Genomic DNA, 57,366 nt, shown 5'->3' with positions numbered 1-57,366 from the left:
CTGGATGATCTGGCTGCTGTTCTGGGCGGAACAGTATCCTGCTCCAGAGCAGTTGTTGATGCAGGCTGGAAGCCGAAGGAACTGCAGGTTGGCCAGACTGGTAAGACTGTCCGTCCGCATGTTTACTTCGCAATCGGTATTTCCGGTGCGATCCAGCATGTTGCCGGCATGGAAGAGTCCGATATCATCATTGCCATCAACAAGGATGAGAATGCACCGATCTTCGATGTCGCCGACTATGGTATCGTTGGTGATCTGAACAAGGTAGTGCCGCTGCTGACAGAAAAGCTGAAGGCTGCCATTGCCAAGGCGAACCAGAACTGATTGATTCAAAAATATATCCGGTCTTTCATGGCATACATGAAGGATCGGATTTTTTTGCGCATAGATTATGAAAGAAACGTCACATATTCATTTCCAGATGTTCAGAAAATCTTCATAATTCCTTAAAGTTTACTTCGCGTACCTCCGGTATTCTCAGAATGTGAACAGGAGAAACCGTATGAAACAACTGATATCACTGCTATGCTGCGCAGGCGGGGCAGCAGCACTTTTTACCGGTTTTGACATGAAGAAAGAAGAACTTTTACAGGATGCTGCAGATGTCTATGAGAAGGTATCAGGAAGCGGCGTGATTCTGGAAGGCGTGGATGCGGTAAACCAGTATCCAGATTATCCGGATGGCTGTGAAGCGGTATCCCTGTATATGTTAATGCAGTACTATGACAGTTCCATCACGATGGAAGATGTCATTGATGCACTGCCCATTGCAGATAATCCCTATCAATCCAGACAAGGCTTTGTTGGTTATGATCCGGAAGAATATTATATCGGCAATCCTGCAATTGCCTGCTGGGGCAGCTATAACGGTCCGATTGCCGAGGCTGCCAATACTTTGCTGGATGGCGGCTTTACCGCAGAAACAGGTGCTTCTCTCAGCGAGATCAGGGCAATCCTGGACAGTGGCAATCCGGTAGAGGCATGGCGCTATCTGGATGATGATGCCACCTTTACGGAATATACAGAATGGACAGATCTTGAAACTGGAAAAACAGTGAAATATCCCCTGGAAATGCATGCTGTGGTCATCTACGGCTATGATTCCACGGGATTCTGGATTGCGGATCCAAATGGCGGTACAACGTATCATATGACCTATTCCGATTTTGAACCGCTGTTCGAAGGACTTGGATCAAGGATCGTTTACCGCATGGCATAAGAAAAAACAGATTGCAGACAGTGTATTGCACACACTGTTTACAGTCTGTTTTGCGTTTAATCTCAATAGTTGGAATCTTCAGGTTCTTCTTCGTAAACCTGTGCTTTTTCCTCACCGGTCAATACACGCAGGGCACCCTGAGCAAGTGCGATCATCTCACGCTCACCAGGAATGACAGCCACCGGTGCGATCCAGCCGACATAAGACTTGATGGCATCCGTGATATCCTTGCCATAGGCAATGCCGCCAGTCAGAATGATGACATCCACATCACCCTTGAGGACTGCTGCGAGAGCTGCAATATCCTTGGAATGCTGGTAAACGAAGGCTTCCTTGATCAGAGCAGCTTTCTTGTCACCCTTTTCAATCATCTTATTGACTTCACGCATATCTGCCGTGCCAAGGTAAGCAACCATGCCGGCATCACCAACTGCGTGGCGCATCATGGCATCTTCCGTCGGATACTTGCCAGAGTAGCACAGATGAATCAGATCACCGACCGGAACACCGCCGCTTCTTGTCGGCGCGAAGGCACCGTCGCCATCCAGGCCATTGTACATATCAATGATCTTGCCTTTGCGCAGCACAGCTGTTGTGCAGCCGCCGCCCATGTGTGCAACCACAGCATTGATCTCATTGAACTTCTTGCCGATGGACTTTGCATATTCTCTGGTGACAGCACGGATGTTCAGTGCATGAATCTTGGACCGTCTGGTGATATCCGGCATACCGGAAATGCGGGCAACATCCTGCATTTCATCAACAGCGGTAGGATCAACCGTGTAAGCCGGAATGCCCAGCGGATCAGCAATCTTCTTGGCCAGCAGGGCACCGAGGTTTGCGGCATGGTCACCATGCAGGGCAATGGTCAGATCATGCACGATGGCATCATTGACGGTGAAAGTGCCGGCTGGGATCGGATGCAGATAACCGCCTCTGCCAACACAGGCATCCAGCTGATGAATGTCATAGTTCTGTTCCTTCAGATAATTCATGATGACCTGATAGCGGAAATCCAGCTGATCGATGGTTTTCTTGAACTTTTCGATTTCAGATACCGGGTGGTCAAGGCCGACTTCCATGACTTTCTCTTCATCTGCGAAGATCGCAATCTTGGTGGAAGTGGAGCCAGGATTGATTACAAGAATGTTATATGCCATATGTTATCCGTTTACCTTTCTCATATGTTCTGCCAGCAGGGCGGCCAGGGCAATGGAATATACCTTGGTTTCCTTGGAATCGGAACGTGATGTCAGAATGACCGGGGCAGCTGTGCCAACCAGCACATTGCCGTTCTTGAGACCTGGCACCATGTGTACCATGGTCTTGTATACGAGGTTGCCGGCATGAATATCCGGGAACAGCAGAATGTCTGCCTTGCCGGCAGCCGGACGATCTTCAGCACCCTTTTCCTTGGCAGCAGCAGGATACAGGGCAATATCCAGACTCAGCGGTCCATCCACGACACAGCCCTTGATCTCGCCGGCTTCATTGGCCTTACGCAGCTCATCCGCATCTACCGTGCACGGCATCTTCGGGTTGACAACCTCAACCGCAGCCAGCGGAGCAACTTTCGGATTCTCTACGCCGCATGCATTGGCAACGTCGACATCATATTCAATGATGTGCTTCTTGTCTTCCAGTGTCGGATACGGAATGAAGGCAACATCGGACAAAAACAGCAGACGGTCGATGCCTGGTACTTCAAAGACACAGACATGGGAGAGAGGCTTGCCTGTACGCAGACCGACTTCCTTGTTTAATACAGACTTCAGGAAATTCTTTGTCGGAAGAATTCCTTTCATATACATATCTGCCTTGCCATCATGGACAAGCTGCACTGCTGTTAACGGTGCCTTGTCACTATCCGGTTCATTAATAATGGTGAACTGGCTGCAGTCCATCTTGATTTCATTGGCAATTTCACGGATCTTTGCCTCATCGCCGACGAGAACGGCATCGATGATGCCAAGGTCATGAGCCTCCTTGACAGCCTCGAGAACCGCCGTGTCCTGTGCACAGGCAACACTCAGTGTCTTGCGGCCGCAGGAAGAAAGCTTTGATAACAGCTCCTGAAAGTTTTTCGCCATAATCTTGTGTAACAGCCTCCTTGTTTACTTTTACAGCATGTGTATGTTAACATATTCACATGATAGATTCAAGGCAGGAAAGCCCTTACACAGAACGCATTGATGATCTTTTCCATATGATGATCCATATTCAAGAGGGGACCTGCCTTTTAAGGGGGCATTTTGATGAAAGCAGTCTATTCTGGCACATTTGATCCGATCACAAATGGCCATATGGATATTATCGAGCGGGCAAGCCGCATGTTTGATGAAGTGACGGTTCTGATCATGCGCAACGTAAACAAGAAGTGCCTGTTTACCGAGACAGAGCGCCGTGATCTGATCGTCAGAAGCCTTCAGACACTGCCGCAGGTGCACAATGTTTCGGTGGTGATTGGTGAGGGCTTAACAGTCGATATGGCCAGACAGCTGGGGGCAGTGGCAATCGTCAGAGGCATCCGGGCAGTTTCAGACTATGAGTATGAGCTGAAACAGGCAACAGCCAACATGATGCTCAATCCTGATATTGAGACGATGTTAATGATTGCAAGGCCGCAGTATTCGTTCCTGTCTTCCTCGGTTGTAAAGGAGATTGCACTCAATGGCGGTACGATCACCGGCATGGTGCCGCAGGAAATTGAGAAAGAAGTCATGCAGGCACTGCAGGAACAGATGAAACAAAATCAGAAATAAATGAAAAAGATTTAACAATTTGCAGAAAACAAGAAAATTTTATTGACATTCATTTTCATCAGGCGTAAAACAGAGACACAAGCGATGAAGGGGAGAAGTAAGCAGAAGGCGGATCCAAGTGAGTCGAAGAACAGTGAAAACTTCGATATTGCGCATTGCTGAAAGAACACCCCTGAGCCTCGGACCGAAATGTGAAAAGTAGGCTTCGACGGGAGCAGACCGTTATCTGATTGACCCCTGATGATTGTCAGGAGACTAAGCGATTGATCGAGTGATCAATAATTCTGGGTGGCACCGCGGAGTACAGTCCTTCGTCCCAAACATGGGATGAGGACTGTTTTTTCACGGGAGGATACAAATCATGTGTGGATTGCTTGTAACAACAGATCCTGCCACCAGCAGGGAAGCTTTTGAAAAAGGGTTAAGAAGACTGCAGGACCGCGGGCCTGATGACAGCCGCATTGTAACAACAGATCATGGTATGCTTGGCTTTGACCGCCTGGCAATCATGGGTCTGACTCCGGCAGGCATGCAGCCATTTAAACTGGGTGATGATCTGGTCGTATGCAATGGTGAAATTTACGGCTTCCGTCCGATCAAAGAAACACTTTCTGATAAATATACATTCAAGTCCGGCTCAGACTGTGAGATTATTCTGCCGCTGTACAAAGAGATGGGAACAGCTATGTTCTCACTGCTGGATGCGGAGTATGCCATGGTAATCTATTCCGCAAAAGATGGCTGGATCGCATCCCGTGATCCGATCGGCATCCGTCCTTTGTTCTATGGCTATACCGAAAACGGAAAGATCTGCTTTGGCTCCACGGCCGCATCCTTACAGCCAATTGCCCAGCGCATCATGCCATTCCCGCCGGGCACTTTCTATAAGGATGGCAAGTTCACGCCATATACCGAAATCTGGCAGCCGATGCATGTTGGCAAAGAATCTCTGGAAGAAGTATGCGGCACCATTCATGATCTGCTGATTGATGGCGTATTAAAGCGGATGGATGCGGATGCCGAGGCAGGCTACCTGCTTTCCGGCGGTCTGGATTCCTCCCTTGTCTGTGCGATTGCCCAGCGCCATTCTGACAAGCCGATCCGCACGTTCTCCATCGGCATGGATACTGATGCCATCGACTGCCGCTATGCCCGTGAAGTGGCTGACTTCATCGGCAGTGAGCACACTGAGTTCCGCATGACAAAGAGTGACATTCTGGAAGCACTGCCGGAGGTGATCCGGATCCTTGGCACCTGGGATATCACGACTATCCGTGCTTCACTTGGCATGTATCTGCTGTGCAAGAAGATCCATGAGACAACCAACATCAAAGTACTGTTTACCGGCGAAATTTCCGACGAACTGTTTGGCTACAAATACACCGACTTTGCGCCGGATGCGGACAGCTTTGAAAAGGAAGCTGAGAAGCGTATCAGGGAGCTGTATATGTACGATGTGCTGCGCGCTGACCGCTGTATCTCTTCCAACTCCTTGGAAGGCAGAGTGCCGTTTGGCGATCTTGCCTTTGTCCGCTATGTCATGGGCATTGATCCGGCTATGAAGATGAACACGTACCACATGGGCAAGTATCTGCTGCGCCATGCCTTTGAAAGGGACAACTGCCTGCCCCATAACATTCTGTTCCGTGACAAGGCAGCCTTCTCAGATGCTGTCGGCCATTCCCTGGCAGATGATCTGAAGGCATATGCAGCTGAATGCTATACAGATGAAGAATATGAACAGAAGCGCAGACAGTATGCCTACTGCACACCGTTTACAAAAGAATCACTGCTGTACCGTGAAATCTTTGAAAAGTTCTATCCTGGTGAAGCAGATATGATTAAGGATTTCTGGATGCCGAACCGCAGCTGGAAGGGATGCGACGTGAATGATCCTAGTGCACGCTACCTGTCCAACTATGGAGCCAGCGCATATTAAGCAAAGAAAGGGCAGAAGGGGAAATGCTGAAGATCAAGATTACACAGACCAAGTCATTTAAACCAAAGCCGAAGGATGAAACCCAGCTTGGCTTTGGCAAATACTTTACGGATCATATGTTCCTGATGGACTGGGATGCCAAAAGAGGCTGGCATGATGCCCGCATTGAGCCATATCACAGCTTTCAGCTGGATCCGTGTGCCGGTGTATTCCATTATGGTCAGGAAGTGTTTGAAGGCATCAAAGCATATCGGACCAAGGATGACAGGATTCTTCTTTTCAGACCGTGGGATAACGCTGAACGCTTTCAGAAGAGTGCCGAAAGAATGTGCATTCCGCCTGTGCTGCAGTCTGACTTCATTGATGGCATCAAGGCACTGATTCAGATTGACCGTGACTGGATTCCCCATCGGTTTGGTACATCACTGTATCTGAGACCATTTATTATTGCGACCGGTACCGGCTTTGGCGCTAAGGCAAGTTCCGCATACCGCTTTGTCATCATTGCCAGTCCCAGCGGCTGCTACTATGAAAACGGACTGGAACCAATCAAGGTCTATGTCGAGGATAAATACATCCGCACTGCCCCGGGACTGGCAGGCTATGCCAAGTGCGGCGGCAACTACGCTGCCAGCATGAAGTCGATGGCCAAGGCCAACCAGCTGGGCTATGACCAGGTGCTCTGGCTGGATGGCATTCATCACCGCTATGTCGAAGAAGCAGGCTCCATGAATGTGTTCTTTCTGAAGGACAATGTCCTGTATACTGCACCATGCGAAGGTACGATCCTGGATGGTGTTGTCCGCCGCAGTGTGATCACTCTTGCCAAAGAACAGGGCATAGAGACAAAGGAAATGCATATAGACATCGATGATGTCATGAAAGATGGAAAGGATGGCAGTCTGCAGGAGTGCTTTGGCACAAGCACTGCCGCATTGATTGCACCGATTGGCGAACTCCGCTATCATGATGAATCTGTCGTCATTTCCCAGGGACGCATCGGCCCCGTTTCTCAGATGCTGTATGGCCGCCTCAGCGGGATTCAGTGGGGACGGGAAGAAGATCCCTATCACTGGACAGTGGAAGCTGTAAAGAAATGAATTGTACAAAATGATGGCAGCACTTCGCCAGTCTCTTTGTCTATTACTGGCTTGTATGTGTTGCCGCGATACAATGCAGGCATCCGATGACTGCAGGAATCCAGCTTTGGCATTTTTCCTTTGCGACCGTTTTCCATCAAGTTCTTCAGCGCTGACTGATAAGCAGAAACGACGCCAAGTGCCTGTGTAATAGCGGCTCTGCGATAATAGGATGGAAATTTTGGGAACCTCTGATCGAAGGAGTCAGATGAAGAAACCCCATCAGAAGAATGAATCATGCATTCAAGCATTCTCTGACGCCTTTGCAAGGTATTTGCTTCACAAGGGCGGACAAGATAGGAAACGGCATTCGAAAAGAGATCTGCTGTTCTTTTCAGTGCATCATAGTCATCCCGAATACGCACACCATAGCTGCCAGCAACCTGCATGGTTTATTTCCTCCTGTGTACAGCACAACATATTTAGTGGTAATATATACAGAAGGAGACATGGATATGGACTATTACACTGAATATCATAAGAACAGACATGCAATCTACAAACTTCAGTACCATTTGGTTGTCGTTACAAAATACAGGCATTCAGTGCTTACAGGAGAACTCTCGGATCGGCTGATTCAGATCAGCCACAAAGTTGTAGAAGACGATTGGAAATGCCGGATCCTGGAAATTAATACGGACAAGGATCATGTTCATATTCTTTTTGAAGCCTCTCCGCAGACGCAGCTCTCTAAACTGGTGAACAATTATAAAACCGTCACCTCCCGCCTGCTAAGGAAAGAGTTTTCATCCGCATTAGAAAAATATGATTGTAGGGATCGATTCTGGTCTGACACCTACTTCCTGAGTACCGTATCCGAGACTACAGAAGAAGCAGTAAGAATTTATATTCAGGAACAGGAGAAGCGTGATAATGAAGGATATCGCCGTCATGCAGGAAGAAGAAAGGCGGCTAACCCCGCCTAAACGTCTTTTACCGCTATAGACGGGGTATGCGCCGCAACTAAATCAAAAGCGTGGATGACCTGATGCGGCGGATCACGAATGCAAAACGGCTCGCAAAGGCAGTGAAGGGCAGCAGCTTTGTGTAAATGAAAAAAGGATATGATGTGCCGCAGCAGATCATATCCGGAAATGAATGACTGTGATCAGGCAAGATGCGCTTTCTGCAGTGCCTTGACAAGGAAAGGAATGACAATCAGGTCAATGACAATTGCCGGTGCTGTAGAGACAAAGTATGCTGTGATCCAGACATTGAAGGAATAGCTGGAAACAAGCAGTGCGGTAATCAGTCCGCCGGCAATGCGGCCCAGAATCATTGCTGGAACAAGTGCCAGATAGATGGAAGATATTTTCCGTTTATCTGCCTTTTTCATGATCAGGCCTGTTACCAGGCCATAAACACCAAGCTCTGCCATCATGGCAAGCGGCCCGATCTGGGGCAGTCCGTTGATCAGATAAGAAAGAGCAGGTGTGACAATACCGCAGATCAGTCCTTCCCATGGCCCAAGGACAAGGCCGGCAATCAGCACCGGAAAGTGCATTGGCGAAAACAGAATCATGAACGAAACACCAAGCAGTGTCCGGCATATGGTGACAATAACCAGGCCGATGGCAATCATCAGGCCGGTCAGTACAATACTTCTTGTTTTATGCATAGAAAATCCCCTTTTTCACTATTATACAAAACAAGTAAAGACTTTGAATTATGCCAGTTGAAATCTCCGGCAGACCCTGCTATATTTCAAATAGTTAGATATGACTAACCGAGGAGAAAGCCATGTATACACAATTTACTCTGGCAGCACTGCTGGTAGCTGGATTTGTTACCCTGCGGCGTACCATCAGACAGAAGGCCGGTTTACAGTAAAAACCGGCTTTGCTTTGTGCATGGACATGCCGTACCATATGCCATGGAGCAATGTATATGGAATGGCTGAAAGAACGTTTCCTATCAAATATGAACAGACATCCGGATATCAGCTGGGATCAGGTGGAGTCTTTGCTGGAAAAAGATTCTGATGCCAGGAAAAGCCTGGAGTGGATGGAAGAAACCGGCGGAATGCCGGATGTGCTGCAAAGAGATGATTACCAGATTGTCTTTGTGGACTTTTCCAATGAGGAACCAGCTGGCAGAAGAAGTGTCTGCTATGACGAACAGGCAAGACTGGCAAGAAAGAAGAATGCGCCTGGTGACAGTGCCATGGCGTTGGCTGCACGACATGGACTTACACTGCTGGATGAAGAAGATTACCGTGCCCTGCAGGAATCTGGCGATTTTGATCTTAAGACAAGCTGCTGGCTGTTAACACCAGACGATATCCGTAACAGGGGTGGCGCTTTATTTGGCGAGAAGCGCTATGGCCATATTTTCATCTATCATAATGGGGCCGACTCCTACTATCAGGTACGCGGCTTCCGATGTAAACTGATTCTGCCCTTATCTGAAAAGGGCAATGCATAAGGAGCGCTTATTCCATGAGTATGATGAAAGGTGAAAGTGTACTGCACTTCAGCTTGCTGGATGGCCTGTTCTGGGCATTCTTTGCCTGCTTCGGCGGTCTGGTCAGTGCCTATTTCCTTGCCTGCGGCATGGCAAATACCACATTGAGCATCACCCTTGCCGGCTACATGCTGGCAAGCTTTGTGGGAAGCTTTGTCCTTGGCCAGCTGTGTGACCGTCTCACCAGCAACCGCAAGGTCTTCCTGCCCGTATTTGCATTGTCTGTATTAGCAGCCTTTCTTGCTTTTTTCATGGCGAAAACAAACCTGACTATCGCTGCCATCCTTTTCATCCTGTTTGGCTTTCTGTGCCTGCCGCTGGGATCCAGCCTGGATGCCTGGATGCTGAGAAGCTTCCACAACGATGGCGCCAAATACGGCCGGGCCCGTTCATCCGGATCTGCCGGCTATGCCTTTGCCATGTTAATCATGGGCATCTGGATCCAGAAACAGGGTTATGATGTCATGCCCATTGCGATGACTGTTCTTGGCATTCTTGTGTTTGTCTTTGCATTTGCTGCAAAAGAAGAGCCCTATCCCAAGAAACAGGCACAGCAGAAAAAAACCGGCATGAAAGACCTGTTTCAGATCCATCCATATATGTTTTTGCTGGTGATCATTCTGCTCTGCGGTCTGTCTGTTTCACCCATCAATAATCTTAAGATTGTCATTCTGAAAAGTGTCGGCGGTGATGTCGGCATCATGGGTCTGGATTCCTTCCTGGGCGTGATGATCCAGGCACTTTGCATCATGATGGCCGGACCTATGCAGAAGATCAACAGCCACCTGCGCCTGTTCCTGATGAGCGCATCACTGCTTGTGACGATGTTGCTGATTGTATTTGCCGTCAATCCTGCCATGGTCATTCTTAGCACCTGTTTTGTCAACCTCAGCTACGGTCTCATGCTGGTAACCCAGAGACAGATCACCGAAGAAACCGTCATGAGTGACCTGCGCACAACGGCACATGCACTGTGCGATACGATGTATTCCGGTGTCTCCGGTACCATTGCCCTGATGTATTCCGGTGCCATGATGGACCACATGGGTGCCAAGAGTCCGGCTGTATTAGGCCTTGTTCTGACAATCATTGCATCATTGCTGAGCATTGTACCAATGCTGAAAAAGAGGAAACAATAGACAATTGATACTTAGTTTTTGACTATTTATTCGCGATATCGTGTATACGTTGAAGCTTAGAAATACAGAGCCAATTCATTTCAGTGATGAAAATTGTATCTATCAGTTACGAAATGCTCAATGTAATAACTGCTGGGGGTAGATAACGATGCCACATTTGCCCGCCTCTTCGGTTTGCGGAAAAAGATAAAAGTGTTCTTGATAAGAACAAATGTGCTGATAGATTAAGAGGGTATGATTTTATAATAGAAACAGCAGTCTTTGGAGAAAATGATGAAGTGGATTCTGTATAACCTGAAAAAACTGCGTATCTATTTGAGCTTAGCAATTCTTCTGAGTATTGGTTCAACTTTTCTGCTGATCGAATCCTCAGATGCTCTAGGAGACTTTACAGCAGCTGCTGGAAGTGTATCGGATCTGCATGTGCTGGGCAGGATCTTTCTTTCCGCTCTTCTTGTGTATTCCATTTATATTTGCTTTGATCGGTTTGTGTATCATCCATTGCTGACACGGATTCAGACTTATACCTATTCTGTGCTTGAAAAGAAAGTTTATGAGAAGATTCTGAGCCTCCCTTTGATGCATGAGAAAATGCAGAAATCGGCGGATATCTATACGCTCATTCAGTCCGATATCCCGCAGACTGTGGAATACATCTCGTCCACGCTGACTTCCATTCTCTATCAAGGTATTCTGATCATTTTTACTGTCATTCATATCTGTCTTGTTTCACCGGTTATTGCGCTGGTGTATATCGGTGTCATGATTTTATCTATCCTCTTTGAACGTGCTGTCAGCAGGTCTATTGAAAAAGCAGCTGGCGTTTCCAAGCAGGCAGAGACAGAAATGAACCTGGCACTGGATGATGTGCTGAACAACAGATCAATCCTTCGCACATATCAAAAGGAAGATTTTGCGAATGCCTGTTGGCTGCCTGCTGAGAAGCTATATACGCGGCAGACATTGCGCATTGATAAGATTGCCATGCCAGTGCAGGTGATTGGAAACATCTGCGGGATGCTGCCAATCTTTGCCATCTTCCTGGCAGGTTTCTATATGATCCCTAGTGAAATCATTTCCCTGAGCAGCTTTCTTTCTGTGTATTACATCTGTCAGACGCTTGTGATCAGCCAGATGCACTATATCGATCTAATCGCCGCCAGCAGGCAGAACAGTGTTTCTGTGAAGCGGATTGCGGATTTCTGTAGTACAAAGGTTCCAAAGAAACAGACAGTATACAACGCAGATGAGATTGTTCTGGAGAATGTTTCCTATCATTATGACAAAGAGAATACAAATGCATTAAGTGATATCAGCCTGCGGATTCTAAAAGGTGAAAAGACGGCGCTGGTGGGAAAAAGCGGATGCGGGAAATCCACTTTGCTGATTCTGATGGGGAACATGGATAGACCTTCAGATGGAAAGATACAGTTAATGCATGCTGCGCTGGTGCAGCAGTTTCCTTTTTTCTTTCATGACACGATCCGTAACAATCTGACTCTTGGTGAAAGCATTTCCGATCAGAAAATCAAAGAGGCTCTTGCTTTGACCTGCATGCAGGATTTTGATAATCATCTGGATGAAGTGCTGTCAGGCAATGCGGGGAATCTATCTGGCGGGCAGAAGCAGAGGCTTGCTATCTCCCGCGCTTTTTTGCATGAACAGGACGTGCTTCTGTTTGATGAATCACTTTCTGCTTCCGATAACCTTACAGCTGACAAAGTGATGCAGAATATTCTGGCTGAAGGAAAGAATAAGACCATGGTGTTTGTGCTGCATCAGAAACAGTTGCTGAAATACATGGACCGTGTCATTTACATGGACAAGGGAAGAATTGTCTTTGACGGTACCTATGGTGAATATGAGAAGTGGGCGAAGGAAAACGAGTCATCCATATGAAAGAGCGTAAATTGATGAAACGGACGCTTCATTATCTGAAGCCATATCTTTTCTTGTTAATACTGCTAAGTCTTCTGATGGCAGCAGGGTATCTGATCATCTTCTCCTCCATTGGTGTTCTCTTACGGCAGACCATGCGGCTGATTCAGAATGATTCCTTTGATTCTCATCAGATGAGAAAGATTCTGCTGTATTTGCTTGCCGTGGCATGTGTATCCCCGCTTACCGGATTCACCAGATATGGCACCAAATGCATCGAACGAAAAGTTGGTGATGCGATGCGGGCAGATATGCTCCATGCCTATCTGAACGGGGAAGAAACCGCTGTTGAGAAATACAAGGTGCAGGATGTTCATAACCGCATGCGTACTGACGCAGATACAGCTGCCTCCTGGTGCTGCGGATATAACATGAGCGGCTGGGTACTGGAACCGATCTTCTCGGGTATTCTTAGTACAATCTATCTTTGTTTCATTGACTGGCGGATTGCTGTGCTGTGCCTGTTGTGTGCTTTAGCCAATCTCTTTATTGTTCAGTTGTTCTCCAAAGAGAAAAAAGAGATGGAGAGAAAAATTACGGAAGAACAGAGTGATCTGACCGTCTTTATGAAGGAAGGCGTTGACGGGGCTGAAGAGGTCCGTACCTTTTCCATTCAGCAGCTGCTGGAAGGAAAACTGAGCAGTAAAATACAGCAGATCGTTTTCCATCAGAGGAAGAGAGACATGTATACGTATGTACGCGGAGCTGCCATTGGCTTATTTGGTGACTGCGTACTGATCGGAATGATTCTGATGCTTGGTGCATATCTTGCCAGTAAAAATATCATTAGTTTTCCGAATGTTATGATGGCCGTTCCGCTTTCCGATCAGATGTGTCAGATGATGGTATCCCTCGGACTTTACTTTGTGATTGAGAAGCAGCAGGCTGTTCATGAAGAAAGAATCTTTGAAATCGTGGATCTGCCACAGATAAAGAAGACAGAGACGACAGAAAAGGACGCTGCTGTCTTTGAACATGTCAGATACTCTTATGGCCAGAAGGAAGTACTGCATGATGTCTCCTTCCGAATTCGACGTGGGGAGAAGGCGGCCATTGTTGGTGAAACAGGCAGTGGAAAGTCTACCGTAATGAAGTTGCTGCTCGGCGTGCTGTCACCGGACACTGGCAAAGTTGAGACACCTGTTCCACAAGAAATTTCTTATATCTCACAAGAATCTTCTCTGTTTCATCAAAGTATTGCAGTAAACATTGCCGTGGATCAACATCCTGACATGGACAAAGTAAAGAAAGCTGCAGAGGAAGCAGACTGTGATTTCATTCTGCAGAAAGAGAAGGGATTTGAGGATATTCCCTCAGGGGAAAAGAGTGATTTATCCGGTGGTCAGATTCAGCGGATTGCTCTGGCAAGAGCTTTCTACAGTAACCGTAAGGTGATCTTCATGGATGAGCCGACTTCCGCACTGGACCAGGCCAGCTCAGAAATCATTACAAATGTACTTAACAATCTGAAAAAAGATAAGACATTGTTTGTCATTACGCATCGTCTTGATTTGATTCGCCACTTCGACCATATCCTTGTGATGCAGAATGGGAAAATCATGGAAGAAGGAAACCATGATACATTAATGGAGAAGAATGGTGTCTATGCGTCTCTCTGGAAGAAGGAAGCAGAAAGAAAGTGAATCTCCCCGCCTAAGAGCTGACGCACTATAGACGTGCCTTCCAAGGGCTTGTGTGCCCTCAGACTTCCGTCTGCACAAACGATACAGTAACAGCACACGAGCCGAGGCTTATATGCCCATTTGTACTAACGTTTCGCAGACTTATGTCGGGATCGTCAGACTGTTGCAGGAACCAGAGAGACTTTTGTCATAAGATTGGGTGATTCCATATAAACAGCCCGCGGATAAAATAACGGGCGCCGATGTTGTAGTTGGCGGTAAGGTCGCAATTGTAGATCTTTCCGCTTTTGAATACACAGACGTCATATGGCGTATCTTCTGATACTTCTCTTTCCCGTCTGACACGTCCGCTTCCGTCATACGCAAGGTAGCTTGTTCCCCATGCATTGACACGGAAAATACGAAGTCCATAATGAAAAAATCATTATTTGCTATTCTACTCAGTATTTGTCTTATATCCTGTGGAACTGGTTCGGGAAAGGTGGGCCAGGACAGTGGTACATCGTATGATAATCTTCCTGCATATACGGGTACGTTTAAAGGATATGTATTTCTGGAAGAATATCAGAACAAGCAGTACTTGATCAGAGATCTGTATTACAGTGATCTGCAGCCGTATGTTGTCAATGAATCTGATTTTTATGATCAGACCAGGGGGTATCTGGATGATGACAATGAGAATTCAGAGATTCCTGATTTAGATCTGAAGGAGTATGTTTCTGATGATCTGCAGTGTCTGAACCGATGCCGGGTGTCAACACCAATCAAGGCAGAAACAGAGGAGCAGAAGAATACGTTGAAAGATATTCTTACTGATTTTAAATTTGAAATTGCCTTTGCCAAAAGCTCTGGTGCACCAGGACAGCTGCAGTATGTACAGAAGCTGTCTGAACCTGTTTCATTTACGCTGCTGAATGATGGAGCTGAGATTGCAGTAGAATAAGGTTTTGCTCTGCGGCAATACGAAATCCTGATTTTGTATGCTTGATTATGAACACATTAGATGAAATCGTTCTGGAAATGATTCATAATGCAGGTAGAGAAAGAGTTTTCTTTCCAACAGTATTGTTCAAACGATATGGAATGTATCAGAAAGGAGCGTCAGAGGACGTATGAATGAAGAACAGCTGAAACGTATGGAATCAGGAAAGGGGTTTATTGCTGCACTGGATCAGAGCGGCGGCAGTACACCGAAGGCATTGAAGACGTATGGTATCGATTCTTCTGCTTGGCATAATGATGAAGAAATGTTTGATATCGTGCATCAGATGAGAACGAGAATCATTACATCACCATCATTTACAAGTGAGCATATTCTGGCCGCAATTTTGTTTGAAAACACCATGAACCGTACCATTGATGGCATGCCGACGGCAGATTATCTGTGGCAGCGCAAGGGTATAGTGCCGATTCTCAAGGTTGACAAGGGCCTTGCCGAAGAGAAAGACGGCGTACAGCTGATGAAACCGATGCCGCAGCTGGAAGAGCTGCTTGACTCTGCTGTCAAACATCACATCTTTGGTACAAAGATGCGTTCTGTGATCCACGAAGCTAATTCCAAGGGAATCAAGGATATCATTGACCAGCAGTTTGAAGTCGGCATGAAGATCGGCCACCATGGCCTTGTACCGATTCTTGAACCGGAAGTCGATATCCACTGCCCGGAAAAGGAAAAGGCAGAAGAGCTGATGAAGGCAGAGATTATGAAACATCTCAAGGATCTGCCGAAAGAATGCAAACTGATGTTCAAGGTGACCATTCCGAGTGTTGATAATTTCTACAGTGATCTGATGCAGGATCCGCGTGTTGTCAGAGTGGTGGCACTGTCCGGCGGTTATTCGCAGGCAGAAGCCAATGAGAAGCTGGCCCGCAACCATGGCCTGATTGCGTCCTTCTCACGTGCTCTTGCACAGGATCTGCGTGTGAATCAGACCGATGCAGAATTCAATGCAACCCTGAAGGACGCCATCGATAAGATCTATGCCGCATCCATTGCCTGAAGACAACGCAATAGCAGCGCATCTATAACAGAGGATTCTGGCTGCTGCCAGCCTCTGTTTTATTATGCTTTCATCTGTCTTTGGGAAACGATGGCAAAGGATTATAATAAGGGCAGCACCCGGAAGAATGGTGCCTGTGAAATAAGAGAATAAAGATGGAAAAGCACAGCATTCTGGTGCTTTTTGCATCTTTGGGAGAATGTGAATATGAAGAATCAGCAATTGAAGAAGAAAGGTGTGCATGTAGGCAGGAATGAGTCTGCCTATGAGGCACTGAAGAAGAGTGTGCCGCATTGGATCCATCATACCGTGGAGGATCCCAGCTATGTCGGCGGCATCAAGTATCTGCCTGAGTGTGACTGCTCGGAGTGCGGCTATACCAGCAGCACGGAACACGATGTATGCCCGCACTGCGGAGCAAAGATGCACCAGCTTTCATGAGTGAACGTGTTTACATTGCCATTGATCTGAAATCGTTCTATGCCTCAGTCGAATGCCGCAAGCGTGGACTGGATCCTCTGCGCACCAATCTGGTGGTGGCAGATGTTTCCCGCACCGATAAGACAATCTGTCTGGCTGTGTCACCGGCTTTGAAAAGCTTTGGCATCCCGGGCAGACCGCGCCTGTATGAAGTCAAACAGGATGTCGCTGCGATCAACCGGAAACGCCGTATGGCGATTCATGGTGCACCGTTCCATGGTGTCTCAACCGACATGATTGAACTGCAGAAAGATCCTTACCTCAAGCTTGGCTTTATTGCCGCAAAGCCGCATATGGCCCATTACATCGAGATAAGCACAAAGATCTATGATATCTATCTGAAATACATATCCATGGATGATATCCATGTGTATTCCATTGATGAAGTGTTCATGGATGCAACGGACTATCTGGAAGCTATGCATCTGAGTGCAAGACAGCTTGCCGTAAAGATGATTCATGATGTACTGAATGAGACCGGTATTACGGCAACAGCCGGCATCGGCACAAATCTTTTCCTGTGTAAATGCGCCATGGATATTGTGGCCAAGCATATTCCGGCGGACAAAGATGGTGTGCGCATTGCCTGCCTGGATGAAATGAGTTTTCGAAGAACTCTGTGGACCCATAAGCCGCTGACCGATTTCTGGCGGGTCGGCCATGGCATTGCCAGACGGCTGGAAGCCAATGGCATGTATACCATGGGTGATGTGGCCAGATGTTCGCTTGGGAAAAAAGGTGAATTCTTCAACGAAGATCTTTTGTATTCCATGTTTGGCATCAATGCCGAACTGCTGATTGATCATGCCTGGGGCTATGAACCATGTACGATGGCAGATATCAAGGGCTATGCGCCTTCGGCCAATTCCTTAGGGGCAGGACAGGTATTGATGGAGCCGTACAGCTATGAAAAAGCAGGATTGATCGTCAAGGAGATGAGTGATTCCCTGGCCTTGGATCTGACAGAAAAACATCTGGTGACATATGAATTGTTTCTTAGCATCGGCTATGATGCGTCTTCTGTGCATGATGATGATTTTGACGGAGCTGTATCAACAGACTGGTATGGGCGCAAAGTGCCGTCTTCTGCCCATGGCAGTGTGCGTCTTGATTATCGTACCAACAGTGCTGCCATGCTGCGGAAAGCTTTTTTCAGCCTGTATGAGAAGATCACCAATCCTTCCCTGAAAGTCAGAAGAGTGAATCTGACGGCTTTGAATATTGTGGATGAAAGCAAAGCTGGCAAGGTTGTCAAAAACGAACAGACCAGCCTGTTTGACAGTGCCCGTGAAGAACATGATGATGCTGCCTGGAAACGGGCAATGGAAAAAGAACGTAAAGCGCAGGAAGCGATTCTGAAGGTACGGCAGAAGTATGGCAAGAATGCTGTAGTCAAAGGCATGGATCTTGAGGAAGGGGCTACGGGCAGACAGCGCAATGCACAGATTGGAGGACATAAAGCATGACACCGATTTCTTTGAATCAGAATGATCCTCACCGCTATGATGACATCCTTGATCTGCCGCATCATGTGTCAAAGAAACATCCGCAGATGGCCCGGGATTCACGGGCTGCCCAGTTTGCACCGTTTTCAGCACTGACAGGTTATGGGGAAGCAATCAATGAAGCTGGAAGACAGGTAGATGCCAGGCATCTGCCGGGGGCTGATGAGCAGGATGAGATCAATGCCGTACTGCAGGAAATACTGCAGCTGGACCACCCGGCTGTTGATGTCTGTTACTTTGTGAAAGATGAAAAGAAAGATGGCGGCCATTATCAGGAAAAGGAAGGCAGTGTACGCCGGATTAACAGCGGCATGATGGAGTTTGATGACCGCAGTAAGATTGCGATTGGCGATATCTGGAATATCCGTATTCTGAAGCGTTAAAAAAACCTTAAGATTACTGAATTCTTATGACACTGTGCTTTGACAGGGATATACTAGCTGTCGTTGCATGTGAGGTGTCCATGTCTTATAACGTTAACGTTTACTTTATATATTTCCTGCCGGCACTGATGCTGGCCTACCAACTGACCCCGAAGAAGTTCCGCTGGTTTACGCTGCTTGGCGGCAGTGCCGTCTTTTTCTGGCTTATCAGTCATGAGCTGATTGTATGGTGCATCGCTGCCGCACTGATCTGCTGGGCAGCAGGTCTTTGGATGGAACATTTTCAAAAGAAGGCAGTTGATCGGGAAAGCCGGAAAAAGATGAAGAAAGCTTCCGGCAGAGTCTGCTTTGCGGCGGGATTTCTGATCGTTGCAGCACTTGCTTATCTGAAATACACACCTTTTGTCCTGAGTAATTATGCGGCAATTACCCATCATGAGATCACCATTCCCAAACTGATTGCACCGATTGGTATTTCCTTCTATTCCCTGCAGGCCATCAGTTATCTGCTGGATGTCCACTGGGGTAGAATCAAGGCAGAACACAACCCAGCGAAGGTCATGCTGTACCTGATGTTTTTTGCCACAGTCATGGAAGGCCCGATGGGCAGATGGGAAGATGAAGCCGATACCTTGTTTGCCGGCAATCCGATCACCGGTCTGAGCATCACAACCGGCGGCGTACGAATTCTATGGGGCCTGTTCAAGCGCATGGTCATCTCTGACCGCATGAACACCCTGGTCAATGAACTGTTCTCTGTCCATGCCGAATACACCGGCATGATGGTCATCTTTTCAGCGGTTGTCGTGACTGTCCAGCTGTATCTGGAATTCTCCGGCACGATCGATATTGTCATCGGCAGTGCCCAGTTGTTTGGAGTCAAACTGCCTGAGAATTTCCGGCAGCCATTCCTGGCCCGCAATGCGGCGGAATTCTGGCGCAGATGGCATATCTCTCTTGGCACCTGGTTCAAGAACTACATCTTCTTCCCGGTATCTACCTCGAAACTGATGAAGAAATGGGGCAGATTCGGCCGCAAACACTGCGGTAAATATCTGACCAATGTCGTCACCAGTGCCATTGCCTTACTGCCAGTATGGCTGTTAAACGGACTGTGGCATGGCGGTGAGTGGCCCTACATCATGTATGGCGTCTATTACTTTGTCATTCTGCTGCTGGAAGTCATGCTCAAACCTGTACAGGACAAACTGCTGGAAAAGCTGCACTGGTCTGAGAATGCAGCAGGGTTTGTATGGTTCTGCCGGGTGCGTACCTGGATCATTATCTGTCTGGGTGAAACACTGTTCCGCTGCAGCACGCTGGCCCAGTTTGGCCACATGATGAAGGAACTGTTTACCACACCGTTTATCTCTGGCTTTCTTGCCAATGTCATGGATCTGAATCTTGATCTGGGTGATTACATCGTGATTCTGGCTGGCATCATCATCGTTGCCATTGTAGATCTCAGAATGGAGAAGGATCCGGATCTGTTAACCAATGTGCCGCAGCTTTCCACACCGCGCCGCTGGGCTATCTACTACAGTCTGATCATTGCCATTGCGCTGCTGGGGGCCTATGGTGCCGGCTATGATCCAGTAGATCTGATCTATGCCGGGTTCTAAGGAGGAACATAAGATGAAAAAAGTAATGCGAAATCTTCTGTTCTTCATCATCCTTGCCGCTCTGCTCATTGTGCCGGGTAAGATCCTGACCCCGAACTATATGATCGATCACAATCTTGTCTCAGGCAGGAATGCAGTTTACAGCGGCATTGCCAGCCAGGAAAAGAATTCCCTGGATGTCATTGCGGTTGGCGACTCGCTTTCCTATAGTTCCATGAATCCGATGGAGCTCTGGCTGAAATACGGCTACACAAGCTATGACGGCGGTCAGCCGGGTGCCAAGCTGCAGGAAACGGTAGAAGTTTTGCGGCTCGTCTTTCAGACGCAGAAACCAAGTGTGATTCTGCTGGAAACCAATGGCTTTTTCCGCAAGGTCAAAGCATCATCACTGACCCAGCAGAAGTCAGATCTTGCCGAAGCAATTTACAATACATTCCCGATCCTGCGCTATCACAACTTCTGGAAGACGCTGTTTACACCATTTTCTTCCCAGAGTTTCATGGGTTTCTCCATCAACCGCAGCGTCAAGCCTTATCAAGGCGGTGATTACATGGAAGAAACCGGCAAGATCAAAAATATTCCGGAAGCCAATATCGAATCTCTGCATGCGATTGAAAAGCTGTGCGAGGAAAACGGCGCTTCTTTGATCCTGTACTCAGCACCGAGTCCGAAGAATTATACGGTTGCCAAGCACAATGCTCTGGAAGAGCTTGCGGCGGATGAAAATCTGGAATACATTGATCTGAATACAAAACTGAAAGAGCTGAATATCTCCTGGGACGCGGATACGCGTGACAAGGGAGATCATCTCAACTTCTTCGGTGCTGAAAAGACAACTGCCTATCTTGGCAGCTATCTCGCTGACCACTATGATCTGCAGGACCACCGCAATGATGATGTGGCTGCAGTCTGGAATGCGCTGGCCGCAAAGTATCTGAAGGCCAAAGGAGGAAACAATGCCTGAGAATATTCTTGATGTGCTGGAAAAAACAGCAGGAACATATGGCAGTGAAACAGCTGTCTGTGATCCTTCATCTGCATTAAGCTGGCATGAACTTGTCTGTCATGCCAAGGGAATTGGCACAGCATTATGCAAAGACGGCTGCGACAATATTTGTCTGCCAGTGGCTGTATTTGCGGATAAATCCTGCGCCATGCTGGCAGCAATGTTTGGCGCTGTCTATGCCGGGGGCTTCTATGTGCCGATCAATCCTGAACAGCCTTCTGCCCGCATTGCCAGTATTCTGACAGTACTGGAACCAGCCGCTGTCATCGTGCAGAAATCTCTTGTGGAAACTTTGAACAGTACTGGCTGGAAAGGCAGAACCCTCCTGCTGGAAGATGTATTCCAGGAAACAGCAGATGAAGACCTGCTGAACAAAAACAGAGGTCAGATCAACCGCAATTCACCACTGTACGGCCTGTTTACATCCGGCTCTACCGGCGTGCCGAAGTGTGTGCTGATCTCTCATGGCGATGTGCTGGATTTCATCGGCCACTTTGTGGAAATCTTCCACTTTGCACATGATGATGTCATTGGCAACCAGGCACCGTTTGATTTTGATGTATCCACCAAAGATATTTACAGCAGTATGGCCACAGGTGCCAGAATGGTGCTGATTCCCCGTGAATACTTCTCTACGCCGGCACGTCTGATTGATTATCTGATCGATCAGAAGGTAACAAGCCTGACCTGGGCTGTCAGTGCCCTGTGCATCATCTCTGGTCTGAAGGGATTCAGCTATAAAGTTCCATCCGCAATTCACCGCGTCATGTTCTCTGGTGAGGTTATGCCGGCAAGACAGCTTGCCATCTGGCAGAAATATCTGCCGGATGCGTTGTATGTCAATCTGTATGGACCAAGCGAAATCACCTGCAACTGCACGTACGAAGTCATTGATCATGTGGTGCAGAAGGGTGAAAAGCTCTCTCTTGGCAAGGTGTTCCCGGGCCGTAAGGTCGTTCTGCTGGACAAAGACGGCAGGCAGGTTGATGGCATTGGCGCCGAAGGTGAGATTGCCGTATCGGGTGAATCACTTGCACTGGGCTATTATCACAATCCTGAACAGACCAGAACGCATTTTGTGATGCGTGATGGTGTGCGTACGTATCTGACAGGTGATCTTGCCGCGATTGGTGAAGATGGCAAGCTGTACTTTGCCGGCCGCCGTGATTTCCAGATCAAGCATATGGGCCACAGAATTGAGCTGGAAGAAGTGGAGCGCGGCATTGACAGCATGGATGGGGTAGAGCGCAGCTGCTGTGCCTACAATCAGGAAAGAAGCCTGATCATTGCCTATTACACCGGCACCTGTGACAAGCGTGATCTGCATATTGCGCTCAAGAGCAGGCTGCCTGTATACATGGTGCCAAACCGCTTCGTCCACGTAAAATCATTCATTCTGAATAAGAATGGCAAGATTGACCGTAAACAGCTGGCCAATCTGGAGGCCGTACAATGAACAGGGAACTGCTTTCTCAGCTGGAAAAGGAAGGCACGCCAGCCTATGTGTTTGATCTGGATGTCTTCCGCAATCGTTTTGCCTATCTGCACAATGGCATTGGCTTAGACACGGGCATGACATTCTCCATGAAGGCCAATCCCTTTCTGACCAGCACTGCTGCAAAGATTGCCGAACATATTGAAGTCTGTTCGTTTGGCGAGTTCTGTCTGTGCCGCCATCTTGGCATCAGGCCGGAAAAACTGCTGATCTCCGGTGTTCTCAAGAAAGAAGAAGATGCCAGAGAAATGGCTGGCTATGGCAAAGATGCGGCATTGTACACTGCTGAATCACCTGACCAGATGGAGATCCTCAATGCCTGCGGCAAAGCGCTTGGCCTGACATTAGAAGTACTGCCGCGGCTTTCCAGCGGCTCTCAGTTTGGCATGGATGCTGAGACTGTCAAAGGCCTGATTGCGCATCGTGACCAGTATCCATATCTGCATATCAAGGGCATTCACTTCTTCTCCGGCACCCAGAAAAAGATGCTGAAGAAACATACCAAAGAAATTGCGATGCTTGATGCCTTCCTGCAGTCGGCTGAAGCAGAAACAGGATATCATCTGCAGATGCTGGAATATGGCACCGGTTTTGGGGTGCCGTACTTTGTGGATCAGAAGGAAACTGTCACAACACCGGAAAGTCTGGCTGAATTCAAGGCTCTGCTTGCCGGCATGAAGTGGCAGGGACATAAGAGTGTGGAGATGGGCAGGGCACTTGCCTATTCCTGCGGCAGCTACTACACAGCGGTTGAGGATCTGAAAACAACCGATGGCACTAACTATGTCATCTGTGACGGCGGCATTCATCAGCTGCATTATGATGGCCAGCTGCGCGGCATGTACATTCCCAACATCGACGTCATTTCCACACAGCAGCCTGGACCAGAAGAAACCTATGCCATCTGCGGGTCATTATGTACGACCAATGACATCCTTGTCTCGGGATTCAAACACACCCAGCTGCACAAAGGTGATATCCTTGTCTTTGGCAATACCGGTGCTTATTCATTCTATGAAGGTATGAGTCTGTTTCTCTCTCATGAGCTGCCGGCTGTCTGGCTTGTGGACCAGAATGGATTGCAGCTGGCCAGAAGCAGACGTGAAACATGGATGCTCAATGGCGCCGGATGCGCTACAATAGCAGAGTAACTGGAGGATAAAATCATGGATCGTGTATTGGAAATTCTCAACGATATTGATGACAGTATTGACTATACAAAAGAGACAAAGCTGATTGACAACCATCTGCTGGATTCCTTTGCCATCATCTCACTGGTCTCTGAACTGGAAGATGCCTTCGACATTGAGGTTGATGCCGCTGAAATGACACCGGAGAACTTCAACTCTGCTGAAGCGATCTGGAAGATGGTACAGAGACTGCAGGAAAACTGACAACATTGAACCGGGAGAACCCGGTTTTCTTTTTGACATCTTCTGTGAACATGATTATATTAGTTAGCGCTTTCTAACAGGAGGCGGAGATGCATACAAATATTACGTTAAATACAGCAGATGTCATTGTCATTCTGCTGATCCTGGCTCTGATGACAGCAGGTTTACGGGCAGTGTTTGGGTTCTTTCATCCCCACAAGCATGAAAAGATTGCATCGGGTTATAATGGCCATGGTGCCGTGAAGCTTGTGCTGCAGGTAGATGGCATGATGTGCGGCCAGTGCGAAGCACATGTTTCAGATGCCATCCGCAAACAGTTCCAGGTGAAAAAGGTGAAGTCTTCCCATACCAAGGGAAAAACGGTGATTATCTCCAGTCATGATATTCCTGATGCCAGTTTGAAAGAGGCTGTTGCCTCAGCTGGTTATACCGTGACAGATATTGCCCGCTTCAATGCCTGAGGTACAAAGCAGATGAATCATGCCGCATGCCTGCGCATGCGGTTTTCTTATGCAAAGCAGGAATCACAAATGTGTATAATGGACTGCATACAGGAGAACACATATGGAACTGCCAGAGAGTTACCAGCAGGAAATGAAACAATTGCTCAAAGAGGAATATCCGGACTATCTTTCTGCTTTGCACAAGCCGGCTCTGCATGCACTGCGCATCAATACGCTGAAGATCTCTGTACCGGACTTTCTGGCTGCCTTTCCCTATGATCTTTCACCAGTGCCATGGTGTTCCACATCGTTCTATTATCATCAGGATGGCATCACAACAGACCCGTATGATTATGCCGGCCTGTACTATGTGCAGGAGCCAAGTGCCTCTTTGCCCGCATCGGTTCTGCCGGTTGAACCTGGTGACAAAGTACTGGATCTTTGTGCTGCCCCGGGCGGCAAGACAACCCAGCTTGCCGCAAAGCTGCAGGGCCAGGGTGTACTGATTGCCAATGACATCTCTGTCTCACGCTGTCAAATTCTGTTGCGCGCACTGGAAAGAGCGGGTGTGAAAAACAGTATTGTCACCAGTGCGGCACCATCCCAGCTGTCTGATCTTTTTGCGGGCTGGTTTGACAAGATCCTGGTCGATGCGCCATGTTCCGGAGAGGGCATGTTCCGCAAAGACCCTGCCATGCGCACATCCTGGCTGGAAAAAGGACCGGACTACTATGCGCCATTGCAGAAAGAGATTCTGGCCAATGCCGTGCATATGTTAAAGCCGGGCGGCAGGCTTGTTTACAGCACCTGTACCTTTTCCATCAAGGAAGATGAAGAAGTCATCCAGGATGCCCTTGATCGTTTTTGTGATCTGCATGTTGTGCCAGTGCCTTATGCAGATGGTTTTGTGCAGAATGCGTACGGCACCAAATTGTTCCCTCACCGCATCAAAGGGGAAGGACACTTTGTCTGCCTGCTTGCAAAGGATGGAAGCAGTGAAAAGCATATTGAGAAACAGGATGTTGCCTTTGCAAAGGATGGCATGCAGGTTACGGCAGACCATGCCCAGATCAGAAGAATCAAAGAAAAGATACTTCTGGAGCCGGATATCGATATTGACCTGCATGGCATCCGGGTGCTGCGCAGCGGTCTATTGCTGGGAGAAGATAAAGGAAAGCAGTTTGCCTTCAGCCAGCCGATGGCGATGGCAATGCGTGAAGAGGATGCTGAAAACTGTCTGTATCTGTCCCGAAAGGATGAGCGCGTGATGCGCTATCTGCGAGGAGAAACGATCGATATTCATGATGAACCAGTCAAACCGGGATGGTGTCTTGTCTGTGTGGATCACAATCCGCTTGGCTTTGGCAAAGTGACAGGACACATATTGAAAAACAAGCTGTCATCCTCATGGGTGATGCATTAAGGAGTTACATATGGATTTGAAAAGTCAGCTAGAAGCGTATCAGCCGTTCAATGAGCAGGAAGAAAAAGACAGAATTGAGATTCTGCGCCGTCTGGCATCGGAAGAAATCTATACACGTGATAATCATGGCGCGCATCTGACTGCCAGTGCCTGGGTTGTTTCAAAGGATTATGCACATGTACTGATGTGCTATCACAAGATCTATCATTCCTGGAGCTGGCTTGGCGGCCATGCGGATGGAGACAGAGACCTGCTGCATACAGCAATCCGGGAAGTGCAGGAAGAAAGCGGGCTGCAGAATGTCATCCCGCTTTCCCAGGATATTTTCTCTTTGGAGATTCTGTGCGTGGACGGGCATGAAAAAAGAGGAGAATATGTCTCCTCGCATTTGCATCTGAATGTGACGTATTTACTACAGGCGGATATGCATGAACCGCTGCGCATCAAGCCGGATGAAAATACAGGTGTGAAATGGTTTGGCCTGCAGGAAGCCATTGATGCCTCCAGTGAGCCATGGTTCAAACAGCGCATTTACAGCAAGCTCAATCAGAAACTGGCCATCTATCTGGCCAGCCATCACTCATAACAGTCCCATTGTCCCTGCGGCGATGCCAATGCCGGCAGACAGCAGGATCAGCAGAATCGGATTGACCTTTTTGTGCAGCAGGTACATCGTCAGGACAAAAATGCCTGCACTGAGCCAGAAGGAAACAGCACGAAGACGTGTCAGGGTAATGCTGGCGGGAAAGAAGACGGTTTTGGCAACGGAGAGGAAGGAGGCTGTGATCATGCCGACAACGGCAGGACGCAGCCCTTTCATCATGCCGGAAACAACTTTGGAAGTTTTGAATGCTTCAAAGAACCTGGCAACAAGCAGAATGACAATGAAGCTTGGCAGCACGACACCGAGTGTTGCCACAAAGGCACCGGGGATGCCGGCTACAATGGAGCCGACATAGGTGGAAACATTGACGGCAAACGGGCCGGGCGTGCTTTCAGATACAGCAATGAAATTGATCAGCTCATCCATGGTCATCCAGCCGTGGGCTGCCACTTCCTGCTCTACCAGCGGCAGCATGGCATAGCCGCCGCCAAAGGTGAAGGCACCGATCTTAAAGAAGGTAATAAACAATTCCCAGAAAACCATCTCAGTTTCCTCCTTTCCTGATCCGCAAAGAAGAAAGCAGGCCGACACCGGCACAAAGCAGCAGTACCAGAATGGCATTGACATTGAAGAAGGCGACAAGAACCAGAGCAGCCGCCATCAGAATGATGGAGACCAGATCCTTGGGACACTGTTTGTACATCGAGATGGCCGCATTCAGGATCAATGCCATGACACCGGCACGGATGCCAGTAAAGGCATAGCTGACATACTTGTTTGTCTCAAAGGCATTCAGGATATGAGAGATTGCCAGAATGATCAGAAAGGATGGCAGCACGACACCAAGGGTTGCCATGAAGGCACCTTTCTTACCGGCAATCTTTGCCCCGACAAAGGTAGCGCTGTTAACTGCGATGGGGCCTGGTGTGCTTTCGGCAATCGCAATAATATCGAGAATCTCATCGGCATCGATCCAATGGCGCTTGTCCACGATTTCCCGCTGAATCATCGGGATCATGGCATAGCCGCCGCCAAAGGTGAATGCGCCGATTTTGAAGAATGTTGTAAACAGGGTCAGCTCTTTGTTTTCTTCCATAACCTTCCTCCAACGCTTCTATGGTAAGAAAAGAAAATACATGAATCAATTCATATGTTAAAATAAAATGCATAAGTAAAAACATATGATTAAACAGTTAGAAGTTTTTCAAAGAGCAGCAGAACTTGGCTCGTTTACCAAGACAGCCGAACAGATGCACATGAGCCAGCCGGCAGTCAGCAGTGCCATCCGTGATCTGGAGGCGTACTATGGCATCCGGCTGTTCGACCGTGCCAACCGCACGGTCTATCTGACGGATGATGGCAGGAAGATGCTTGCCTATGCCAACAGCATTCTGTCCCAGCTCAATGAAATGCATACCATCTTCCATGAGAATCATGGGCCGGTGCACTGCCGGCTTGGCCTGAATGAAACAATTGCGGAAACCATGATGGATGCCATCTTTGGCCATCTTGGCCAGGCAGATGTGACAATGCACATTGACAACAATGAAGCGGTGCTGAAGATGCTGCGGCACAATGCACTCGATTTTGGCATTGTGGATGATACAGACAGTGAGGATCTTGAAAGAATTCCTTTTATGCAGCAGGACATTGTGCCGGCCTGCCGGAAAGGGTATCAGAAGCAGACAAAATTATCGGCTGCACAGCTGAGTGAACTGCCGCTTCTGGTCAGAGAAAATGGCAGCGGCTCCTATCAGAACGTCGCATCCTTATTCCAGGCCCATGGTTGTGCCATGCATATTGCCGTGCAGGGCATTTCAGATCTGGCTTTGATGAAGCTTGCCAAAGCAGGAAAAGGCATTGTGTTTGTGCCGGAACAGCTGGCAGAGGAAGCAGGACTTGTCAAACTGGAATTGACAGACGGCATCCTGCAGCGGCATTATGTGCTCTGTGCCCTGAAGACAAAATACCGCTCTGACGGGATGAATCAGATTTTTCACCAGTTGGCTGCCATTGGCAGCGCTGGAGATAAAACAGGAGAAAGTGCATGAAGGTATTCGCATCTGACTTTGATAACACACTGCATTTCATGGACCGCACGGGCGGTTACTTCCGTTCGGGCGATCTATCTGCCATTCTGAATTTTCAGGACCATGGCGGACTGTTTGGCCTGTGTACAGGCAGACCGCTGTTTGGCTTTGGCAATGATCTGGATCATGGCCCGGAACTGGATTTCATTGTGGCTTCAAGCGGTGCGGTTGTTGCTGAGAAAAAAGAGGATACGTTTGTCCCGGTGTTTGAAAGCGTTCTGACCACAAAGCAGATTGCCATGCTGGACGAAACATTCGGTAAAGAGAGCATTTTCTATATTCATGCGGACGGCCATATCTTTACGCTGTATGAGCGCCGGCCCCAATATCCGCAGCAGACAGTTCTGCCATCCATTGATGCACTGAATGGCCGCCATATCACGTGCGTATCCGTATGGACGCCATCCAATCGTACAGCTTCTTTGATCGCAGCCCGTATCAATGCCATGTATGGCAAAGAAATGGCAGGGTATCAGAATACCCAGTGGATCGATGTTGTCCATGCCGGTGTATCCAAAGGAACCGGTGCCCTGCATGCAAAGCAGCTGCTGCACGGAGATGTCATTGCCGGCATCGGTGATTCTTTCAACGATATCCCACTTCTGGAAGCGGCGGATATCTCCTTCAGTTTCCATGCCAGTGAGGATGAGGTGAAAGAAAAGGCAGACTATCTTGTGGATACCGTTGCCGAAGCACTGGCAATCTTTGCAAAAATCTGATTAAAGCATAAAAAAACGAGACAGCCGAAGCTGTCTCATTTTTGTCAGCAGGTAACTTACTTAGCCTTGACTGCAGAAGCATCCTTGTTGAAGGTGACATTCTGCTGTGTAGCAGAAGAGCTCAGATCAGCAACCTTGACCAGGCTGAAGTCAGCTTCCTCCAGGCTCAGAGTCTGGAAGGAATCCTCAGTATCGCCGGACTCAGTTGTGAACTCAACTGTCTGCATATAGCCGGAAGCGTCCTTCTCGTCAACCTTGACATCAACCTTGACGGAAGCACCATCATCCAGACCATTCTCAGCATAGTTTGTGCCCTTGTCAGAAGAACCTGTCTTGTAGACATACAGAGCAGTAACCTTCTCGCCAGTAGCGTTGGTGATGTTGTAATGTCCTTCTGTAGGTACTGTTGTAGCAGTAGCTGCTGCTGTAGACTCAGCAGCCTTTGTAGCTGCTGCGCTGGAAGCTGCTGCAGTTGTTGAGGAGCTGCCGCAAGCTGCCAGGGATGCTGCCATGATGCCAGCAGCTGCCAGTTTGATTAACTTCTTCATAATTTCTTTACTCTCCTTTGATCACGCTATAATGAAAGCGCATCACAATAGTAGCATCTTTGCATTTGCGGTTCAAATGAATTCAGGCCAAATGTACGAAATGTTCACATTGATACTCACATTAGCCACTTATGAAAACCGTTTCCGGAGAATGGGTGAAAAATGCTACTATATCTGAAGAACAGGAAAGTTGAGGAATAATCAGAATGAAGAATGCACAGGAGAGATACCGGCAGTGGCTGGATGCGCTGGAGCAGGATGATCCTTTGCGTGGTGAGCTGACGGCGATCAAAGATGATCCGTCTGAGATCGAAGACCGCTTTTATCAGGATCTGTCTTTTGGCACCGCCGGTCTGCGCGGCAAAGTGGGTGCTGGCACCAACCGCATGAATAGATATACAGTTGGACGTGCCTCTCAGGGAATTGCGGATTATATTGCCGCCCATGGCAAAGAGGCAATGAACAAAGGAGTGATCATTGCCCATGATCCCCGCCATTTCTCAAAGGAATTTTCACAGCTGGCCGCATCGATCTATGCTGCAAAGGGAATCAAAGTCTATGTCTTTGATGATCTGCGGCCAACCCCGGAGCTTGCCTTTTTAATCCGCAAACTGCATACCACATCCGGCATCAATATCACCGCCAGCCACAACCCGAAAGAATACAATGGCTACAAGGCATACTGGAGTGATGGCTGCCAGGTATCCAGTGATATCGCGGATGGCATGACAGCATGCATTGAAAAGGTAGATCTGTTCCATGGCGTTCATGCCATTCCGTTTGAACAGGGCGTCAAAGACGGCATCATCACCGTGCTGGATCACAGCTATGACCGCATGTATCTGGATGCTATTGAAAGCCTGGCGATTCACCATGGCGATGAACTGGATCTTTCCATTCCGCTTGTTTATACACCGCTGAATGGTGCCGGCTCAAAGCCTTTCCGGCAGATGCTGAAAGACCGCGGTTTTACAAACTGGCAGATTGTGCCGGAACAGGAAAATCCGGATCCTGATTTCACGACCGTCGGCTATCCGAATCCGGAAGATCCCAAGGCGTTCAAAATGAGTGAAGAGCTTGGCAGAAAGAGCGGAGCAGAACTGTTGATGGCAACCGATCCTGACAGTGACCGGTTTGCCATTGAAATCCGGGATGATAAAGGAAACTACATCCCGCTCAACGGCAACCAGACTGGCTATATCCTTGTCAATTACATTCTGGAAGGACATAAGACAGCAGGAACATTGCCTGCGAATGGTGCCATGGTCAAGTCCATTGTGACATCTGATCTTTCCACCCGTATTGCCAAGGCATATGGAGTCAGAATGTTTGAGTCTTTAACCGGATTCAAGAACATCTGCGGCCGCATTCCGGATCTGCAGAAGCAGGGCTATACGTATCTGTTTGGCTATGAGGAGTCGGTTGGCTATGCAGCCCATCCGGAAATTCGTGATAAAGACGGTATTTCGGCGGGAATGCTGGTGGCAGAAGCCGCAGCCTATTACCGCAAACAGGGCAAGACACTGTTTGATGTCCTGGATGATATCTACCAGAAGTATGGCTATTATGCTGAGGCAGAACCAAACATCATTCTGGAAGGCATCCCTGGTGCCCAGCGTATTTCCCGCATGATGGCATATGTCAGGGCAAACCTGCCAAAGGAAGTGGCTGGTATACCGGTTGTTAAAGTCATCGATTACAAAGATGGATATGAAGACATCCCGGCAAGCAATGTACTGCGCTTCTTCCTTGCCAACGAAAGCTGGTTTGCCATTCGTCCATCCGGCACGGAGCCAAAGATCAAGTTCTATTTCTACTCCATGCAGAAAGACAGAAAAACGGCATTGGATGTGAACAATGCCATCAAGGATGATATTCTGGCCATGATCCAGAATGTAGAGTAACAGCACAATATCTTCTCAATGAAAGGACCATTCGGTCCTTTTTGGTTCACTGCATTTGCAGTGTCCTGCGCCAATTGTTTAGTGTCGAAAGGATTTCAATAAATGGATAAGAATGACAGGAAAAAACGTCTGAAAACGCTGAATATGATGATTCATGTGATTGCCGCATTTACCAGTATTACCTTCATACTTGCACTGGATCACAAAATTGTTTACAACTTCAACTTGTTTGCGATGCTTGCGGTTGGTGTTTGTGAGGTGTACTGTGCCTATTTGATCAGCTTGGAAGAAAAGTAATTGCAGTACTTAGATGAACAGGTAGCTATCCTTTGTTATGCCTGTATGAATGGGCTGGTATTGTATTGGTTCAGAAGATTTGTTAAAAGAGGAAGATCTAAGACAAGATCATCTTTACCGGGATTGACGACGGCTGCTTCCACATTGCGGTTGATGGAAAGGAATGATGCCAGATCAACAATATCGGCCCAGTACAGCTGCATGTGTTCATCAATCTTTCCTGGCATATACTGCATCATTTCTTCACAGGAGAAAACGGGGAGGTAGCGTTTGCCGTCTGCCTGCAGCAAAGTGACATGGCTGATGTGATCTGCCGGCACCTCAGGTGATCCGCTCATTTCCGGCACTGGCTGTATCACTGCCAGAAAATGGGAAGATGAAACGGTGGCAGCGAGCTGCTGCAGCACTTTCTGCTCGCCTTCCGGCGTTAATGGCAGTCTTCTCTGGTCCAGCAGCAGCTGCAGCTGTTTAGGATTCTGGATTTGTTCATTTTCATCATGTCTTTTCATGCTATTATCATAACATTCATACGGGCAGGATTCTGTCATTTTAAACAATTGTGAAATTCTGTCTCTTTGATGCAATTCACAGCCTGCGCTTTCAGGCATTACAATGAAGATGGTGAATGGATATGAGTGAAGAAAAGATTGAAATGAGAGGACTTCGTCAGGATGAGGTGGACAGCCGCATCCGGCATGGTCTTGTCAATAAAGCGGCAGAAAGCGGTACTAAGACAAAAGAAGAGATTATCCGCCGTAATGTGCTGACTCCCTTTAACCTGATCTTTATTGTTCTGGCAATTCTTTTATTGATCGCAGGTAAGTACAAGGACATCACTTTCCTTGGTGTTGTCATCTGCAATACCCTGATTGGTACCATCCAGGAGCTTAAGAGTAAGGAAGCCGTTGATAAGCTGACCATTCTTTCGGCTCGTAAATACCCGGTCATCCGGGCTGAAGGCAGAATTGAGATTCCAAGCGATCAGCTTGTGCGTGATGATGTCGTGGAACTGTGCGGCGGAGATCAGATTCCGGCTGATGCCGTCATTCTTTCGGGCAAAGTAAAAGTCAATGAATCATTGCTTACCGGTGAGGAAGATGACATTGAAAAAACAATTGGCGATACATTGCATTCAGGCTCTGCCTGCACAACCGGAAAATGCCTTGTCAGACTGACTGCCGTTGGTGATGAATCCTATGCATCACGCCTTTCCAAAGAGGCGACCACTAATGTCAAGATTGCCAAGAGTGACATGATGCGGTCACTTGACCGTTTGATCATGGTCATCGGCTTCATGCTTGTGCCGATTGGTATTCTCTTGTTCTGCAATGAGTATCTGACACTGCATAACAGCTTTGGCGATGCCATTCAGTCTACTGTTGCTGCATTGATTGGCATGATTCCGGAAGGCCTGTATCTTTTGACTTCCGTTGCACTGGCGGCATCCGTATTGCGGCTGACCCAGAAGCGTGTGCTTGTACGGGATCTCAATTGCGTTGAGACACTGGCCCGCATCGATACATTGTGTGTGGATAAAACCGGTACCATCACGGAGCCCGGCATGAAGACAGAAGCCTATGAAGTGCTGGATTCTTCGCTGTCCAAGCCGGAATTTGTATCCATCATGAGTGCCTATGCCCATGCGTTTGACCAAAGCAATGAGACCGGCGATGCCCTGAAAGCGTTCTTCAGGGACGATCCGCACTGGCACTGCACAAAGATCGTGCCGTTTACTTCTTCGATCAAATATTCTGCGGCATCCTTTTCAGAAGGATGGAATGTCGCCGTTGGCGCACCGCAGTTTATCTATCGGGAAAAGATGGATGAGATTAAACCTAAGCTTGAACCGTATGTACGCAAGGGCATGCGTGTTCTTCTTGCTGTCAAGGTGGATCATCTGGATGGCGGGGTGATTCATGCCGAAGATGCCAAACCGCTTGGCCTGATCATTCTTTCCAATAACATCCGCAAGAATGCGGCGGATACATTTGCCTACTTTGCGAAGCAGAAAGTGCGGGTGAAGGTGATCTCTGGTGATGATCCGGAAACGGTTTCCCGGATTGCTGCACAGGTGCATATCCCGCACAGTGAAAGCTATGTGGATGCCTCCACATTAACGAGTGATGAGGATATCTCTGCAGCAGTGAAACAGTATACGGTGTTTGGCAGAACAACGCCTGCCCAGAAGAAAAAGATGGTGGTGGCACTGCAGAAACAGGGCCATCATGTGGCTATGACGGGTGATGGTGTCAATGACGTGCTTGCCTTGAAAGAGGCAGACTGCGGCATTGCCATGGCCAGCGGCTCAGATGCGGCAAGCCAGATTGCACAGCTTGTTCTGCTGGATTCCAACTTTTCTGCAGTGCCGGATATCGTTGCCGAAGGCAGACGGGTCATCAATAACATTGACCGTTCCGCCCGGCTGTTCCTCAGCAAAAACATCTTCTCGGTAACCCTGTCCATCATGTGTGTCATCCTGCACCTGTCCTATCCGCTCAAACCATTGCAGCTGTCATTTATCAGTGCATTGACCATTGGCATTCCGGGCTTCTTCCTGGCGATGCAGCCAAATGACGGCCGCATCAAGGGGCACTTTCTGTCGAATGTGCTCTATCATGCCTTCCCCGGCGGCCTGTGTGAGCTGATCCTGATCGGAGGCGTGAATGTGTATGCCAGTGCGTTTGGTTTCTCGGAAGCAGAAGCCAATACCATGGCAGTCATCATTGCCATGACGGTCGGACTGGTCATTCTCTATCATGCCTGCAAGCCATTCAATCTGTTCCGTGGGTCTGTTCTGGCGGGATGTGCGGCAGCAGCCCTCTTCTGTATTTTCTTCTTTGACAGTCTGCTCTCTTTGACATCACTGTCACTGCAGGCCATCATGATCTTCATCCTGTTCATGTTACTGACATATCCAACCATGCAGGCGGTGCGCTGGACCATCCGCAAGCTCAATCGGCTGTATCATTGGATCCTGGATCATGTACATCATCTTCAGCAGCGCTTTACAAAGAAGAATTCTCAGCATGCCTGAGATTCTTTTTGTGTTGACAGGCATCCTGTGATCACGGTAGACTATCCATCGTTATGCGACAATTATGAATAAATGTCGTAATGGAGGATACCATGATCAGAATCTTTGTGGACAGCGGCTGTGACCTGAGTCAGAAACAGGCAGCTGCGCTTGGCGTAACCATCCTGCCTCTGCATGTGCGCTTTAAAGAGCAGGAATACCTGGATGGTGTGACCATGACACCGGATGAATTCTATGCAAAACTGGTTGAAACAGATGTATTTCCCAAGACATCCCAGATTCCGCCGTTTCAATATGAGGAAGCTTTGCAGAGTGAAATGCAGGAAAAAGATGAAGCTATCATACTGACGATTGCTTCAAAGCTTTCCGGCTGCTATCATTCTGCGCTGCTTGGTACAAGAGAGATGAAACACGTCTATGTTGTGGACAGTGAGACATGCAGTATGGGAGAACAGCTGCTTGTGCGCAAGGCATGTATGTACCGTGAGGCAGGCCTGGATGCAGAGACCATTGTTTCCCGGCTGGAGGCAGAAAGAAAACAGATCCGGATCATTGCCTTGCTGAATACACTGGAATATCTGAAGAAGGGCGGCCGTATCTCTGCTGTGAAAGCCATGGCTGGCAGAGTGCTTGGCATCAAGCCGGTCATCCAGATTGTGGATGGTGAAGTATCACTGCTTGGCACAGCCCGCGGTTCGAAAGGCGGCGGCAATCTGCTGATGCAGTATGTACAAAAAGAAGGATTGCATCTGGATGAGCCTTTTGGCATGGTGTACTCTGGCTTTGACGATCACATGCTGCAGAAATATATCAAAGATTCTGCAGTCCTGTATGAGGGAAAGGATCCTGCTTCCTTCCTGATTTCCCGCATGGGTGCCGTCATTGGATCTTATGCCGGCAATGATGGCATTGGTTTTGCTTTCTTTGCCAAAGGTATTGCATCCAGATGATACAGGCATGTATCATGTGAGAAAACACAGGAGGGATTATCATGGCGGACAGTGAGTTTCATTATGATATTGAGCAGTCTTTTGGGACTGTAAGTAAGAAAGAGGCCAGAACCGGCAGTGTGTATACAAAAGAATTGAATCTGATCAGCTACAATGACGGGGAACCGGTGTATGATCTGCGCAACTGGTCAAAGATGAGTGATGGCACCCGCCGCATGGGGAAGGGCATTACGTTTACGCTGGATGAGCTGAAAGAGCTGAAGAACCTGCTGAATGATATGCAGGATCTGGAAGACTGAGCATCACATTTGCAAGTGAAGGAATCAACTGCTAACATATCATCGTAAGCATTCAAGCGTTACAGAAAGGAAATAGAATGATGAATCGTAAGAGTGACGTTTTTGTTGTTACTTACGAGACACAGAATTCTGTTGTCCATGCCTATATGTCTGAAGTTGATTTCCACGTATTGAAAAATCTGGAACATAATGGTCAGATCAGAATCATGGACCACAAAGTATTCTGAGTCTTGCAAGCAAGGATGGCCTTCGGGCCATCTTTTTATTTGCAACAATTTACATTTTATTCGAAAATAAATACGCTTATCTTACAGAAACATCTTGCATTTTCTTGAGGCCGTACTTTGAGAAGACTACACTTTCGCTCATAGAAAGAGAGGGAAAGTATTATGCATGCAAGAAGTATTGGTTTTCTTGGCCTGACTGCCGCACTGCTGGCATCCTGCGGCACGGCGGCGGCCACGCCATCGTCTGCCTCAACATCCAGCAGTTCCAGTCTTGTGACAATTGCGGTGGATGCGGACCTGAATACGATGGACTATGAAACAGCAACCGATGGTACATCCTTTGTCATGCAGGGCTTATGTGAGTCAGGCCTGACAGAGCGTGATGAAAACGGGGAAGCCCAGCCGGATCTGGCAGAGAGCTGGGATATTTCGGATGATGGCAAGACCTATACATTCCATCTGCGGGATGGTATCAAGTGGTCCAATGGCGATCCCGTCACGGCTGCTGATTTTGTTTATGGCTGGCAGCGGCTTGTGGATCCTGATACCGCATCGGAATATAACTTCATTGCTTCGGCGATCCATGTTGAAAATGCAGATGAAGTCATTGCCGGTACACTGCCGGTCAGTGAACTTGGTGTAGAAGCCACCGATGATCAGACGTTTGTCGTACATCTGAGCCTGCCGTGTTCCTTCATGCTTTCATTGATGAGTTTCCCGTCTTTCTTCCCGCTGAACCAGAAATTCTATGAATCTGAGGGTGACAATTATGCCCAGAGTGTGGATGACCTGCTGTATTGCGGGCCATATACAATGACCGACTGGGAAACGGGCAACCAGTATACCTTTACCAGGAATCCCGATTACTGGGGCAAAGATACGATCTATACAGATCAGATCCGCATCCGCTTCCTGCAGGATACGCAGTCTGCACTGCTGGAATACCAGAGCGGCAATATTGACTTTGTGACATTGACGAGTGAACAGGTAGATGCCATGAAGAATGAAGCTGGCTTTACAACCAGAATGCAGGGCTCTTCCTGGAGACTTGCGTTTAACTTCACGGATGAACGCTTCCAGAACAAGGATCTGCGTGAAGCCATTTCCAAGGCTATTGACCGCACAAGCATTACCGATAATGTATTGAAGGATGGTTCTGTGGCAGCCCAGGGATTTATTCCCCAGCAGTTTGCCTCGGGACCGGATGGCACATACTTCCGTGATACGGCCGGTGATCTGATCAGCGAAGATGTAACAGAAGCACAGGCCGCCTATGCAAGGGCAAAGGAAGCCCTTGGCGGGGATGTGAGCATTACGCTGCTTTATGATGACTCTGAGGAGTGCAAGGCCGTGGCTGAAAACCTGCAGTCACAGCTGCAGACAAATCTGCCTGGTCTGACAGTTTCCCTTGACAGCAGGCCCAAGAAGACAAGACTGCAGCTGATGAACAGCAATGACTATGAGATCGGCCTGACCAGATGGGGACCTGACTATGATGATCCACAGACCTTCCTGGATCTGTACAAGTCCAATTCTCCAGGGTATACCGGTTCCTATTCCAACAGTGAATATGATGCGCTGCTTGATCAGGCAGAAACCGGAGAAGATGCGGCAGATTCCCAAGCACGCTGGAATGATCTGATCGCGGCTGAGAAAGTGCTGCTGGATGATTATGCCTGTGTGCCGATCTATCAGAACGGCGGTGCCCTGATGATCAATCCGAAGGTGAGCGGCTATATCCTGACGGTCAGTACAACAAGCTACCGCCACGTCAGGAAAGAAGCCTGAGTACATCAGAATATGATAAGAGAACCCCGAAGCCTGTGATACAGCGGCGGGGTTTTCTTGTGGCAGAACAAAGTGAAACAGGGCTACAATGAAGCTGAACAGGAGGAGTAAAAGATGAGTGAAGAGAAATGGCCGGGACCCAAGGGACTGATTCCGGTAACGGATGGCAGAGAGGATGATGCCAATGTGCATAACCGGCGTTATCTGGATCATATGCTGGTAGAGATGCGGGTGATTGACAGCGTTAAGCCGGATCTGCATACAAAGATCTTTGGCCGTACGTATGATACGCCGCTGATGATGCCTGCCTTTTCACATTTGAATAAAGTTGGTGAAAATGGCCGTATGCCGATGGAGGAATATGCGCTTGCTGCAAAGCAATTGCATATGCTGAACTGGGTCGGCATGGAATCAGATGAAACCTTTGCGCGCATCATGGAAACAGGTGCCGATACGGTGCGGATTATCAAGCCATTTGCGGATCATAATACGATCCTGGAACAGATTGATTTTGCCTGTGATCAGGGTGCCGTTGCGGTTGGTGTCGACATTGATCACATTGCCGGTAAAGACGGCGGCTATGATGTTGTGGATGGCATGCCTTTAGGTCCGGTGTACTTTGCGGATCTGAAGGAATACTGCCAGCACAGTGCCGTGCCGTTTGTGGCAAAAGGCGTGCTGAGTGTGACGGATGCTGTGAAAGCCAAGGAAGCTGGCTGTGCTGCGATTGTGGTTTCCCACCACCACGGCCGCATTCCGTGCGGTATGCCTCCGGCTGCGATGCTCAAAGACATTAAAAAAGCACTGGCGGGCAGCGGGGTTGCCATCTTCTGTGACGGCGGCCTTGCAAGCGGCTATGACTGCTACAAGACACTTGCCCTTGGCGCGGATGCGGTATCGCTTGGCAGAGTGATTCTGAAACCATTGCTGCAGGAGGGTGCAGACGGTGTGATCCGCACCGTCAGACAGCTGAATAACGAGCTGTCAGAAATGATGATGTATACATGTGTTCCGGACACATCCAGTTTTGATGACAGTGTGCTGTATGAAAAACAACTGTAATTAAAAAATCACAGAACGGTAAAATTCTGGTTATAATTGCACCCATGGAACAAGATGCAGAACAACAATATAACCGGATGGTCAAGACCCCGGTATCAAAACTGATCTTATCACTGAGTATCCCGACCATTGTTTCCATGCTGGTCACCAACATCTACAACATGGCGGATACCTACTTTGTTGGCACGATCAGCACCAGCGCTTCCGGTGCCACCGGCATTGTGTTTGGCCTGATGGCCATCCTGCAGGCCTTTGGCTTCATGTTCGGCCATGGGGCCGGATCCAACATTTCCCGCCGACTGGGTGCCAGAGATATTGAAGGAGCCAGACAGTACAGTGCTGTCAGCTTTTATCTTTCCATCTTTGCAGGATTGATCATCATGGCACTGGGTATAGCATTCATCAATCCGTTTATGCGGCTGCTTGGCTCAACGGAAACAATCCTGCCTTATGCCCGCACCTATGCATTCTATATCCTGATTGCCGGACCGGCATTTACATCCAGCTGTGTCATGAATAACATCCTGCGCTATGAGGGCAAAGCCTTCTATGCCATGGTCGGCCTGACGACCGGCGGTATTCTGAATATCTTTGGTGATGCCCTGCTGATCCGTGTTTTCCATATGGGTATCGCCGGTGCCGGTCTTTCCACAGCAGTCTCCCAATACATCAGCGCCGTAATTCTGCTGCTGCCATATCTGCAGGGCAAAACACAGAGCCGCATGGGCTGGTCTTACTTCAAGCCGACCCGCGAAGTTACCTCCAATATTATTGCGGTTGGTATGCCATCTTTGATGCGCCAGGGACTGAACTCGGTATCCATGATGGTATTGAATACATGTGCAGGCGGCTATGGAGATGCCGCCGTAGCGGCGATCTCCATCGTCAACCGCATCATGAATTTCCTGCTGTGTGTATCCATTGGCATCGGCCAGGGCTTCCAGCCTGTATCGGCATTCAACTATGGTGCCAGAATCTATTCCCGCGTAAAGAACGGCTTCCTGTTTGGCTTACTGCTGGGAACTGTCATCATGGCAGTCCTTGGCTTTGCCGGCATGTTTGCCGGTGCCCGGATGGTTGCCTTCTTCCGCAACGACCCTGAAGTCATTGAAATCGGTATCCATGCCATGCACAGGCAGTGTCTGGCCCTGTGGCTGGAACCACTGTCTGTCTTTGGCAACATGCTGTTCCAGTCCATTGGCAAAGCCAAAGTGGCAACTTTCCTTGCCGCTCTTCGCAGCGGCCTGGTCATGATTCCGGCGGTGCTGCTGTTAACAGCTCTGTTTGGTTTAAGCGGACTGGAGAGTGCACAGGCCGTATCACAAGTCATTTCAGCACTGGTTTCACTGCCGTTCATTGTAACTTTCCTGCATCATCTGCCTGCCGATGGCACGTATTCCTATTAAATAGGATAGTAAGTGATCAGATTAGAAGAAAAGAGCATTGTCATACCTGTAAAAAGGTGACAATGCTCTTTTTAAAACAGATGCAGGATGATGCCGGTCACAAACGATACTGCCCAGACATAGCCAACAATCCTGAAGTTGTTCTTCATGTTGGGGTTGACCCGGAACAATACCATCATGCCAACGCCGGCATTGGCCAGCAGACCTGCGGCAACGGCCGCAAATGGGATCATCTGATCCAGATACATCTGCGTCAATAACAGGGAAGATGCACAGTTTGGAATCATGCCGATCAGTGTGCATACAAGCACGGAGCGGCTGGGATACCGGGAGACAAAGGCACGCAGGGTATCCATGCCGATGAGATCAACAGCGCCGTTGAGCAGTAATGTGATGACAAACAGCCAGATCGTGATGGTCAGTGTATGCATAATGGCTGAGTGCAGGATGCCATGCTCACAGTCACAGTGTTCTCTCTGGCAGAAAGACTCAACATCGATATTGCTGTGCCGGCTGAACAGATCGGCCAGATAGCCGGCAATGATGGCAGTAATGACCTTGACTGCAAGCAGGGGCAGAATCTTGTCTGCCGGGGCATGGGAAGAGATCATCAGCGGCAGCATTTCATCGCTGGTGGAAAGATAGACGGCAGCCAATGTGCCGGCCGAGATCACACCAGTTGCGTACAGGCTGCTGGCTGCTGAAGAAAAGCCGCACTCGGGTACGATACCAAACAGGGCACCCGCCAATGGCGCAATTTTCCGGTGGCCTTCCAGAAAGTGTTCAAACTTCTTTCCGGTTTCATGTTCCATCCATTCCAGCACAAGGTAGGTAACAAACAGGAACGGAATGATCTTGGCAACATCTGAGATGGTGTCAAGCAGGATTGCTTTGATTACTGCTCCCATGTAATCACTCCATCCAGGCCGTCTGTCCAGGCAATGTAGAAACCCATGTGGTCTTTGCCATTCTTAGCTTCGACCTTTTTATCTTCTGACATGACCCAGATCGCATCGGCATGATTGCCGGTAGCCTGTTCGTATTCATCCAGCACCTTCTGGCCATCTTCCATGGACAGGGTGAACAGCGTTGTGCTCAAACAGTCTGCGGCGCTGGAATCTTTGGTAATAATGGAAACGGAACGGTAGCGGTCAGCAGGATAGTTTGTTTCAGGATCAATGATGTGATGGTACTTCTTGCCATCCGTGGCTACATAGTAGCGTTCATAATCACCTGATGTCACAAAGGACCAGCTGCCGGTTTCAGAGACAATGATCAGCTTGTCTTCGCCATCCGGATTCTGAATGCGTACCCGCCATGGGGATCCATCCGGCTTGGCATTGATGGTGCGGTTGTTGCCGCCGGCATTAATCGCAATCGTACCGATGTTATCTTCCGAGGCAAGCTTCTGGGCAATCTTTTCCGTAGCATACCCCTTGGCAATACCGCCGACATCAATGGACACCGACGCATCCGTTATATATACGGTATTGGCAGAATCATCGATCACGACCTTGTCCCATCCCTTATGAGATGCGGCCTCACTGAGCTCTGCATCCGTCGGCAGGGGACCCTGCTTGTTTTCCTCATTCAGGCTGATGCCATTTTCACGGTATGTATGCCATACATTGAGCAAAGCACCCATGGTGATGTCAAACTCGCCATCACTCCACGTATAGAACTGCTTCGCTTCCTCCAGCATGGCAACGATCTCAGGATCCACCGTAACCGGGGCAATGCCGGCATTGTCATTCACGGTCTTGAGGTTGTTCATGCCAGCGTAGTTGTTATAGATGTCGAACAGATCGTTGTAGTGCGTAAACAGGTTGACGGCTTCATTGAAGTGTGCTTCCGAGGCATCCTTGTCCTGGTTGTATTCCTGGTAGTAGAAAACTGTGTCAAAGCCGGCATCGGTAGAGACGTTGGAATACAGGGGAACGTCACTGCTGGCAGTGCTGGCTGTTTTGGATGTCGAACATCCGCACAGAACCAGGGAAGCCAGACCGGCCGCAAGCAATATTTTTTTCATAGCGTAGGGATTATAGCATGTTTTCAGCGATGTCTGAATGAATATGAATAATGGGTAAAGTATGTGGAAATTGTGGGAGAAGGTTACAACAGGAGGTGCATTGTCTATTTGACAATTTGCTAATAATGCTATAATGTTCACGATTGTTTAAGGGAAAGGAACTGAGGATATGTCACTGTTTACAGGACCGATGCATCGTCATCTGGATGGACATAAGGATTTGACCCTGACTGCAGAAGTCAACAGATCCATTGACCCGGATGTGATTTACATTCCGCTGGTCAACGGCAATGCGCCGTGTGCGCCTTGCGTGAAAGTCGGAGATGACGTCAAAGTCGGAACGAAGGTTGCTGAACGCAATGATCACTTTTATCTGCCTCTTTTCTCTTCCGTTTCCGGTACGGTAACGGGAATTGAGAAGCGTATGACCTCTGGTCTTACGATGGCAGACCATCTTGTGATTCAGAATGATCACAAGCATACGGCTGAAAAGCCGTTTGCACCGCTCGATTATGAGAAGGCTTCCTGGGAGGAGCTGCAGGCATTCTGCAAGAATGCCGGTATGCTTGGCCTTGGAGGTGCGGGCTTCCCGACATACGTAAAGTATGCTGATCCGAAGAACGTCGAGCAGCTGATCATCAATGCGGTTGAGTGTGAGCCTTACCTGACTGCAGATTATAAGAATATTGAAGCAAACATGGATCTTCTCAAGACCGGTGTTCTTGCTTTCTGGAAGCTGGCCAAGGCCAAGAAGGCATGCGTTGCCATCAAGGAAGACAAGGTCAAGCAGATCGCTGCTCTGAAGCAGACATTTGAGGGTACTGGTGTTGAGATCCGGATTGTGCCGAATGTGTATCCGATGGGCTGGGAGAGAACCCTGGTCTATGAGGTTACAGGGCGCCGTTATGACAAGCTGCCGATTCAGGCTGGCTGCATTGTGAACAATGCAACAACAGCGATTGCCTTTGGCAATGCGCTGACCAACGGCATGCCGATCACACACAAGTATGTGACGGTATCCGGTGATGGTGTCGGCCATCCGCAGGATGTTTATGTACCGGTTGGGACAACTGCCCATGACATCATTGATGCCTGCGGCGGTTATACGGCTGATGATGTGTATCTGATTGCCGGCGGACCAATGATGGGCCGCACAATCACCAAGGATGAGTTCTCTATTGCACCGCAGAACAATGGTCTTACCGTTCTGATTAACAAGCCTGAGGATGAGGTCGCCTGCCTGCGCTGCGGCAGATGCACCGAGAGCTGCCCGGCTGGTCTGGAACCTGTTCAGATCGCTGCAGCTGCCAAGGGCAGAGACATGGAGGCTTTGAACAAGCTGCATACGATGGACTGCATTGAGTGTGGTCTTTGCAGCTATGTATGTCCTTCCAAGATTGCTGTGACGGAGAATGTCCGCACAGGCAAGAGACTGATCATGATGCAGATGAAAAAGGCAGGTGCTAAAAAATGAAACTTTCGTTCCATGCGTCTCCGAACTACAGAGACAGCAAGTCAACATCTGAGATCATGCGCGATCTCACGGTATGCCTGCTTGCGGTTCTGCTGTTCTCAATTGTTTACTATGGCGTCTTCTATGGCGTGAACTATGGTGTCAGAGTTGCCTGCATGGCATTGACTGGCGTTGCTGCGGCAATGATCACCGAGGCTCTCTGGTTCAAGGCTGTACACAAGGATGTCAGATCATCTCTGGCTCATTCCTATGGATGGGTGACAGCCCTGATCATGGTGCTGATCTCCAAGATCACAGTTTCCTACTATGCCATTGCAGTAGCTACTGTCTTTGCCATCATCTTTGGCAAGATGGTCTTCGGAGGCTTCGGCCAGAACATCTTTAATCCGGCTGCCTTTGGAGAGGCCATCATCATGAATGGCTTTGCAAGCTCCACAAATGCTGACTTCACAACAACCGCCACACCGATGGCAACCATCAAGAGTGCAGGCTGGGTCATGAAAGGATCTGATTTTTCTTCCTTCATGGCACAGTACGGCGGCTTCGGCAAGATGTTCCTGGGCTACTACCCAAGTGTGATCGGCTCGACAAGTGCACTGCTGATCATCCTGTGCTACATCTTCCTTGTTGTCCGTGAAGATATCAACTGGAGAACACCGCTTGTCTATGTCGGCTCCATCGTCGTCATTTCGCTGATTGCAGCTGCCATCAATGGCAATGCCATGGGTACAGTTCTGCTCAACGTACTGGCTGGCGGCACACTGTTTGGCGCTGTCTTCATGCTGACAGATCCGGTCACATCACCTGTGACGATTCCGGGCAAGTACATGTTTGCTGCTGGTGCTGCGGCACTGACCTGCATCATCCGCTGGCGTGCAAATCTGCCGGATGGCGTTCTGTATTCCATCCTGCTGATGAACATGCTGGCACCGGCTATTGACCGTGCATGTGCAGGCAGCCAGATCAAGGATGCCAGGAAGATTGCCAGAACAACACTGATTGTCAGCGGCATCTGCCTGGTAATTGCCATTGCTATGGGTGCTACTGTCAAGCCGGCTGCTTCTGAAAGCACAGAATCTGCAGCTTCCACATCTGCATCAACAAGTTCAAGCACTGCAGCAGCTTCTGCTTCTGCCTCTGCTTCGGATACCGGCATTGCCCTGAATGGTGATTTCAAGGACAATGAAGCAACCTGTGAAGAGCAGTCCGATGGCGTTTATGCCTGCAAGGCAAAGGGCTTCGGTCTGATCAACAACATGGGCGGCAATTATTCTGAGAATGAGGCAACCATTACCGTCAAGGACGGCAAGATTGTTTCGGTTGAAGTAACCAAGTTCGGCGACACAAAGGGTGTCGGCGATGCGGCTGTTGCCAATGATGCCCTGGCTGCTTACAAGGGACTGGGTGCTGATGACAGCGTAGATGCCACAACTGGTGCAACCTATACTTCAACATCCATTGCTTCTATGGCTGCAGCTGCACTGGCGGCTGCCGGAAAGTGAGGAGGTAGAACCCAATGAAGAACAAGGACTCAAGTACCTATAAGATGATCCTGCTCGGCATTGTATGTGCTGTGTGCGGACTTCTGCTTTCTGTAGCCAACTCTCTGACAGCACCGGTCATTGCCGAAAACAAGATCGCTGCCATCAAGTCTTCTCTGCAGGAATTCTATCCGGATTCAGACTTCGAGGATGTGACTGACAAGTATCTGGCTCAGGATGAGACCGGTCTGATCGACAACGTGTATGCGACAACCGACAACTCCGGCTACATCTTCAAGTGCCATGGCATTGGTTATAACTCCAATGGTCTGACCTTCCTGATCGGTTTCAACACAGATGGTTCCGTTTCCGGCTTCAAGGCTCTGGAACAGAATGAAACCAACGGTGTTGGTTCCAAGTACTTCGATGATGACAATGTGAAGAAAGTGGAAAGCATCAAGATCGGCGATGATATTCCGATGATTTCCGGTGCTACACTGACATCTACTGCTGTCAAGAACGGCATTCTCGCTGCCGAAGATCTGTTCAACAAGATCAATGGATAAGGAGGCTGAATCATGAGTGAAAAGAACACTGAGAAAAAAGAAAGCTTTATCCATAAGCTTCTGACACAGAACCCTGTATTCGGCCTGTATCTTGGCATCTGCTCCACACTTGCCATCACCACAAGCCTGAACAACGCACTGGGCATGGGCATCGCCGTTATGGTTGTCTTGACCCTGTCCAACATGCTTGTTTCCATGGTGCGCAACATCACACCGGATGATATTCATATTCCGGTTTACATTGCCATCATCGCAACGCTGGTTACCGTCATTGAAATGTTCATGCATGCGTATACAGAATCTCTGTACACAGCACTGGGAGCATTCCTTGACCTGATCGTTGTTAACTGCATTATCCTGGGACGTGCTGAGGCATTTGCCTGCAAGAACCCGATTGGTGCTTCCGCAAAGGATGGCCTGATGATGGGCTTTGCCTACACATGCTCACTGCTTGCCATGAGTCTGATCAGACAGATCCTTGGCACTGGCGTACTGTCACTGTCCAACCCGTTCACAAACCAGGTGATCTTCTCCCTGAGACTGATTCCAAAGGGATATGAGATCAGCATCCTGACAGCACAGACCGGCGCATTCTTCACATTTGCCTGCCTGGCTGCTGCCATTGCCATTTACAAAGAGAGCTCCAGCAAGGAATCCAAAGGAAAGAAGGACTGACAAATGAATCTGTTTACACTGTTCATCAGCGGCATGCTGATTAATAACATCATCCTGACAAAGTTCCTTGGCATGTGCCCGTTCATGGGTGTCTCCACCAAGCTGGATTCTGCTATTGGCATGGGCGCCGCTGTGATCTTCGTCATCTTCTGTGCATCCGTACTGTCATGGGCTCTGTACTATGGCGTACTGGTTCCGCTGGGACTGGAATACATGGAGCTGATCTGCTTCATCCTGCTGATTGCTGCATTCGTTCAGCTGGTTGAAATGTTCATCAAGAAGAAGGCTCCGGCTCTGTATAAGTCTCTTGGTATCTATCTGCCTCTGATCACGACAAACTGCACCGTGCTCTATGTCGCAATGGATAACATCACACAGAAGTATACGCTGGCTGAAACCATGGTGAACTCCATCGCTGTACCGGCAGGCTTCATGCTGATGCTGGTCATCTTCGCCACCATCCGTACAAGACTTGCAACCAATGATCTTCCGAAAGCATTCAGAGGCAACCCGATTGCCTTCGTCTGCGCTGGTATCATGGCTCTTGCCTTCAGTGCTCTGGCAGGTTTGGTTTAATTCATGAAATACGTGTATGCGGTTCTGATTGTTGTTGCACTGTTTGCTCTGGTGATCTGGAGCTACCGTGCCAACAAGCGGACACCTGTTCCGAAGGGATGCGAGAATCTGCATCCGGACTGCAAAGCCTGCGGTCTGATGGACTGTGAGCTCCGCAGCAACGTTTTAAACAAGATTGAGGAGGAACTGAAGAAAGATGGAAATTCTTAAGGCATTCTTGCTGATGGTGATCCTTGGCGCAGTCATCGGCTTATTCCTTGGCATTGCCGGCAACAAGCTGGCTGTCAAAGAGGACACAAGAGTTGCAGATCTGCTTGCTATGCTGCCTGGTTACAACTGCGGCGGCTGCGGAAACCCTGGCTGCTCCGGCATGGCCGAGGCACTTGTTTCCGGCAAGTCCCATATCGAAGACTGCAAGCCTTGCAAGCCTGATCAGCGCACAAAGATCAAGGAATACATGAAGGAACACGATCTGGCTGCATAAGTCAGATGAAGATCTGTCAGTGAACTGGCAGATCTTTTTTGTTACTATAGACAAGAGGTGAAATCATGAAACCAGTATTTGAAAACGGTGAAGCGATGCCCGTCTTTCCTTTTACCGATGGCAGAAAGGAAGGGTATACAAACGAAGACAGCGATATCATCCGCTTCTGTGTCTATGTTGAAACAGACTATGACACAGACATGGATGGCAGAAGAGACCGTGTCAAGGCACTCGTACAGGTACCCCGTTCTGCTTTGGAAGGAGATTACAAGGCACCGGTGATCTATGAGGCAAGACCTTACATTGCCGGGACAAGAGCAGATTCCTATGAAGCGATGAAGCGTTTTGCACAAAAGACAGTCAAATCAATGGATTTCAAACGCAGCAGTCCTGCCCCAGCCATTCCGTCTGATGAAATCACCAGTCTTGTCCATGCGCAGAATGCCAGACAGTCTGACTGGTACTATGAGGATCCCTTATCCAAAGGTACCATGTGCTATGAGGATCTTGACTGGTATGACAGCTATCTGGTGCGCGGCTATGCGGTGGTAAGCTGTGCAGGCCTGGGCACCCGCGGCTCTGATGGCTTTAATGGCTGCGGCATGTATGAAGAAAAGATGGCATTTGCCAGTGTCATTCAATGGCTTCATGGTGACCGTACTGCCTATACAACATTGACATCTGATATTGCTGTAAAGCCGGAATGGTGCAGCGGCCTTGTCGGTATGACGGGACGCTCCTATGGCGGTACGATGCCATATGCCATTGCCTGTGAGGGTATAGAGGGATTAAAAACGATTGTGCCGGTTGCCGGCATTGCCGACTGGTATTCCTTCCTCAACCAGCAGGGGGCACAGCGCTACTGGCCAAAGGAGATGACCTCTGCCTGGCTGGATCTTTACTGCATGTCCTCTCTTGATGATCTTACAAAACAGAGCCGCAGAGAAAAGGCAGAACAGTTCTTTGACTGGCGTATCCGCAAACAGGCAGAAAACGGCTTTGACTATGGACCATACTGGGAAGAGTCCAACTACTATGAGCACAGTGATCAGCTGAACTGTTCGGCATTGATCATTCATGGCCTTAATGATGAAAATGTCTCGACCAAACAGGCAGAGATGATGTACGACTCTTTCAAAAAGCACAATCTGCCGGTATCCATGATTCTGCACCAGGGCCATCATATGACCCCGGATATGCCGGCAGGACACTATGGCATGCGTATTGACGGCATGGTATACGATGATCTTGTCAATGCATGGTTCTCCCGGGAACTCTTTGGCACCAAAGTCAGACAGTTTCCGGATCTCTTGGTACAGAACTGTCATGATGGAAACAGATGGGATACCTATCCGGAATACTTTTCAAAAAAACATACGATCCTGGAAAGTGAACGTGCAGGAAACATCCTGATTTCCACAGATTTTGACAAAGAGGATATCACGGCAGACAACTATGAAGAAAAGCTGTGTCTGGATCACAGCAATACAGCAGTGCGTCTGATCAGTGATGCACTTTTGGAAGATGTTTTCCTCAAAGGCTCTGCGTGTGTCTCATTTGCCGCAGCACTTGATAATCTGAATCCTGCCTTTGCAGAGAATGTCAGCGATGCAGATCAGCGTACATTTCATCTTGGCAAAGACAGACTGACATGTGATGATCTCAAGCTGACCGTGATGCTGGCAGATGTATGTGAGCAGCCATTTGACAGCTATGGCTGCCATGATGCACTGCGTACAGAAGTAGAGACATCTCTTGTCAGAAAAGATGGCATTGCACTGGGCGGCGGTTTTGTGCTGGACGAGAAGAAGCTTGTGCCAACCCATAAATGCTATAAAGTCTTTGCAAGAGGATATCTGGATCTATGCAATCCGGATGCCGGCTACCTGCCTTCCTCTGCTGCGGGACATATCACCTTGAAACCAGGTGAAATGCATTGCTATACAGCCTGGCTGAATCCGGATGTGTATACAGTCGAAAAGCATCACCGTCTTGCTGTGCTGATTGCCACCGAAGATCCATGCACGACACTTGTGCACAAGGACTATCAGGTACTTGTGGATGCGGCCAGCATCCATGTTGATCTGCCTGGAAAAAATGGAAAAACAGTGATGCTGAAATAGGGGAATCTGTCCTTTCTGCGGCCATACAAGAGCAGGAGGACAGTATGAAACTCTGGAAGAAAATGGTATTGACAATCGGCTGTGCTGCCATGCTTGTGATGCTTTGTGTCTTTGGCATCCGTATTTATGCGGCCCGGCAGATCAATCTTGTTTCCACATGGATGGCAGCGCATGACATTGCCCCGCGCACAAAGATCGAAGAAGATGATCTTGTCAGTGTCAAAGTGCCATCAGCTTATCTCAGTGATGCGGCTGTGATGAAGAAAGAAGAGATCATCGGCCGCTATACGGACCTGCAGGGTAAAATCCCGGCAGGCTCTTTGTTTTACCGTTCGATGCTGTATGAAGAGGCAGATCTGCCTGATCTGCCGGCTTTACTGCTGAAAGATGGCCAGGCGGTCTATTCTCTGCCTGTAGATCAGAGTGATGCCAATGGCCTGGCATCTGGGCAGAGAGTCAATGTCCATGCGGCCATTGAGCGCCGGGATGGTCCGCCATTAACGGGTGCACTCATTCAGAATGCCCGCATCCTGACGATCAAAGACCATAATGGTCTGTTGATTGAGGACCCGAAAAGCAGCCATATTCCGTATCTTCTGACTTTGGCTGTGGATGTAAAGGATATTGATCTATTGTCACTGGCAGAAACAGTGGGGAAGCTGCGTTTGTATGCCGGCAGTGATAATGCCTATCACAGCGAGATGGAGGCCGCAAGGGCAGACAGTGCTGCCTGCAGCTATCTGTTATCGATGCTGGAAACTGCGGATATTCAGGAAAACTAAAAAAGAAGAATGGCTCATCACCATTCTTCTTCACACAATGGGGCGACTACAGGGACTCGAACCCTGGGGTGCTGGAGCCACAATCCAGTGTGTTAACCAACTTCACCATAGCCGCCATGCGCAGGTAATATGATACCTGATGCAGTCGTTTCATGCAAGCATTATTTTTTCAACAGGTACCATGCGGCAGAAAATGCAATCTGTCTATCAAAAATAGGCGAGAGCACTACGTCTGAAAAGCCGCAGCCGCCTGTGTCGGCATATCGGCGTTCAGACGTAGATGAATCGCCGACTATTTGATTTTCTGATTGTTAATGTAGGTTTTAACCACAGTTTCCGTTTTATCGCTTACGCTTCCAATAAAGTAGGAAAGACTCCAGAAATAAGGCTTCCAATAATATTGAGCCAGCTCAGGACTGAAGGCTTTCCTGATCTGCCGTGATGAAGCAGATTTAAATGCGTTAATAAACTCCGCAAGATTGAGCTGCGGATACGCATCAAACAATATATGCATATGATCCGGCATTGTTTCAATCGCCTGCACACGAAGTTCATGCTCTTTAAAGTATCTGCACGTATAATCTTTCAGAAAATCCTCGAGTTTTCCCGTTATTGCCGATTTTCTGTATTTTGTAATCAGTACAAGATGATACTGCAGCAGAAAGCAGCTGTGCTGATTATAGTAGTATTCTTCATGCTGTTTCTTGTGCATACATCGGCCTCCACATTGTGTATAACTGACATCTTTTAGGATATAATATATTTAGCATAAATAAAAGCTTTTATGCTTAGAAAGGATGATTATTAACTGATGTATAGTGCAAAGACGATATTTGTACAAAGATCGGATCCGTTATTTGCATGGTGTGACTATATTGCTCACAAGGCGAACAACCTTTACAACGCCGCACTTTTTCGTGAACGGCAGATGATGTTTGCTGCAAAAAGAACAAACATCTTCGATCTGAGCGATAACGAACTGGAAGTGATGAGCGAGTTTGAGTGGATGAACTATTATCTCCCGAAAGACAAGCAGAAAATACTTCCGCCTTCCGGATCCATCAGCTATGCAACTCTGGACTGTATGATGAAGCTATGCAAAAATCCAGATTACTGCTGTACTGGATTGCCAAGACAAACCGCACAGCAGATATTGAAAATGACTTTGCGGGATATTTGCTCATTCTTTGCGGCATTGAAGAGCTACAAGCGTGATCCGGGCAAATTTACAGGGCGGCCGAAAATGCCTGGATACAAGCACAAGAAAGGTGCGTGCGCTTTTATTGTTACAAATCAGGACTGCGTTATTCGCAAAAACAAGAAACATCGGTATACCGCAAAACTGCCTTTTACGAAACAAGTTGTGCGCCTTGGCAGAGAAGTACACGGCAAATTTGTTCAGCTTAACGTAACGCCCAGAAACGGCACGTACAAACTGTCATTTGTGTTCGATGATGGGACAAATGCACCGGCAACTGCTGATACAGCAGAACGTATTGCTGCAATTGATCTCGGTGTAGACAACCTGATGGCTGTGACTAACAACGTTGGTGCTGAATGTCTGCTGTTCAAAGGCGGGGCTGCAAAATCTGCAAACCATTATTTCAATCAGATGTCTGCCCGCATCCAGTCAGAGCAGACAAGTGGAAGCACTGACAAGTTTTTCCCGACAAAACGGTATTATCGCATCCTCCAGAAAAGAAATAATCGCATAAATGACTGCATGCTTAAAGATTGCAAACGTCTTATCACATGGTGCGTAGAAAAACGTATCGACACCATTGTGATAGGTGAAAACAAATTCTGGAAGCAGGAATGCAGTATGGGAGGTACGAGCAATCAGAACTTTATGCAGATTCCATTTGAAAGGCTGAAAAGAATTATTACCTATTCAGCAGAGCGCCTGGGAATCCGTATCATTTATCAGGAAGAATCATACACATCAAAAGCATCTTTCCTGGACAGAGATAAAATTCCGGTGTACAGCCGAGATTCAGAAGAGCATCATAAATTTTCAGGTGTCAGAGAAAAACGTGGGCTGTACAGATCTGCAGATGGCACAAAGATCAATGCGGATCTGAATGGCTCGGCAAACATTCTGAGAAAAGCCATACCGGACGCTTTTGAAAGCGGGATAGAGCCTGATTTCAGAAATATAAGGGCATATTATCATCCTGATCTGAAGCTGGCATAAAAGCAGTGCGGGCAGAACCGCATATGGGACCGTGAATGCCCCACTGTACGGAACGGTAAACTGTTCCGCCTGCAGAAAATGAAGCCATGCGTGACTTTCCGCATCAGCGGATAAGTCAGACATGGTAATTCACTTTGGTGTACAATATAGCACGCGATGAATAAACCAGTCTATTTTGATTACTGTGCCAATACACCTGTGGACCCTTCTGTTCTGGATACATATGTCAAAACGGCATCCCAGTGCATTGGCAATGCCAATTCTGTCCACAGCATGGGCAGAGCAAGCAAAGCTATCATGGATGATGTCCTGGCAAAGATGGCAGATCTTCTGCATGTTAAACCGGATGAGATCATCCTGACATCCGGTGCAACCGAGGCCAATAACCTTGCCCTCAAAGGCATTGCCGCAGCTACCCGCCATGTTGGCAAACATATTGTTTCAACAAGTCTCGAACACAGTTCCGTCAGTGCCAGTCTGAGCATGCTGCAGCAGGAAGGCTATGAGATTGATCTTTGTCCGCTTTCTGGGGATGGCACCATTGATCTGGAAGAACTTGAGGATCTTGTGCGGGATGATACGTGCCTTGTCTCCATCAGTCTTGTGGACAGTGAGGCAGGTGTGATCCAGCCGGTGAATGAAATCAGAAAAATTGTACATTCTCATCCACACACATTGCTGCACGTGGATGCTACCCAGGCAATGGGGAAGACGCCGGTGGATTTTGACTGTGGCGATACCATTTCTTTTGCCCCGCACAAGTTCTTTGGCCTCAATGGCTGCGGTGTATTGATCAAACATGAACATGTACCGCTGGTACCACAGAACAGCGGCGGTGCTTCAACAACTCTGTACCGTTCCGGCACACCGGATCCGGCTATGGCTGCCGCATGTCTGTGTGCTCTGGAGAACCTGTATGCTCATCAGAATCAGTGGCAGCAGCACTGTGCAAAGTGCAATGCTTATCTGCGCCAGGAACTGACAAAGATCGCAGGGGTAAAGATCAATTCACCTGCTGCGGCAGTACCGCAGATTTTGAATTTGTCTCTCTCCGGCAGAAAAGGCTTTGAGACGCAGAAAGCACTGGATGAAAAGGGATACTGCGTCTCCGTTAAAAGTGCCTGCACATCGGATTATCTGCCATCCCATGCCGTTATGGCCATCACCAGAGACAGAAGAAGAGCTCTGGAAAGTTTCCGGATCTCAGTGTCACCACTTACAACGTTGGAGCAGTGTGAAGGACTTGTACAGGCAGTTCGAGAAATCAGTGAGGATAAATAAATGGAAAAGAAACTGACACCAGCACAGCAGATTGAACATACACTGACCAAGCAGTTCAGAAGAGAACTGTGGTCTAAGTTTCAGATTGCGGTGGGAAAATATGAACTGATCCAGCCGGGTGACAAGGTCATGGTCTGCATCTCCGGGGGCAAGGACAGCATGTGCATGGCAAAGCTTATTCAGCTCTACCAGCGCTATCATCTGGTTGACTTTGAAGTGAAGTTTGTGGTCATGGATCCCGGCTACAATGAGATTAACCGGGCAAAGATTGAAAGCAATCTGCAATTGCTTGGTATTCCGGCAGAGATCTTTGAAACCAATATTTTTGCGGTTGCCAATAACTCGGATAAAAGCCCATGTTATCTGTGTGCCAGGATGCGCAGAGGCTATCTCTATAACCATGCCAGGGAAATCGGCTGCAACAAAATCGCGCTTGGCCATCATCTCAATGATGTCATCGAGACAACCGTCATGTCGATGTTCTATTCCAGCAAGCTGGAGACGATTATTCCTAAATCACACAGTGAAAACTTCCCAGGTCTGGAACTGATCCGGCCGATGTACTGCATCAAGGAAGCTGACATCATTGCCTGGGCAAGAGCCAATGATCTGCAGTTCATCCAGTGTGCCTGCCGGTTCACAGAGAACTGCACGATCTGTGACAATGGCGGCGGAGGATCCAAACGCCAGGAAGTCAAGAACCTGATCCGCAGGCTGTCCAAAACCAATCCAATGATCGAGGACAATATCTTCCGGGCTCTGCATGCCGTACAGATTGAAAGTTTCCCTGGCTACAAGGCCAATGGTGAGATGCACAGCTTCCTGGAGGACTATGATGACAAGGGCCACGTCTATACCGCAGCACATCACGATACAGATCAATGAGGAAACAATTCCTGCTGCAGTGACAAGAAAACGGATCCGCAATCTGTACCTGCGCATCCAGGAGGATGGCAGTCTTGCCATCAGCGTGCCCGTGTACATGTCCCAGGCACAGGTGGAGGCCTTTCTCAAAGACAAACAGGAGTGGATCCTGAAAGCTTCCCATCATGCAAAAAAGAAACAGAGCAAAGAAGCATCTGGACAAGCAGGCGTGGTTACGTGGCTTGGCAAAGCTTATCCAATCCATGTCATGCCGGCAAAGCGTGAGAAAGTGTGCATACAGGATGGCATTTTCACATTCTATACAAATGATGATACTGGCGGACATTTGTCACTGCTATATGAGCGCTATGCCAGAGAGCAGCTGAAGATGGCGATCGCAAAGGAACGGGTGCAGTGGGACAGGATCATCTGTGATGCCCATGGTTTCTCACATCCTGCCATCACGATCCGCAGCATGCGTTCCCGCTGGGGATCCTGCACACCGGCAAGGAATCATATTTCCATGAATGTACGTCTGATGCATTATCCGTATGAATGTCTGCAGTATGTTCTGCTGCATGAATATGTACATCTGCTGGTACCAGGACATCCTGCCAAGTTCTACCAGACTGTCGCATCCTATATGCCAGACTGGAAATCAGCCAGTGACAAACTGAAATAGGAGGTTCTATGGAAGAGATCACAAACACATCTCATGGTATCTGGACATTTGGCAATAATCTGTTTCAAAACGGCTTGTTTCTGTTTCTGATTCATGCCGGCCTGATGTTTCTGGCAGCCAAAATTGTTGTTCATCTGCTGCGCAGAGGCCTGGAACACCAGAGCCGCAGAGAAGATACAAGCAACCAGCTGATCCTGCAGTATCTTGCCAAAACCATCAAAACGATTGTCTACATTCTATGTGCCTTCTCGGTTCTCTCGGATATCATTCCTTTGAAAGGATTAGGCAATTTAGCAGTTGGCAGTGCCTCGATTCTGGCTGTTGCAGTATCCCTGGCTGCCCAGGAAACCTTTGGCAACTACATCGCAGGCTTCTTTGTGGCTCTGTACCATCCATTCAAGGTAGGGGATAACATTTCTCTGCCGGAGAAAAATGTTGCCGGTACAGTGACAGGCATCAGCCTGCGCCACACAACATTGACAACCGTAGAAAATACGCAGATTATGATCCCCAACAGCATGATGAACAGCTGTATTCTTGAAAACCGCACGTTTGGCCAGACGGACTACACCCACTATGAACTGATCGGGGTTGCCTATGATTCCGATATTGATGCGGTCAAGGAAGCCATCTGCCATGTGCTGGCCAATACGCCTGGCATCATTGACGGCCGTACGGACAAAAGTGAGCCTTTTGTACCTGTGCAAGTCAATGCTTTCCAGGATTCTGCCATTGAGATCAAGTTTCCAATTCATGTGGAAAGCTTCGGTGCCTACTTTACGGTTGCACCAATTGTCAGGGAAGGCATCCTGAAAGAATTCAATCAGAGAGGCATTGAGATCCCGTATCCGATTGTGACGGTTGAAAGAAAATAAGAACGGTTTCAAAAAAATGACGGATCTTTGCCTGACAGCGAATATTTGTTGTTAGGCATAGTGAAAGCTCTTTTTGATTCTTTCATGCTATAACCAACCGGATATCATTGCCCGGGTTCAAACCTATTTAATGCAATGCAACAGACACATTTTCCTGCTAATAAAAAGGTTCAGTCCTAATTGAAGTGAACCCAGAGGTCATGAGAATTCCCTGCTGGCATCAAAGTATTGCCATTGACACAGAGGATTTAGGAGAACTTAATACAGTGGAGTATGTAAAAAGAGCGCAAATCGGAGATACAATCAAAGTTTGCTATTTGAAAGAAGATAGTGATATTAGTAATGGCGTGATTGCCGTT

At 48.3% G+C, this 57,366-nt stretch carries 59 protein-coding genes, 1 tRNA gene and 1 other annotated feature (1 of these 61 only partly in view); of the genes, 48 read left to right on the top strand and 12 right to left on the bottom strand.

The genetic code is table 11. The features are described 5' to 3' along the window. Together MOZ60_RS05215 and MOZ60_RS05210 are read left to right on the top strand one after the other, a co-directional pair. A protein-coding gene (locus tag MOZ60_RS05215) for an electron transfer flavoprotein subunit alpha/FixB family protein (RefSeq protein WP_370595900.1) crosses the window boundary here: on the top strand, positions 1–324 show its 3' end. The gene continues 741 nt to the left of window position 1, outside the view; the window shows 324 of its 1,065 coding nt (coding positions 742–1,065); its start codon lies off the left edge, out of view; it ends in the stop codon at positions 322–324. 178 nt (positions 325–502) lie between these two features. After that, a complete protein-coding gene (locus MOZ60_RS05210) occupies positions 503–1,219 on the top strand; it encodes a C39 family peptidase (RefSeq protein ID WP_370595899.1) in 717 nt (238 codons plus the stop codon). Positions 1,220–1,281: 62 nt separating this feature from the next. Here MOZ60_RS05210 and buk read toward each other — a convergent pair whose 3' ends face one another. Continuing rightward, a complete protein-coding gene (buk, locus tag MOZ60_RS05205; RefSeq protein ID WP_277009624.1) occupies positions 1,282–2,379 on the bottom strand; it encodes a butyrate kinase in 1,098 nt (365 codons plus the stop codon). A gap of 3 nt (positions 2,380–2,382) precedes the next feature. Further along, a complete protein-coding gene (gene ptb, locus MOZ60_RS05200; protein WP_108774255.1) occupies positions 2,383–3,309 on the bottom strand; it encodes a phosphate butyryltransferase in 927 nt (308 codons plus the stop codon). Between the two features lie 165 nt (positions 3,310–3,474). Between ptb and coaD the strand changes: the two genes are divergently transcribed. The 3 genes from coaD (at position 3,475) to MOZ60_RS05185 (ending at position 7,020) form a co-directional block, all read left to right on the top strand. After that, the gene (gene coaD, locus MOZ60_RS05195; protein ID WP_370595898.1) at positions 3,475–3,981 is read left to right on the top strand and encodes a pantetheine-phosphate adenylyltransferase; all 507 of its coding nucleotides are present in this window, start codon (positions 3,475–3,477) and stop codon (positions 3,979–3,981) included. Between the two features lie 75 nt (positions 3,982–4,056). Beyond that, positions 4,057–4,303: a binding site (T-box leader), on the top strand. A gap of 39 nt (positions 4,304–4,342) precedes the next feature. After that, entirely contained in the window at positions 4,343–5,920 is a 1,578-nt protein-coding gene (gene asnB, locus MOZ60_RS05190) for an asparagine synthase B (protein WP_370595897.1), read from the top strand. Between the two features lie 23 nt (positions 5,921–5,943). Then, the gene (locus MOZ60_RS05185; protein ID WP_370595896.1) at positions 5,944–7,020 is read left to right on the top strand and encodes a branched-chain amino acid aminotransferase; all 1,077 of its coding nucleotides are present in this window, start codon (positions 5,944–5,946) and stop codon (positions 7,018–7,020) included. Here the strand turns inward: MOZ60_RS05185 and MOZ60_RS05180 are convergent. Next, entirely contained in the window at positions 6,990–7,448 is a 459-nt protein-coding gene (locus MOZ60_RS05180) for a hypothetical protein (RefSeq protein ID WP_370595895.1), read from the bottom strand. The two genes, MOZ60_RS05185 and MOZ60_RS05180, sit on opposite strands and share 31 nt — an antisense overlap. A gap of 60 nt (positions 7,449–7,508) precedes the next feature. On the opposite strand from MOZ60_RS05180, the gene tnpA (MOZ60_RS05175) reads away from it, so the two are divergent. Then, positions 7,509–7,985, top strand: a complete 477-nt coding sequence (gene tnpA / locus MOZ60_RS05175) for an IS200/IS605 family transposase (protein WP_370595894.1) — start codon at positions 7,509–7,511, stop codon at positions 7,983–7,985. 182 nt (positions 7,986–8,167) lie between these two features. On the opposite strand, the gene MOZ60_RS05170 is transcribed toward tnpA (MOZ60_RS05175), so the two are convergent. Next, a complete protein-coding gene (locus MOZ60_RS05170; RefSeq protein ID WP_277652951.1) occupies positions 8,168–8,677 on the bottom strand; it encodes an ECF transporter S component in 510 nt (169 codons plus the stop codon). A 269-nt stretch (positions 8,678–8,946) separates the two neighbouring features. Between MOZ60_RS05170 and MOZ60_RS05165 the strand changes: the two genes are divergently transcribed. From MOZ60_RS05165 to MOZ60_RS05085, 17 genes are all read left to right on the top strand, one after another. After that, complete coding sequence (locus MOZ60_RS05165) at positions 8,947–9,483, top strand: DUF4256 domain-containing protein (protein ID WP_370595893.1); 537 nt, start codon at positions 8,947–8,949, stop codon at positions 9,481–9,483. Between the two features lie 14 nt (positions 9,484–9,497). Next, positions 9,498–10,661, top strand: coding sequence for an MFS transporter (locus tag MOZ60_RS05160; protein WP_370595892.1), 1,164 nt, complete (start codon positions 9,498–9,500; stop codon positions 10,659–10,661). A 270-nt stretch (positions 10,662–10,931) separates the two neighbouring features. Next, positions 10,932–12,560 (top strand): ATP-binding cassette domain-containing protein, encoded by a 1,629-nt coding sequence (locus MOZ60_RS05155; protein ID WP_370595891.1) that lies wholly within the window; start codon positions 10,932–10,934, stop codon positions 12,558–12,560. A 14-nt stretch (positions 12,561–12,574) separates the two neighbouring features. Next, positions 12,575–14,242 carry an ABC transporter ATP-binding protein gene (locus tag MOZ60_RS05150; protein ID WP_370595890.1) on the top strand — a complete coding sequence of 556 codons (1,668 nt, stop codon included), beginning with the start codon at positions 12,575–12,577 and terminating at the stop codon, positions 14,240–14,242. A 481-nt stretch (positions 14,243–14,723) separates the two neighbouring features. After that, complete coding sequence (locus tag MOZ60_RS05145) at positions 14,724–15,185, top strand: hypothetical protein (RefSeq protein WP_370595889.1); 462 nt, start codon at positions 14,724–14,726, stop codon at positions 15,183–15,185. Between the two features lie 169 nt (positions 15,186–15,354). Beyond that, the gene (locus MOZ60_RS05140) at positions 15,355–16,242 is read left to right on the top strand and encodes a fructose bisphosphate aldolase (protein ID WP_370595888.1); all 888 of its coding nucleotides are present in this window, start codon (positions 15,355–15,357) and stop codon (positions 16,240–16,242) included. Positions 16,243–16,449: 207 nt separating this feature from the next. Further along, positions 16,450–16,683: a hypothetical protein gene (locus MOZ60_RS05135; RefSeq protein WP_108774244.1), complete on the top strand. Its 234-nt coding sequence runs from the start codon at positions 16,450–16,452 to the stop codon at positions 16,681–16,683. Then, positions 16,680–18,188: a Y-family DNA polymerase gene (locus MOZ60_RS05130; protein WP_370595887.1), complete on the top strand. Its 1,509-nt coding sequence runs from the start codon at positions 16,680–16,682 to the stop codon at positions 18,186–18,188. Before MOZ60_RS05135 ends, MOZ60_RS05130 begins: the two co-directional genes overlap by 4 nt. Further along, positions 18,185–18,610 (top strand): hypothetical protein, encoded by a 426-nt coding sequence (locus MOZ60_RS05125; RefSeq protein ID WP_370595886.1) that lies wholly within the window; start codon positions 18,185–18,187, stop codon positions 18,608–18,610. Before MOZ60_RS05130 ends, MOZ60_RS05125 begins: the two co-directional genes overlap by 4 nt. An 80-nt stretch (positions 18,611–18,690) precedes the next feature. After that, a complete protein-coding gene (locus tag MOZ60_RS05120) occupies positions 18,691–20,232 on the top strand; it encodes an MBOAT family O-acyltransferase (RefSeq protein WP_370595885.1) in 1,542 nt (513 codons plus the stop codon). Between the two features lie 13 nt (positions 20,233–20,245). Beyond that, the gene (locus MOZ60_RS05115) at positions 20,246–21,196 is read left to right on the top strand and encodes an SGNH/GDSL hydrolase family protein (protein ID WP_370595884.1); all 951 of its coding nucleotides are present in this window, start codon (positions 20,246–20,248) and stop codon (positions 21,194–21,196) included. Next, a complete protein-coding gene (locus MOZ60_RS05110; protein ID WP_370595883.1) occupies positions 21,189–22,694 on the top strand; it encodes an AMP-binding protein in 1,506 nt (501 codons plus the stop codon). Before MOZ60_RS05115 ends, MOZ60_RS05110 begins: the two co-directional genes overlap by 8 nt. After that, entirely contained in the window at positions 22,691–23,884 is a 1,194-nt protein-coding gene (locus tag MOZ60_RS05105) for a diaminopimelate decarboxylase family protein (protein ID WP_370595882.1), read from the top strand. Before MOZ60_RS05110 ends, MOZ60_RS05105 begins: the two co-directional genes overlap by 4 nt. Before the next feature lie 15 nt (positions 23,885–23,899). Further along, positions 23,900–24,127 (top strand): acyl carrier protein, encoded by a 228-nt coding sequence (locus tag MOZ60_RS05100; RefSeq protein ID WP_108774237.1) that lies wholly within the window; start codon positions 23,900–23,902, stop codon positions 24,125–24,127. A gap of 89 nt (positions 24,128–24,216) precedes the next feature. After that, entirely contained in the window at positions 24,217–24,588 is a 372-nt protein-coding gene (locus tag MOZ60_RS05095; protein WP_277006954.1) for a heavy-metal-associated domain-containing protein, read from the top strand. A 103-nt stretch (positions 24,589–24,691) separates the two neighbouring features. Then, positions 24,692–25,993 (top strand): RsmB/NOP family class I SAM-dependent RNA methyltransferase, encoded by a 1,302-nt coding sequence (locus tag MOZ60_RS05090; protein ID WP_370595881.1) that lies wholly within the window; start codon positions 24,692–24,694, stop codon positions 25,991–25,993. Positions 25,994–26,003: 10 nt separating this feature from the next. Beyond that, positions 26,004–26,579 carry an NUDIX hydrolase gene (locus MOZ60_RS05085; protein WP_370595880.1) on the top strand — a complete coding sequence of 192 codons (576 nt, stop codon included), beginning with the start codon at positions 26,004–26,006 and terminating at the stop codon, positions 26,577–26,579. On the opposite strand, the gene MOZ60_RS05080 is transcribed toward MOZ60_RS05085, so the two are convergent. Both MOZ60_RS05080 and MOZ60_RS05075 read right to left on the bottom strand, forming a co-directional pair. Further along, the gene (locus MOZ60_RS05080) at positions 26,574–27,140 is read right to left on the bottom strand and encodes a chromate transporter (RefSeq protein ID WP_370595879.1); all 567 of its coding nucleotides are present in this window, start codon (positions 27,138–27,140) and stop codon (positions 26,574–26,576) included. The two genes, MOZ60_RS05085 and MOZ60_RS05080, sit on opposite strands and share 6 nt — an antisense overlap. Before the next feature lies 1 nt (position 27,141). Next, positions 27,142–27,693 (bottom strand): chromate transporter, encoded by a 552-nt coding sequence (locus MOZ60_RS05075; protein WP_277652939.1) that lies wholly within the window; start codon positions 27,691–27,693, stop codon positions 27,142–27,144. Between the two features lie 85 nt (positions 27,694–27,778). Between MOZ60_RS05075 and MOZ60_RS05070 the strand changes: the two genes are divergently transcribed. Next, positions 27,779–28,648, top strand: coding sequence for a LysR family transcriptional regulator (locus tag MOZ60_RS05070; protein WP_370595878.1), 870 nt, complete (start codon positions 27,779–27,781; stop codon positions 28,646–28,648). Continuing rightward, on the top strand, positions 28,645–29,406 hold the full coding sequence (locus MOZ60_RS05065; RefSeq protein WP_370595877.1) for an HAD hydrolase family protein: 762 nt from the start codon (positions 28,645–28,647) through the stop codon (positions 29,404–29,406). The genes MOZ60_RS05070 and MOZ60_RS05065 overlap by 4 nt, the downstream gene beginning before the upstream one ends. A 56-nt stretch (positions 29,407–29,462) precedes the next feature. Here the strand turns inward: MOZ60_RS05065 and MOZ60_RS05060 are convergent, their stop codons facing one another. Then, the gene (locus MOZ60_RS05060; RefSeq protein WP_108774229.1) at positions 29,463–29,954 is read right to left on the bottom strand and encodes a cytochrome C; all 492 of its coding nucleotides are present in this window, start codon (positions 29,952–29,954) and stop codon (positions 29,463–29,465) included. Between the two features lie 206 nt (positions 29,955–30,160). Between MOZ60_RS05060 and MOZ60_RS05055 the strand changes: the two genes are divergently transcribed. Both MOZ60_RS05055 and MOZ60_RS05050 read left to right on the top strand, forming a co-directional pair. Then, entirely contained in the window at positions 30,161–31,858 is a 1,698-nt protein-coding gene (locus MOZ60_RS05055; RefSeq protein ID WP_370595876.1) for a phospho-sugar mutase, read from the top strand. 102 nt (positions 31,859–31,960) lie between these two features. Further along, on the top strand, positions 31,961–32,155 hold the full coding sequence (locus MOZ60_RS05050) for a hypothetical protein (protein WP_108774227.1): 195 nt from the start codon (positions 31,961–31,963) through the stop codon (positions 32,153–32,155). A gap of 35 nt (positions 32,156–32,190) precedes the next feature. Here MOZ60_RS05050 and MOZ60_RS05045 read toward each other — a convergent pair whose 3' ends face one another. After that, positions 32,191–32,664: an SseB family protein gene (locus tag MOZ60_RS05045; RefSeq protein WP_370595875.1), complete on the bottom strand. Its 474-nt coding sequence runs from the start codon at positions 32,662–32,664 to the stop codon at positions 32,191–32,193. A gap of 122 nt (positions 32,665–32,786) precedes the next feature. On the opposite strand from MOZ60_RS05045, the gene MOZ60_RS05040 reads away from it, so the two are divergent. From MOZ60_RS05040 to MOZ60_RS05010, 7 genes are all read left to right on the top strand, one after another. After that, complete coding sequence (locus MOZ60_RS05040) at positions 32,787–35,189, top strand: HAD-IC family P-type ATPase (RefSeq protein ID WP_370595874.1); 2,403 nt, start codon at positions 32,787–32,789, stop codon at positions 35,187–35,189. Positions 35,190–35,281: 92 nt separating this feature from the next. Then, positions 35,282–36,139: a DegV family protein gene (locus MOZ60_RS05035; RefSeq protein ID WP_370595873.1), complete on the top strand. Its 858-nt coding sequence runs from the start codon at positions 35,282–35,284 to the stop codon at positions 36,137–36,139. 41 nt (positions 36,140–36,180) lie between these two features. Beyond that, positions 36,181–36,438, top strand: coding sequence for a YdbC family protein (locus tag MOZ60_RS05030; protein WP_108774219.1), 258 nt, complete (start codon positions 36,181–36,183; stop codon positions 36,436–36,438). Positions 36,439–36,515: 77 nt separating this feature from the next. Further along, positions 36,516–36,665, top strand: coding sequence for a hypothetical protein (locus tag MOZ60_RS05025; protein WP_167836212.1), 150 nt, complete (start codon positions 36,516–36,518; stop codon positions 36,663–36,665). Positions 36,666–36,827: 162 nt separating this feature from the next. Further along, the gene (locus tag MOZ60_RS05020; protein WP_370595872.1) at positions 36,828–38,453 is read left to right on the top strand and encodes a peptide ABC transporter substrate-binding protein; all 1,626 of its coding nucleotides are present in this window, start codon (positions 36,828–36,830) and stop codon (positions 38,451–38,453) included. A gap of 114 nt (positions 38,454–38,567) precedes the next feature. Then, entirely contained in the window at positions 38,568–39,515 is a 948-nt protein-coding gene (locus MOZ60_RS05015; protein ID WP_370595871.1) for an alpha-hydroxy-acid oxidizing protein, read from the top strand. 44 nt (positions 39,516–39,559) lie between these two features. Beyond that, positions 39,560–40,921, top strand: a complete 1,362-nt coding sequence (locus tag MOZ60_RS05010; RefSeq protein WP_370595870.1) for an MATE family efflux transporter — start codon at positions 39,560–39,562, stop codon at positions 40,919–40,921. Between the two features lie 71 nt (positions 40,922–40,992). On the opposite strand, the gene MOZ60_RS05005 is transcribed toward MOZ60_RS05010, so the two are convergent. Further along, complete coding sequence (locus MOZ60_RS05005) at positions 40,993–41,829, bottom strand: putative manganese transporter (protein WP_370595869.1); 837 nt, start codon at positions 41,827–41,829, stop codon at positions 40,993–40,995. Continuing rightward, entirely contained in the window at positions 41,817–42,950 is a 1,134-nt protein-coding gene (locus MOZ60_RS05000; protein WP_370595868.1) for an FAD:protein FMN transferase, read from the bottom strand. Before MOZ60_RS05000 ends, MOZ60_RS05005 begins: the two co-directional genes overlap by 13 nt. 169 nt (positions 42,951–43,119) lie before the next feature. Here MOZ60_RS05000 and MOZ60_RS04995 point away from each other — a divergent pair, with 169 nt between their 5' ends. The 9 genes from MOZ60_RS04995 to MOZ60_RS04955 all read left to right on the top strand — a co-directional run bounded on the left by MOZ60_RS04995 (position 43,120) and on the right by MOZ60_RS04955 (position 51,111). Then, positions 43,120–44,424, top strand: a complete 1,305-nt coding sequence (locus MOZ60_RS04995; protein ID WP_277634939.1) for an RnfC family protein — start codon at positions 43,120–43,122, stop codon at positions 44,422–44,424. Further along, on the top strand, positions 44,421–45,926 hold the full coding sequence (locus tag MOZ60_RS04990; protein ID WP_370595867.1) for an RnfABCDGE type electron transport complex subunit D: 1,506 nt from the start codon (positions 44,421–44,423) through the stop codon (positions 45,924–45,926). Before MOZ60_RS04995 ends, MOZ60_RS04990 begins: the two co-directional genes overlap by 4 nt. A gap of 14 nt (positions 45,927–45,940) precedes the next feature. Beyond that, the gene (locus MOZ60_RS04985; RefSeq protein ID WP_108774207.1) at positions 45,941–46,471 is read left to right on the top strand and encodes an RnfABCDGE type electron transport complex subunit G; all 531 of its coding nucleotides are present in this window, start codon (positions 45,941–45,943) and stop codon (positions 46,469–46,471) included. 12 nt (positions 46,472–46,483) lie between these two features. Continuing rightward, a complete protein-coding gene (gene rsxE / locus MOZ60_RS04980; protein WP_277634936.1) occupies positions 46,484–47,146 on the top strand; it encodes an electron transport complex subunit RsxE in 663 nt (220 codons plus the stop codon). A gap of 3 nt (positions 47,147–47,149) precedes the next feature. Continuing rightward, entirely contained in the window at positions 47,150–47,722 is a 573-nt protein-coding gene (locus MOZ60_RS04975; protein WP_108774205.1) for an electron transport complex protein RnfA, read from the top strand. A gap of 3 nt (positions 47,723–47,725) precedes the next feature. Beyond that, the gene (locus MOZ60_RS04970; RefSeq protein ID WP_277010579.1) at positions 47,726–47,932 is read left to right on the top strand and encodes a hypothetical protein; all 207 of its coding nucleotides are present in this window, start codon (positions 47,726–47,728) and stop codon (positions 47,930–47,932) included. Then, positions 47,919–48,206 (top strand): (Fe-S)-binding protein, encoded by a 288-nt coding sequence (locus MOZ60_RS04965; RefSeq protein WP_425349060.1) that lies wholly within the window; start codon positions 47,919–47,921, stop codon positions 48,204–48,206. The genes MOZ60_RS04970 and MOZ60_RS04965 overlap by 14 nt, the downstream gene beginning before the upstream one ends. A gap of 65 nt (positions 48,207–48,271) precedes the next feature. Next, positions 48,272–50,329: a CocE/NonD family hydrolase gene (locus tag MOZ60_RS04960; protein WP_370595866.1), complete on the top strand. Its 2,058-nt coding sequence runs from the start codon at positions 48,272–48,274 to the stop codon at positions 50,327–50,329. Positions 50,330–50,373: 44 nt separating this feature from the next. Then, complete coding sequence (locus tag MOZ60_RS04955; RefSeq protein WP_277652455.1) at positions 50,374–51,111, top strand: CpaB family protein; 738 nt, start codon at positions 50,374–50,376, stop codon at positions 51,109–51,111. 38 nt (positions 51,112–51,149) lie between these two features. Here the strand turns inward: MOZ60_RS04955 and MOZ60_RS04950 are convergent. Beyond that, positions 51,150–51,226: transfer RNA gene (locus MOZ60_RS04950), tRNA-His, on the bottom strand. 177 nt (positions 51,227–51,403) lie between these two features. Beyond that, positions 51,404–51,823, bottom strand: a complete 420-nt coding sequence (gene tnpA, locus MOZ60_RS04945; RefSeq protein ID WP_108774201.1) for an IS200/IS605 family transposase — start codon at positions 51,821–51,823, stop codon at positions 51,404–51,406. Positions 51,824–51,922: 99 nt separating this feature from the next. On the opposite strand from tnpA (MOZ60_RS04945), the gene MOZ60_RS04940 reads away from it, so the two are divergent. From MOZ60_RS04940 to MOZ60_RS04920, 5 genes are all read left to right on the top strand, one after another. Then, complete coding sequence (locus MOZ60_RS04940) at positions 51,923–53,305, top strand: RNA-guided endonuclease InsQ/TnpB family protein (RefSeq protein WP_370595865.1); 1,383 nt, start codon at positions 51,923–51,925, stop codon at positions 53,303–53,305. Between the two features lie 156 nt (positions 53,306–53,461). After that, positions 53,462–54,586: a cysteine desulfurase family protein gene (locus MOZ60_RS04935; protein WP_370595864.1), complete on the top strand. Its 1,125-nt coding sequence runs from the start codon at positions 53,462–53,464 to the stop codon at positions 54,584–54,586. Beyond that, positions 54,587–55,471 (top strand): tRNA 2-thiocytidine biosynthesis TtcA family protein, encoded by an 885-nt coding sequence (locus tag MOZ60_RS04930; RefSeq protein ID WP_108774198.1) that lies wholly within the window; start codon positions 54,587–54,589, stop codon positions 55,469–55,471. It abuts the gene before it with no gap. Beyond that, complete coding sequence (locus MOZ60_RS04925; protein WP_370595863.1) at positions 55,422–56,132, top strand: M48 family metallopeptidase; 711 nt, start codon at positions 55,422–55,424, stop codon at positions 56,130–56,132. Before MOZ60_RS04930 ends, MOZ60_RS04925 begins: the two co-directional genes overlap by 50 nt. An 8-nt stretch (positions 56,133–56,140) precedes the next feature. Then, the gene (locus tag MOZ60_RS04920; RefSeq protein WP_370595862.1) at positions 56,141–57,007 is read left to right on the top strand and encodes a mechanosensitive ion channel family protein; all 867 of its coding nucleotides are present in this window, start codon (positions 56,141–56,143) and stop codon (positions 57,005–57,007) included. Positions 57,008–57,366: the final 359 nt, after the last annotated feature.

Origin of the sequence: Grylomicrobium aquisgranense (assembly GCF_033971865.1) — a bacterium.
In the GTDB taxonomy this organism is placed as follows: domain Bacteria; phylum Bacillota_I; class Bacilli_A; order Erysipelotrichales; family Erysipelotrichaceae; genus Bulleidia; species Bulleidia massiliensis.
The sequence above is the reverse complement of the archived record's forward strand: the minus strand, read 5'-3'. Positions and strand labels throughout refer to the sequence as shown.

Coding starts and splice junctions, on each gene's coding strand:
- MOZ60_RS05075 (WP_277652939.1), bottom strand. CDS start 27,693: ATGGAAGAAAACAAAGAGCTGACCCTGTTTACAACATTCTTCAAAATC.
- MOZ60_RS05170 (WP_277652951.1), bottom strand. CDS start 8,677: ATGCATAAAACAAGAAGTATTGTACTGACCGGCCTGATGATTGCCATC.
- MOZ60_RS04975 (WP_108774205.1), top strand. CDS start 47,150: ATGAATCTGTTTACACTGTTCATCAGCGGCATGCTGATTAATAACATC.
- MOZ60_RS05030 (WP_108774219.1), top strand. CDS start 36,181: ATGGCGGACAGTGAGTTTCATTATGATATTGAGCAGTCTTTTGGGACT.
- MOZ60_RS05160 (WP_370595892.1), top strand. CDS start 9,498: ATGAGTATGATGAAAGGTGAAAGTGTACTGCACTTCAGCTTGCTGGAT.
- MOZ60_RS05060 (WP_108774229.1), bottom strand. CDS start 29,954: ATGAAGAAGTTAATCAAACTGGCAGCTGCTGGCATCATGGCAGCATCC.
- MOZ60_RS05180 (WP_370595895.1), bottom strand. CDS start 7,448: ATGCAGGTTGCTGGCAGCTATGGTGTGCGTATTCGGGATGACTATGAT.
- MOZ60_RS05115 (WP_370595884.1), top strand. CDS start 20,246: ATGAAAAAAGTAATGCGAAATCTTCTGTTCTTCATCATCCTTGCCGCT.
- MOZ60_RS04930 (WP_108774198.1), top strand. CDS start 54,587: ATGGAAAAGAAACTGACACCAGCACAGCAGATTGAACATACACTGACC.
- MOZ60_RS04960 (WP_370595866.1), top strand. CDS start 48,272: ATGAAACCAGTATTTGAAAACGGTGAAGCGATGCCCGTCTTTCCTTTT.
- MOZ60_RS05120 (WP_370595885.1), top strand. CDS start 18,691: ATGTCTTATAACGTTAACGTTTACTTTATATATTTCCTGCCGGCACTG.
- asnB (WP_370595897.1), top strand. CDS start 4,343: ATGTGTGGATTGCTTGTAACAACAGATCCTGCCACCAGCAGGGAAGCT.
- MOZ60_RS05095 (WP_277006954.1), top strand. CDS start 24,217: ATGCATACAAATATTACGTTAAATACAGCAGATGTCATTGTCATTCTG.
- MOZ60_RS05135 (WP_108774244.1), top strand. CDS start 16,450: ATGAAGAATCAGCAATTGAAGAAGAAAGGTGTGCATGTAGGCAGGAAT.
- MOZ60_RS05125 (WP_370595886.1), top strand. CDS start 18,185: ATGACACCGATTTCTTTGAATCAGAATGATCCTCACCGCTATGATGAC.
- MOZ60_RS04965 (WP_425349060.1), top strand. CDS start 47,919: ATGGAAATTCTTAAGGCATTCTTGCTGATGGTGATCCTTGGCGCAGTC.
- MOZ60_RS05020 (WP_370595872.1), top strand. CDS start 36,828: ATGCATGCAAGAAGTATTGGTTTTCTTGGCCTGACTGCCGCACTGCTG.
- MOZ60_RS04920 (WP_370595862.1), top strand. CDS start 56,141: ATGGAAGAGATCACAAACACATCTCATGGTATCTGGACATTTGGCAAT.
- buk (WP_277009624.1), bottom strand. CDS start 2,379: ATGGCATATAACATTCTTGTAATCAATCCTGGCTCCACTTCCACCAAG.
- MOZ60_RS05090 (WP_370595881.1), top strand. CDS start 24,692: ATGGAACTGCCAGAGAGTTACCAGCAGGAAATGAAACAATTGCTCAAA.
- MOZ60_RS04990 (WP_370595867.1), top strand. CDS start 44,421: ATGAAACTTTCGTTCCATGCGTCTCCGAACTACAGAGACAGCAAGTCA.
- MOZ60_RS05155 (WP_370595891.1), top strand. CDS start 10,932: ATGATGAAGTGGATTCTGTATAACCTGAAAAAACTGCGTATCTATTTG.
- MOZ60_RS05165 (WP_370595893.1), top strand. CDS start 8,947: ATGGAATGGCTGAAAGAACGTTTCCTATCAAATATGAACAGACATCCG.
- MOZ60_RS05065 (WP_370595877.1), top strand. CDS start 28,645: ATGAAGGTATTCGCATCTGACTTTGATAACACACTGCATTTCATGGAC.
- MOZ60_RS05070 (WP_370595878.1), top strand. CDS start 27,779: ATGATTAAACAGTTAGAAGTTTTTCAAAGAGCAGCAGAACTTGGCTCG.
- MOZ60_RS05110 (WP_370595883.1), top strand. CDS start 21,189: ATGCCTGAGAATATTCTTGATGTGCTGGAAAAAACAGCAGGAACATAT.
- MOZ60_RS05185 (WP_370595896.1), top strand. CDS start 5,944: ATGCTGAAGATCAAGATTACACAGACCAAGTCATTTAAACCAAAGCCG.
- MOZ60_RS05210 (WP_370595899.1), top strand. CDS start 503: ATGAAACAACTGATATCACTGCTATGCTGCGCAGGCGGGGCAGCAGCA.
- MOZ60_RS05130 (WP_370595887.1), top strand. CDS start 16,680: ATGAGTGAACGTGTTTACATTGCCATTGATCTGAAATCGTTCTATGCC.
- MOZ60_RS05150 (WP_370595890.1), top strand. CDS start 12,575: ATGAAACGGACGCTTCATTATCTGAAGCCATATCTTTTCTTGTTAATA.
- MOZ60_RS05035 (WP_370595873.1), top strand. CDS start 35,282: ATGATCAGAATCTTTGTGGACAGCGGCTGTGACCTGAGTCAGAAACAG.
- MOZ60_RS05055 (WP_370595876.1), top strand. CDS start 30,161: ATGAAGAATGCACAGGAGAGATACCGGCAGTGGCTGGATGCGCTGGAG.
- MOZ60_RS05025 (WP_167836212.1), top strand. CDS start 36,516: ATGATGAATCGTAAGAGTGACGTTTTTGTTGTTACTTACGAGACACAG.
- MOZ60_RS04940 (WP_370595865.1), top strand. CDS start 51,923: ATGTATAGTGCAAAGACGATATTTGTACAAAGATCGGATCCGTTATTT.
- MOZ60_RS05005 (WP_370595869.1), bottom strand. CDS start 41,829: ATGGGAGCAGTAATCAAAGCAATCCTGCTTGACACCATCTCAGATGTT.
- MOZ60_RS05080 (WP_370595879.1), bottom strand. CDS start 27,140: ATGGTTTTCTGGGAATTGTTTATTACCTTCTTTAAGATCGGTGCCTTC.
- MOZ60_RS04935 (WP_370595864.1), top strand. CDS start 53,462: ATGAATAAACCAGTCTATTTTGATTACTGTGCCAATACACCTGTGGAC.
- tnpA (WP_108774201.1), bottom strand. CDS start 51,823: ATGCACAAGAAACAGCATGAAGAATACTACTATAATCAGCACAGCTGC.
- tnpA (WP_370595894.1), top strand. CDS start 7,509: ATGGATATGGACTATTACACTGAATATCATAAGAACAGACATGCAATC.
- MOZ60_RS05140 (WP_370595888.1), top strand. CDS start 15,355: ATGAATGAAGAACAGCTGAAACGTATGGAATCAGGAAAGGGGTTTATT.
- MOZ60_RS04925 (WP_370595863.1), top strand. CDS start 55,422: ATGACAAGGGCCACGTCTATACCGCAGCACATCACGATACAGATCAAT.
- MOZ60_RS05040 (WP_370595874.1), top strand. CDS start 32,787: ATGAGTGAAGAAAAGATTGAAATGAGAGGACTTCGTCAGGATGAGGTG.
- MOZ60_RS05015 (WP_370595871.1), top strand. CDS start 38,568: ATGAGTGAAGAGAAATGGCCGGGACCCAAGGGACTGATTCCGGTAACG.
- MOZ60_RS04970 (WP_277010579.1), top strand. CDS start 47,726: ATGAAATACGTGTATGCGGTTCTGATTGTTGTTGCACTGTTTGCTCTG.
- rsxE (WP_277634936.1), top strand. CDS start 46,484: ATGAGTGAAAAGAACACTGAGAAAAAAGAAAGCTTTATCCATAAGCTT.
- MOZ60_RS05085 (WP_370595880.1), top strand. CDS start 26,004: ATGGATTTGAAAAGTCAGCTAGAAGCGTATCAGCCGTTCAATGAGCAG.
- ptb (WP_108774255.1), bottom strand. CDS start 3,309: ATGGCGAAAAACTTTCAGGAGCTGTTATCAAAGCTTTCTTCCTGCGGC.
- MOZ60_RS05050 (WP_108774227.1), top strand. CDS start 31,961: ATGGATAAGAATGACAGGAAAAAACGTCTGAAAACGCTGAATATGATG.
- MOZ60_RS04985 (WP_108774207.1), top strand. CDS start 45,941: ATGAAGAACAAGGACTCAAGTACCTATAAGATGATCCTGCTCGGCATT.
- MOZ60_RS05010 (WP_370595870.1), top strand. CDS start 39,560: ATGGAACAAGATGCAGAACAACAATATAACCGGATGGTCAAGACCCCG.
- coaD (WP_370595898.1), top strand. CDS start 3,475: ATGAAAGCAGTCTATTCTGGCACATTTGATCCGATCACAAATGGCCAT.
- MOZ60_RS05000 (WP_370595868.1), bottom strand. CDS start 42,950: ATGAAAAAAATATTGCTTGCGGCCGGTCTGGCTTCCCTGGTTCTGTGC.
- MOZ60_RS05045 (WP_370595875.1), bottom strand. CDS start 32,664: ATGAAAAGACATGATGAAAATGAACAAATCCAGAATCCTAAACAGCTG.
- MOZ60_RS05100 (WP_108774237.1), top strand. CDS start 23,900: ATGGATCGTGTATTGGAAATTCTCAACGATATTGATGACAGTATTGAC.
- MOZ60_RS05105 (WP_370595882.1), top strand. CDS start 22,691: ATGAACAGGGAACTGCTTTCTCAGCTGGAAAAGGAAGGCACGCCAGCC.
- MOZ60_RS04955 (WP_277652455.1), top strand. CDS start 50,374: ATGAAACTCTGGAAGAAAATGGTATTGACAATCGGCTGTGCTGCCATG.
- MOZ60_RS04995 (WP_277634939.1), top strand. CDS start 43,120: ATGTCACTGTTTACAGGACCGATGCATCGTCATCTGGATGGACATAAG.